The organism is Embleya sp. NPDC025285 (assembly GCF_055558835.1).
The window spans coordinates 1-57,671 of the sequence record NZ_JBVHLU010000042.1 but is presented as its reverse complement, the minus strand read 5'-3'; the positions used below and the strand labels follow the sequence as shown (position 1 = coordinate 57,671).

Annotated in this window: 41 protein-coding genes (1 of these 41 running past the window's edge); 32 read left to right on the top strand and 9 right to left on the bottom strand. The window is 72.9% G+C overall.

Annotated features, from left to right (window positions below; all coding sequences use genetic code 11):
* From ACZ4FV_RS26705 to ACZ4FV_RS26630, 16 genes are all read left to right on the top strand, one after another.
* Window positions 1–1,111, top strand: the 3' portion of a protein-coding gene (locus tag ACZ4FV_RS26705) for an alpha/beta hydrolase family protein (RefSeq protein ID WP_402229852.1). Its footprint begins 128 nt before the window's first position; only the last 1,111 of its 1,239 coding nucleotides appear in the window; the start codon falls outside the window, past its left edge; the stop codon is at window positions 1,109–1,111.
* Window positions 1,108–2,904: a wax ester/triacylglycerol synthase family O-acyltransferase gene (locus ACZ4FV_RS26700; protein ID WP_465323422.1), complete on the top strand. Its 1,797-nt coding sequence runs from the start codon at window positions 1,108–1,110 to the stop codon at window positions 2,902–2,904. The genes ACZ4FV_RS26705 and ACZ4FV_RS26700 overlap by 4 nt, the downstream gene beginning before the upstream one ends.
* Complete coding sequence (locus ACZ4FV_RS26695) at window positions 2,901–3,731, top strand: SDR family NAD(P)-dependent oxidoreductase (RefSeq protein WP_465323421.1); 831 nt, start codon at window positions 2,901–2,903, stop codon at window positions 3,729–3,731. The genes ACZ4FV_RS26700 and ACZ4FV_RS26695 overlap by 4 nt, the downstream gene beginning before the upstream one ends.
* 242 nt (window positions 3,732–3,973) lie before the next feature.
* Window positions 3,974–4,450 (top strand): GNAT family N-acetyltransferase, encoded by a 477-nt coding sequence (locus ACZ4FV_RS26690; RefSeq protein ID WP_395872134.1) that lies wholly within the window; start codon window positions 3,974–3,976, stop codon window positions 4,448–4,450.
* A gap of 372 nt (window positions 4,451–4,822) precedes the next feature.
* Window positions 4,823–5,884: a methionine ABC transporter ATP-binding protein gene (locus tag ACZ4FV_RS26685; RefSeq protein ID WP_465323420.1), complete on the top strand. Its 1,062-nt coding sequence runs from the start codon at window positions 4,823–4,825 to the stop codon at window positions 5,882–5,884.
* Between the two features lie 2 nt (window positions 5,885–5,886).
* A complete protein-coding gene (locus ACZ4FV_RS26680; RefSeq protein ID WP_360306263.1) occupies window positions 5,887–6,543 on the top strand; it encodes a methionine ABC transporter permease in 657 nt (218 codons plus the stop codon).
* 80 nt (window positions 6,544–6,623) lie between these two features.
* Entirely contained in the window at window positions 6,624–7,445 is an 822-nt protein-coding gene (locus ACZ4FV_RS26675; protein ID WP_395872138.1) for a MetQ/NlpA family ABC transporter substrate-binding protein, read from the top strand.
* A gap of 405 nt (window positions 7,446–7,850) precedes the next feature.
* Entirely contained in the window at window positions 7,851–9,911 is a 2,061-nt protein-coding gene (locus tag ACZ4FV_RS26670) for a putative cobaltochelatase (protein ID WP_395872140.1), read from the top strand.
* A 110-nt stretch (window positions 9,912–10,021) separates the two neighbouring features.
* Window positions 10,022–10,636: a cob(I)yrinic acid a,c-diamide adenosyltransferase gene (gene cobO / locus ACZ4FV_RS26665; RefSeq protein ID WP_395872142.1), complete on the top strand. Its 615-nt coding sequence runs from the start codon at window positions 10,022–10,024 to the stop codon at window positions 10,634–10,636.
* On the top strand, window positions 10,633–12,093 hold the full coding sequence (locus ACZ4FV_RS26660) for a cobyrinate a,c-diamide synthase (protein WP_465323419.1): 1,461 nt from the start codon (window positions 10,633–10,635) through the stop codon (window positions 12,091–12,093). The genes cobO and ACZ4FV_RS26660 overlap by 4 nt, the downstream gene beginning before the upstream one ends.
* 119 nt (window positions 12,094–12,212) lie before the next feature.
* Entirely contained in the window at window positions 12,213–13,427 is a 1,215-nt protein-coding gene (gene cbiE, locus ACZ4FV_RS26655; RefSeq protein ID WP_465323418.1) for a precorrin-6y C5,15-methyltransferase (decarboxylating) subunit CbiE, read from the top strand.
* 236 nt (window positions 13,428–13,663) lie between these two features.
* Entirely contained in the window at window positions 13,664–14,197 is a 534-nt protein-coding gene (locus ACZ4FV_RS26650; protein ID WP_402229866.1) for a cobalamin biosynthesis protein, read from the top strand.
* Between the two features lie 186 nt (window positions 14,198–14,383).
* Complete coding sequence (gene cobC, locus ACZ4FV_RS26645; RefSeq protein WP_395872150.1) at window positions 14,384–15,487, top strand: Rv2231c family pyridoxal phosphate-dependent protein CobC; 1,104 nt, start codon at window positions 14,384–14,386, stop codon at window positions 15,485–15,487.
* Window positions 15,484–20,874 carry a nicotinate-nucleotide--dimethylbenzimidazole phosphoribosyltransferase gene (gene cobT, locus ACZ4FV_RS26640; RefSeq protein WP_465323417.1) on the top strand — a complete coding sequence of 1,797 codons (5,391 nt, stop codon included), beginning with the start codon at window positions 15,484–15,486 and terminating at the stop codon, window positions 20,872–20,874. The genes cobC and cobT overlap by 4 nt, the downstream gene beginning before the upstream one ends.
* Window positions 20,875–21,033: 159 nt before the next feature.
* Window positions 21,034–22,257, top strand: a complete 1,224-nt coding sequence (gene cobA / locus ACZ4FV_RS26635) for a uroporphyrinogen-III C-methyltransferase (protein ID WP_395872152.1) — start codon at window positions 21,034–21,036, stop codon at window positions 22,255–22,257.
* 939 nt (window positions 22,258–23,196) lie between these two features.
* Window positions 23,197–24,000 (top strand): TrmH family RNA methyltransferase, encoded by an 804-nt coding sequence (locus ACZ4FV_RS26630; protein WP_395872154.1) that lies wholly within the window; start codon window positions 23,197–23,199, stop codon window positions 23,998–24,000.
* 34 nt (window positions 24,001–24,034) lie between these two features.
* Here ACZ4FV_RS26630 and ACZ4FV_RS26625 read toward each other — a convergent pair whose 3' ends face one another.
* Entirely contained in the window at window positions 24,035–24,928 is an 894-nt protein-coding gene (locus tag ACZ4FV_RS26625) for a hypothetical protein (protein WP_395872156.1), read from the bottom strand.
* 411 nt (window positions 24,929–25,339) lie between these two features.
* Here ACZ4FV_RS26625 and ACZ4FV_RS26620 point away from each other — a divergent pair, with 411 nt between their 5' ends.
* Window positions 25,340–26,458 carry a DUF2637 domain-containing protein gene (locus ACZ4FV_RS26620; protein ID WP_395872158.1) on the top strand — a complete coding sequence of 373 codons (1,119 nt, stop codon included), beginning with the start codon at window positions 25,340–25,342 and terminating at the stop codon, window positions 26,456–26,458.
* A 269-nt stretch (window positions 26,459–26,727) separates the two neighbouring features.
* Here ACZ4FV_RS26620 and ACZ4FV_RS26615 read toward each other — a convergent pair whose 3' ends face one another.
* Window positions 26,728–28,794, bottom strand: a complete 2,067-nt coding sequence (locus tag ACZ4FV_RS26615; protein ID WP_402229872.1) for a serine/threonine protein kinase — start codon at window positions 28,792–28,794, stop codon at window positions 26,728–26,730.
* Window positions 28,795–28,991: 197 nt separating this feature from the next.
* Between ACZ4FV_RS26615 and ACZ4FV_RS26610 the strand changes: the two genes are divergently transcribed.
* Together ACZ4FV_RS26610 and ACZ4FV_RS26605 are read left to right on the top strand one after the other, a co-directional pair.
* A complete protein-coding gene (locus ACZ4FV_RS26610; protein ID WP_395872162.1) occupies window positions 28,992–29,219 on the top strand; it encodes a hypothetical protein in 228 nt (75 codons plus the stop codon).
* A 129-nt stretch (window positions 29,220–29,348) separates the two neighbouring features.
* Window positions 29,349–29,924, top strand: coding sequence for a phosphoribosyltransferase family protein (locus tag ACZ4FV_RS26605; RefSeq protein ID WP_395872164.1), 576 nt, complete (start codon window positions 29,349–29,351; stop codon window positions 29,922–29,924).
* A gap of 45 nt (window positions 29,925–29,969) precedes the next feature.
* Here the strand turns inward: ACZ4FV_RS26605 and ACZ4FV_RS26600 are convergent, their stop codons facing one another.
* On the bottom strand, window positions 29,970–30,338 hold the full coding sequence (locus ACZ4FV_RS26600; protein ID WP_402229876.1) for a WhiB family transcriptional regulator: 369 nt from the start codon (window positions 30,336–30,338) through the stop codon (window positions 29,970–29,972).
* Window positions 30,339–30,600: 262 nt separating this feature from the next.
* On the opposite strand from ACZ4FV_RS26600, the gene ACZ4FV_RS26595 reads away from it, so the two are divergent.
* The 7 genes from ACZ4FV_RS26595 to ACZ4FV_RS26565 all read left to right on the top strand — a co-directional run bounded on the left by ACZ4FV_RS26595 (window position 30,601) and on the right by ACZ4FV_RS26565 (window position 42,440).
* The gene (locus tag ACZ4FV_RS26595; protein WP_402229878.1) at window positions 30,601–32,493 is read left to right on the top strand and encodes a penicillin-binding transpeptidase domain-containing protein; all 1,893 of its coding nucleotides are present in this window, start codon (window positions 30,601–30,603) and stop codon (window positions 32,491–32,493) included.
* Window positions 32,494–32,733: 240 nt separating this feature from the next.
* Window positions 32,734–32,964, top strand: coding sequence for a hypothetical protein (locus ACZ4FV_RS26590; RefSeq protein WP_395872170.1), 231 nt, complete (start codon window positions 32,734–32,736; stop codon window positions 32,962–32,964).
* Between the two features lie 120 nt (window positions 32,965–33,084).
* Window positions 33,085–33,486 (top strand): hypothetical protein, encoded by a 402-nt coding sequence (locus ACZ4FV_RS26585; RefSeq protein WP_395872172.1) that lies wholly within the window; start codon window positions 33,085–33,087, stop codon window positions 33,484–33,486.
* 281 nt (window positions 33,487–33,767) lie between these two features.
* The gene (locus ACZ4FV_RS26580) at window positions 33,768–35,180 is read left to right on the top strand and encodes a HEAT repeat domain-containing protein (RefSeq protein ID WP_395872174.1); all 1,413 of its coding nucleotides are present in this window, start codon (window positions 33,768–33,770) and stop codon (window positions 35,178–35,180) included.
* A gap of 91 nt (window positions 35,181–35,271) precedes the next feature.
* Window positions 35,272–36,819 (top strand): hypothetical protein, encoded by a 1,548-nt coding sequence (locus ACZ4FV_RS26575; RefSeq protein WP_395872176.1) that lies wholly within the window; start codon window positions 35,272–35,274, stop codon window positions 36,817–36,819.
* Complete coding sequence (locus tag ACZ4FV_RS26570) at window positions 36,816–37,667, top strand: hypothetical protein (RefSeq protein ID WP_395872177.1); 852 nt, start codon at window positions 36,816–36,818, stop codon at window positions 37,665–37,667. The genes ACZ4FV_RS26575 and ACZ4FV_RS26570 overlap by 4 nt, the downstream gene beginning before the upstream one ends.
* A gap of 222 nt (window positions 37,668–37,889) precedes the next feature.
* Window positions 37,890–42,440, top strand: coding sequence for a coiled-coil domain-containing protein (locus ACZ4FV_RS26565; RefSeq protein WP_402229881.1), 4,551 nt, complete (start codon window positions 37,890–37,892; stop codon window positions 42,438–42,440).
* Here the strand turns inward: ACZ4FV_RS26565 and ACZ4FV_RS26560 are convergent.
* Window positions 42,437–43,018, bottom strand: coding sequence for a nuclear transport factor 2 family protein (locus ACZ4FV_RS26560; RefSeq protein ID WP_402229884.1), 582 nt, complete (start codon window positions 43,016–43,018; stop codon window positions 42,437–42,439). The genes ACZ4FV_RS26565 and ACZ4FV_RS26560 overlap by 4 nt on opposite strands.
* Before the next feature lie 97 nt (window positions 43,019–43,115).
* On the opposite strand from ACZ4FV_RS26560, the gene ACZ4FV_RS26555 reads away from it, so the two are divergent.
* Window positions 43,116–44,243, top strand: coding sequence for a serpin family protein (locus ACZ4FV_RS26555; RefSeq protein WP_395872183.1), 1,128 nt, complete (start codon window positions 43,116–43,118; stop codon window positions 44,241–44,243).
* A gap of 156 nt (window positions 44,244–44,399) precedes the next feature.
* Here ACZ4FV_RS26555 and ACZ4FV_RS26550 read toward each other — a convergent pair whose 3' ends face one another.
* The gene (locus ACZ4FV_RS26550) at window positions 44,400–45,203 is read right to left on the bottom strand and encodes a sugar phosphate isomerase/epimerase family protein (RefSeq protein WP_395872185.1); all 804 of its coding nucleotides are present in this window, start codon (window positions 45,201–45,203) and stop codon (window positions 44,400–44,402) included.
* Between the two features lie 76 nt (window positions 45,204–45,279).
* On the opposite strand from ACZ4FV_RS26550, the gene ACZ4FV_RS26545 reads away from it, so the two are divergent.
* Window positions 45,280–46,254: an LLM class F420-dependent oxidoreductase gene (locus ACZ4FV_RS26545; protein ID WP_395872186.1), complete on the top strand. Its 975-nt coding sequence runs from the start codon at window positions 45,280–45,282 to the stop codon at window positions 46,252–46,254.
* Here the strand turns inward: ACZ4FV_RS26545 and ACZ4FV_RS26540 are convergent, their stop codons facing one another.
* The 4 genes from ACZ4FV_RS26540 to ACZ4FV_RS26525 all read right to left on the bottom strand — a co-directional run bounded on the left by ACZ4FV_RS26540 (window position 46,255) and on the right by ACZ4FV_RS26525 (window position 49,907).
* Window positions 46,255–47,121 carry an amidohydrolase family protein gene (locus ACZ4FV_RS26540; RefSeq protein WP_395872188.1) on the bottom strand — a complete coding sequence of 289 codons (867 nt, stop codon included), beginning with the start codon at window positions 47,119–47,121 and terminating at the stop codon, window positions 46,255–46,257.
* A gap of 101 nt (window positions 47,122–47,222) precedes the next feature.
* Entirely contained in the window at window positions 47,223–48,416 is a 1,194-nt protein-coding gene (locus ACZ4FV_RS26535) for a lipid-transfer protein (RefSeq protein WP_395872190.1), read from the bottom strand.
* Complete coding sequence (locus tag ACZ4FV_RS26530; protein WP_465323415.1) at window positions 48,413–48,859, bottom strand: Zn-ribbon domain-containing OB-fold protein; 447 nt, start codon at window positions 48,857–48,859, stop codon at window positions 48,413–48,415. Before ACZ4FV_RS26530 ends, ACZ4FV_RS26535 begins: the two co-directional genes overlap by 4 nt.
* A gap of 136 nt (window positions 48,860–48,995) precedes the next feature.
* Window positions 48,996–49,907, bottom strand: a complete 912-nt coding sequence (locus tag ACZ4FV_RS26525; protein ID WP_402229888.1) for an AurF N-oxygenase family protein — start codon at window positions 49,905–49,907, stop codon at window positions 48,996–48,998.
* 166 nt (window positions 49,908–50,073) lie between these two features.
* Here ACZ4FV_RS26525 and ACZ4FV_RS26520 point away from each other — a divergent pair, with 166 nt between their 5' ends.
* From ACZ4FV_RS26520 to ACZ4FV_RS26505, 4 genes are all read left to right on the top strand, one after another.
* Window positions 50,074–52,095, top strand: a complete 2,022-nt coding sequence (locus ACZ4FV_RS26520; RefSeq protein WP_465323414.1) for an acetoacetate--CoA ligase — start codon at window positions 50,074–50,076, stop codon at window positions 52,093–52,095.
* A gap of 133 nt (window positions 52,096–52,228) precedes the next feature.
* Entirely contained in the window at window positions 52,229–54,202 is a 1,974-nt protein-coding gene (locus tag ACZ4FV_RS26515) for a glycosyltransferase 87 family protein (RefSeq protein WP_465323413.1), read from the top strand.
* A 62-nt stretch (window positions 54,203–54,264) separates the two neighbouring features.
* Window positions 54,265–54,921, top strand: coding sequence for a CDP-alcohol phosphatidyltransferase family protein (locus ACZ4FV_RS26510; protein WP_395872198.1), 657 nt, complete (start codon window positions 54,265–54,267; stop codon window positions 54,919–54,921).
* A gap of 113 nt (window positions 54,922–55,034) precedes the next feature.
* The gene (locus ACZ4FV_RS26505; RefSeq protein ID WP_395872200.1) at window positions 55,035–57,530 is read left to right on the top strand and encodes a sugar phosphate nucleotidyltransferase; all 2,496 of its coding nucleotides are present in this window, start codon (window positions 55,035–55,037) and stop codon (window positions 57,528–57,530) included.
* Window positions 57,531–57,671: the final 141 nt, after the last annotated feature.

The window sequence follows — 57,671 nt, the reverse complement described above, 5'->3', positions numbered from 1 at the left end:
CCGCTCGTTGCGCGCCGAGCGCCGCCGCTATCCCGACATGCCGACCGTCTTTCCCACGCCGGGACTGGTCTCCGCGGCCTTCCTGGACGAGCTGGTGGTCGCGCTGCTGGCGAACGGGCGCCTGTCGCCGGATCCCGGGGACGCCTCGCGCATCCGCGAGGAGATCGCCGACGCCGTGCACAAGTTCCGCGCCGAGACCTATCTGGACGACCCGACCCTGTTCCATCCCGAGCCGCCGGAGCTGGTCGATCCGGTGGTGCGGGGCAGGCTCTACGGCACCATCGGGTACGAACAACTGGCCTTCGACAGCGAGTACGTGCCCTGGGCCGGCGTTCCGGGCGCCACCCGCTGGCAGGCGGCCGGTGCGAATCAGCGGGTGTGGGCGTACGTGCTGCGCCACCCGGGCAAGCCGCGGCCGTGGCTGGTGAACCTGCACGGTTTCGGCATGGGGCGCCCGGGCGACCTGGCCGCGTTCCGCTCCCAGCGGCTGCACCGCGAACTGGGCGTCAACGTGATCCACCCGGTGTTGCCGATGCACGGGCCGCGCAAGAGCGCGCGCGCCCAGGACACGCCGTTCATCTCGTTCGACTACCTCGGCAACGTGCACGGTCTGGGACAGGCCGTGTGGGACGTGCGCCGCTGCCTGGACTGGATCCGCCGGCAGGGGGACACCCCGATCGCGGTGCACGGGCTCTCGCTGGGCGCGTACGTGGCCGCCCTGCTCGCGGGTCTGGAGGACCTGGACTGCGTCATCGTCGGCGTCCCCTCGGTCGACATGGCGTGGGTGATGTCGCACCACGCACCCGAGGACATCAAGCGCGAGGTGCGCGCGGCGGGCCTGCTCGGCGACGAGGCCGAGATGGTGCACCGCGTGGTCTCGCCGCTGGCGGTGACGCCCCGGGTGCCGTTGGACCGCCGCTTCGTCTATGCCGGCCTGGCCGATCGCATGGCCACGCCGCAGCAGGCGTATCGGCTCTGGAAGCACTGGGAGGAACCATCCGTCTGCTGGTACCGCGGCTCGCACATCGGAGCCATGTGGAACCGGGAGGCGCGCCGCTTCATCGAGGATGCCCTGACCTCGTCGGGCATCGGGAGGAGGAACACCTGGTGAAGCTCTCCGGTCTGGATTCGGCTTTCCTGGCCCTGGAGTCGCGGGAGTGGCCGGCGCACGTGGTCTGCCTGACCATCGTCGACGCCTCCGACACCGGGGGTCGCGTCGATCGCGACGCCTTCAAGCGCACGCTGGCCGCACGGCTGCCCCGGTTGCCGCTGCTCGGTCGCAAACTGGTTCAGGGCCCGTGGGGGCTGGCCCGGCCGCACTGGGTCGAGGACCCCGACTTCGAGCTCGAGAACCATCTGCACCGGGCCACCCTCGAGGCCCCGGGCGGTCGGCGCGAACTCACCGCCATGGCCGAGGAGATCTACCGGCACCGGTTGCCCCGGGACCGGCCGCTGTGGGACTGGTGGATCGTCGACGGCCTGGAGAACGGGCGGGTCGCGCACCTGTGGAAGGTGCACCACGCGTGCATCGACGGCCGTTCCGGTGCCGCCATGCAGGAGATCTTCTTCGACGCGGACCCCAACGCCTCGGCCGAGGCCGAGGGCGTCCCGGCGTTCGCGCCGGGCGAGGTGGTCGAACCGCCGCAGGGATGGGAGGCGGTGCGCGAGAGCGCGCTCTCGCTGGCCGGGACGCCGGCCCGGGTGGGCCGGCAACTCGGGCGGCTGGGGCAGGGCGTCGTGCAGGCCGCGCTGACCGGGCGACTGGGACAGGCGCTGCCGCTGAATGTGCCGCGCACCCGCTACAACGATCCGATCGGCAATCGGCGTTCGTACGGCTTCTGCACCGTGTCGCTGTCCGACGTCAAGCTGGTCAAGAACGCGTTCGGGGTCAAGGTCAACGACGTGGTGCTCGCGATCGTGGCCGGCGCGCTGCGCGAACAGCTGGACGGCCTGGGGGAGTTGCCCGAGCGGGAGTTGGTCGCCACGGTGCCCGTGGACGCCACGCGAGGCGGTGAGCGCGCGGGCGGCAACATGATCAGCGGGATGCTCGTGGGATTGGCCACCGACGTCGCCGAGCCCGCCGAGCGGCTGTTGTGCATCCACGAGAACTCCAACGCGGCCAAGGCCGTACAGAGCGCGATGGGCGGCGAGTTGCTCACCGGGCTCGCCGAGGCGCCGCCGCCGGCCGTGCTCGGTCTGCTCGGCGGCCTCTACCGCGACGCGCGACTGGCGTCCGTACTGCCCGCGTTGTGCAACGTCACTGTGTCGAACGTGCCCGGTCCGCGCGTGCCCCTGTACGCCCACGGTCAGAAGGTGGAGGCATTCCATTCGATGGGCATCATCGCCGACGGCTTCGGATTGTTCATCGGTGGCATGAGCTACCACGACCAGATCGACATCGGCGTGCTGGCGGACAAGGAGGCGCTGCCGGATCCGTTCGCGTTGGCCGACAGCATCGTCGAGCAGCTCAACCTGCTGCTGAAGGCCGCCGACGAGGTCGCGCCGGCGCCGGTGGTGCACGATGTGCCCGCCGACCCGGAGCGGGAGCCGCAGCCGGAGTCGCGGCGGGAGCCGCGGCCGGAGTCGGTGTCGGCGGAGGCGGCCGAGGGGATCGAGATGGTGAGTGAGGCGGCCGAGGCGGGCTCGACGCCCCCGGCTCGCGCGATGCCCGTGCCGGGCGAAGTCGGGTCGGGGAAAGGGGAATCCGTGCCGGAGGTCGCGGCCGCGATCAAGGTGCCCGGGCCCAGGCGCGGTCAGCCGGCCCGCAAGTCCGGTGCGGGCGCGGGCAAGAGCGGCGGCAAGGGCGCGAGCATGAGCGCGGCGGCCAAGCCCGCCGGCAAGACCGCGGCGCGCCGCGAACCGGCGAAGTCGCGTACCGCCGGCGTCGAGGCGGGTCGCGCGTGAGCAGAACGGCACTGGTCACCGGCGCCAACTCGGGATTGGGACTGGCCACGGTGCTGGCGCTGGCCGAGGCGGGCGTACGCACGGTCGGCACGGTGCGCTCCGCGGCGAAGGCGCAGGCGGTCGCCGAGGCGGCGGCCGGGGCCGGGGTCGAGGTGCGCACCGTGCTCCTGGACATCACCGACGCGGCCGCCGGCAAGGACGTGATCGAGGACGTGCGCCCGGACATCCTGGTCAACAACGCGGGTGGCACCTCGTTCGCGCCGGTGCTCGACGTGTCGGAAGAGGACGCCCGGCACCAGATGGAGACCGCGCTGTTCGGCCCGATGCGGTTGGCCCGCATGGCCATCCCGCACATGCGCGAGCGCGGCTGGGGCCGGGTGGTGCAGGTCTCCTCGCTCGCCGGGCAGATCAGCTATCCGCTGCTGGGCTGGTACCAGGCCGGGAAACACGCGATGGAGGCGGTCTCCGACGCGCTGCGGGTGGAGGTGGCCGGCGCCGGGGTCGACGTCGTGGTGGTCTCGCCCGGCGGCTTCCGCAGCGGCGTCACCGACACGATGGCCGAGGCCGTCGAGCGGCACCGGGGCGGCCCGTTCGCGACCGCCTTCCGGCGCATGGACCTGGGCTTCTCGATCATGAAGCCGCTGTGGAGCGAGCCGGGGACGGTGGCCGCCACGATCGTCGAGGCCGCCACCACCACATCGCCCAGGTCGCGGTACGTGGTGGGCGCCGACGCGCACCTGACCCTGCTCGTGCACCGGGTCACCGAGCCGTTCTCGACGGTGCGGGCGATCAAGGAGGGAGTCGTGCGCCGGGTCACCGGCCTGTAGCGGGGCCGATCCCCGATCGCCCGAACGGGCGGACTTTCCCGAAGCGGTTGCCTGAACGGCGGATTGCGCGTAGGTGAGGGCCGGGTAGAAGTCCGGGAAAAGCCGTGTGGAACAGTGACGAATGCAGGGTCCAGGCGAGTGTTCGAGAAGGGGACAACCCTCCCCCTTCGCGGAGGCACTGTGACATGACGCTGCGGCACACACATCCGCACGGTGATCAGGGCGATCAGGGGAGCAATCCGATGGGGCAGAACGTAGGCATCGGCACGGCGGACGTATCCGACGCCGAGCAGATCCTCAAGCTTCAGTACCTCTGTTACCAGGGCGAAGCAGCCCTGTACAACGACTACGGCATCGAGCCGCTGACGCAGAGCCTGGAGAGTCTGCGCGCCGAGTTCGAGACGCACACCGTCCTGGTGGCGCGACTGGGCGATGAGGTCGTCGGTTCGGTGCGCGGCACCATCGAGGACGGCGTGGCCCGGATCGGCAAGCTGGTCGTGCACCCCCGGCTGCAGCGGCACATGCTCGGTACCCGGCTGCTGCGCGCGATCGAGGAGAAACTGGCCGACGCGGCCGAGTACGAGCTGTTCACCGGCCACCGCAGCGAGAACAACCTGCGGCTGTACGAGCGGCTGGGGTACGTCTCCGGCCGGGTCGAGAAGATCAGCCCCCGGCTGAGCCTGGTCTACCTGCGCAAGACGGCCGTCCTCGCGGCCTGAGCAAACCCTCGCGACACCCGGAAGCCCCGGTGACCATGGAATCCATGGCCACCGGGGCTTCGTCGGCTTCGGTCGCAGGTGCCCCGGTGGGATGACATTTCCATTGCGGGGTGTGTGTCTGCTTTAATCGGATCATGTTCACGACGGCTCACACATCCGGCACCGCGGCTACCGCCACGGGTTGTCGTCGCATGTGCCGTTCGTGTCAGATCTGTCGAATGTGTGGCTGTTGAGGATTTGAGGGCCTGATCCCTCTCCCGGGCCGAGCGCTCCGCGCCCCCGGTGTCGTCCCCGCCACGCCCCCTGTGTGACGAAATCGCGCGGCCCTTCGCCGGGCCCGATTCGGCACGCGCATCCACTTGAGGACTTACGGTGATCCGTACCACTGCCCTGAGCAAGGTCTATCGCAGCCGAGAACGGCAGGTGACCGCGCTCGACAACGTCGACCTGCACGTGCGTGAAGGCGAGATCTTCGGCGTGCTCGGTCGCAGCGGCGCCGGCAAGAGCACCCTGATCCGCTGCCTGAACCTGCTGGAGCGCCCCACGTCGGGCACCGTCGAGGTGGGCGGGCGTGACCTGACCGCGTTGTCCGCGAGCGCGCTGCGCGCCGAGCGGCGCGGGATCGGGATGATCTTCCAGCACTTCAACCTGCTCTCCAGCCGCACCGTCGCCGGAAACGTCGCGGTCCCGCTGGAGATCGCCGGCATCCCGCGCCGGGACCGGGCCCGGCGGGTGGCCGAACTGCTGGACCTGGTCGGCCTGTCCGAGCACGCCAAGGCGTACCCCGCGCAACTGTCCGGTGGGCAGAAGCAGCGGGTGGGCATCGCCCGCGCGCTCGCCGCCGATCCGCGGGTACTGCTGTCCGACGAGGCCACCTCGGCGCTCGACCCGGAGACCACCCGCTCGATCCTGGCGCTGCTGCGCGACCTGCGCGACCGGCTCGGCCTGACCATCCTGCTGATCACGCACGAGATGGACGTGGTCAAGAACATCTGCGACTCGGCGGCCCTGATGGAGGGCGGCCGGATCATCGAGTCCGGGACGGTGGGCGAACTGCTCGGCCGGTCCGACTCGCGGCTGGCCCGGGAGATGTTCCCGCTGGGCACGCCGGGGGTGCTCGAGGGCCGCACCGTGGTGGACATCACCTTCCGCGGCGAGGAGACGGCGCAGCCGTTCATCTCCACCCTCGCGCGCACCTACAACGTGGACGTCAACGTGCTGGGCGCGGCCGTGGAGAGCGTCGGCGGACGGCAGATCGGCCGGATGCGGATCTCGCTGGACGGCACGTTCGAGCACAACGTGGTGCCCATCGGCTACCTGCGCGAGCAGGGCCTGCAGGTCGACGTGGTCGACGAGGGCCCGAGCACCCCCATCGAGTCGGACGCCGACGTCGCCGCCGCGGACGGCGTGGCGCTCGCGGGCAAGGAGATCTGAAGATGACCTGGTCCGAGATGCGGCCACTGCTGGAGACCGCGACCCAGGAGACGCTGTACATGGTCGGCGTCGCGACGTTGATCACCGTGCTGATCGGGTTGCCGATCGGGCTCCTGCTCGTGCTCACCGACCGGGGCGGCCCGCTCGCGTTCGCGCCGGCGAACAAGCTGCTCGGGCTGGTGGTCAACGTGGGCCGCTCGGTCCCGTTCCTGATCCTGCTGGTCGCGCTGATCCCGTTCACCCGATGGGTGACCGGGACCACGATCGGCACCGACGCCGCGATCGTGCCGCTGACCGTGGGCGCCATCCCGTTCTTCGCGCGCCTGGTGGAGACCGCGGTGCGCGAAGTGGACCGGGGGCTGATCGAGGCCGCGCAGTCGATGGGCGCGAGCACGATCACCATCGTGCGCAAGGTGCTCGTGCGCGAGGCGGTGCCCTCGATCATCTCCGCGATCACCGTGACCATCGTCGCGATCGTCGGCTACTCCGCGATGGCGGGCGTGGTCGGCGGCGGCGGACTCGGCGACCTGGCCATCCGCTACGGCTACCAGCGGTTCGAGACGAACCTGATGCTCGTGACCATCGCGGTGCTCGTCGTGCTGGTGCAACTCGTGCAATTCCTCGGCGATCTGCTCTCCCGCAGGCTCGCCCACCGATAAGGCGTCCGTCCCCGGACCTGTTCCAGGACGCGAGGCGACCCACGCCCGCGTACTCCGTACCACCAGGAAAGGCACTCTTCGTGCGTATCAACAAGTTCGTCGCGCTCACCGCCGTCGCCGCCCTCGGACTCGGTCTCGCCGCCTGCGGCAGTGACGACAAGAAGGGCTCGTCCGCGTCCGACCCGCTCAAGGTCGCCGCCTCCTCCGTCCCGCACGCGCAGATCCTGAAGTACATCAAGGACAACCTCGCCGGGAAGGAGGGCCTGAAGCTGGACGTCAAGGAGTTCGCCGACTACACCCAGCAGAACCCGGCCCTGGACGAGGGCAACGTCGACGCCAACTTCTTCCAGCACAAGCCCTACCTGGAGGAGTTCAACAAGGAGAAGAAGACCAGCCTGGTCCCGGTCGTGCCGGTGCACCTGGAACCGCTGGCGCTCTACTCCAAGAAGGTCAAGTCGCTCGCAGAGCTCAAGGAGGGCGCGACCGTCGCGTTCCCGAACGACGCCACCAACGGCGGTCGCGCGCTCAAGCTGCTCGCCGACAACGGCGTGATCAAGCTCAAGGACGGCGCGGGCACCACGGCGACCGAGAAGGACGTCGTGGACAACCCGAAGAAGCTCAAGTTCAAGGCGATCGAGGCGGCCCAGCTGCCCCGCGCGCTGGACGACGTGGACGGCGCGGTGATCAACGGCAACTACGCGCTGGACGCCAAGCTGACGCCGGGCAAGGACGGCATCGCGGTGGAGAAGGCGGAGAACAACCCGTACGCGAACGTCCTGGTGGTCAAGAAGGGCAAGGAGAACGACCCGCGCGTGCAGAAGCTGGCCAAGCTGCTGAACTCGCCCGAGGTGAAGAAGTACATCACCGACGAGTACAAGGGCAACGTGCTCCCCGCGTTCTGATCCGCGCACCGCGCGAACACCACGGCCCCCGTCGCAAGGCGGGGGCCGTGGCGCGTCCGAGGGCGTATGAGAGGCTGTCGACGACAGCAGGGAAGGAATCCGGCGTATCGCGCGGAGCACCTTCGGGCCCGGTGTCGAGGTGTGTTCGCGTTCTCCACGAGGGTTCGGGCACTCCTCGACACCGGAACATCCGATGGAGGCGGCGCGGTGCGGCAACCCGGAGCGGTCCCGCCACTGTGAACGCGCGCCGTCCGGCGGGCGTGAGCCAGAGACTTGCCGCTGTCCGGGGCCCGGGTCACGGGTCCCGCCACCGACCAGGGCGTGGACACCCGAGGGAGGCCGACGGCGCATGCCTGCGTGCTTTGTGACAACCTGCGGCATATCGAGCGGTTCGGGGCGGCGCGGATGAGCGCCGCCTACCCCTTCTCCGCGATCGTCGGCCTGGCCGACCTGCGGCTGGCGCTCGTCCTCAACGCGGTCTCGCCCGCCGTCGGCGGAGTGCTCGTACGCGGCGAGAAGGGCACCGCCAAGTCGACCATGGTCCGCGCGCTCGCCGGTCAGTTGCCCGAGGTCGCGGTGGTGCCCGGGTGTCGCTTCTCGTGTGATCCGGCCTCCCCGGACGGGCAGTGCCCGGACGGTCCGCACGACCCGGCGATCGCCGGGACCGCACGCGCCGCGCGGCTGGTCGAACTGCCGGTCGGCGCCAGCGAGGACCGGCTGGCCGGCTCGTTGGACATCGAACGTGCCCTGACCGAGGGCGTCAAGGCGTACGAGCCCGGCCTGCTGGCCGCCGCGCACCGGGGCGTGCTCTACGTCGACGAGGTCAACCTGCTGCACGACCACTTGGTGGACCTGCTCCTGGACGCGGCCGCGATGGGCACCTCGCACGTCGAGCGCGAAGGGGTGTCCGTGCGGCACGCCGCGCGGTTCCTGCTCGTGGGCACGATGAACCCGGAAGAGGGCGAGCTGCGCCCGCAGTTGCTGGACCGCTTCGGGCTCACCGTCGAGGTCGCCGCCAGCCGGGAACCGCGCGAGCGGGCCGAGGTGGTGCGCCGGCGGTTGGCGTACGAGGCCGACCCCGACGCGTTCGCGGCCCGCTGGGCGCATGAGGACGCCGACCTTGCCGAGCGCATCCTGCGCGCCCGGACGCTGCTGGCCGACGTGCTGCTGCCGGACGCCGAGTTGGAGCGGATAGCGCGCGTGTGCGCGTCGTTCGAGGTGGACGGGATGCGCGCGGACCTGGTCACGGCGCGCACCTCGATCGCGCTGGCCGCGTGGCACGGCCGCACCGAGGTCACCGCCGAGGACGTGCGGCAGGCCGCGCTGCTCGCGCTGCCGCACCGACGGCGGCGCAACCCGTTCGACGCGCCGGGGCTGGACGAGGAGCACCTCGACGAGGCGCTGCGCGACCCGGAACCCGAACCGGAGCCCGAACCCGAACCCGAGCCGGAGGGGGACGGGCCGGACGGCGGTGGGTCGCCGCCGCCGGACGCGGACGGCTCGGACGGGTCGGACGGGCCGGACGGGTCGGGGAACGCGGCCCGGGCGCCCGAGCGGACCGAGGCGGCGCCCACCTCGGCGCCCGGTACCGAGGACGCGCCCGTCGAGGGGGCGCCCACCGCCTCGGGCGGCGGGCGGGAACAGGCCGCCGTGGCGGCGGCCGAGCCGTACCGCACCCGGCTGTTCGCGGTGCCCGGTGTGGGGCAGGGCGCGGCCGGGCGGCGCTCGCGCGCACGGACCGCGAGCGGGCGCACCACCGGCTCGCAGGTCGCGGCCGGCCGGGTGGCCCGGCTGCACGTCGCGGCCACGGTGCGCGCGGCGGCGCTGCACCAGAAGGCGCGTGGGCGTACCGGCGCGGGGCTGCTGTTGCGGCGCGCGGATCTGCGCGAGGCGGTCCGCGAGGGCCGCGAGGGCAACCTGGTGCTGTTCGTGGTCGACGCGTCCGGGTCGATGGCGGCGCGCAAGCGCATGCGTGCGGTCAAGGGCGCGGTGTTGTCCCTGCTCCTGGACGCCTACCAGCGACGGGACAAGGTCGGCCTGGTCACCTTCCGGGGCGCGGACGCCTCGCTGGTGCTGCCGCCGACCTCCTCGGTCGAGATCGGCGCGGCCCGACTGGCCGCGCTGCCGACCGGCGGACGCACCCCGGTGGGCGCCGGACTGCTGCGCGCGCACGAGACGTTGCGGGTGGAGCGGCTGCGCGATCCGCTGCGCCGGCCGCTGGTGGTCGTGGTCACCGACGGTCGGGCGACGGGCGGCCGGGACGCGCTGGGCGAGAGCCGGCGCGCGGCGCGGTTGTTGGCGGCGACGGGGGCCGCCTCGTTGGTGGTGGACTGCGAGAGCGGTCCGGTGCGGCTGGGACTGGCGGCGCGGCTGGCCGGCGACCTGGGCGGGCCGGTGGTGACACTGGACGAACTGGCGGCCGACGGCCTGGCGGGGCTGGTCCGGGACGTGCGTTCGGTGGCTTGATCCGGTCGGTGACCGGGCCCGCGCCGGCCGGTCGGGGTTCGCCCCCGGCGGGCGGCCGGGCGACTGTAGGAGACCTGCCTCGACGTTTTTATGGACACAGGGAGATCACCATGCCGCAAGGCGTTCCCACGCATGTTCCCGCCGACGGGCTGACCACGCGTCAGCGTCGGAACCGGGCGTTGGTCGTCGTGCACACCGGGCCCGGCAAGGGCAAGTCCACCGCCGCGTTCGGACTGGCCCTGCGCGGCTGGAACCAGGGCTGGCCGATCGGGGTGTTCCAGTTCGTGAAGTCGGCGAAGTGGAAGGTCGGCGAGGAGACCGTGCTGCGCACCCTCGGGCGGGTGCACACCGAGACCGGCGAGGGTGGCCCGGTCACCTGGCACAAGATGGGCGAGGGCTGGTCCTGGATCCAGCGCGAGGGCACCCAGGAGGACCACGCCGAGGCGGCCCGGCAGGGCTGGGAGCAGATCAAGCGCGACCTGGCCGCCGAGACCTATCGGGTGTACGTGCTCGACGAGTTCACCTACCCGATGAAGTGGGGCTGGGTGGACGTGGACGAGGTGGTCGCGGTGCTGCGCGACCGGCCCGGCAGCCAGCACGTGGTGATCACCGGCCGCGACGCCGACCCGCGGCTGATCGAGGCGGCCGACCTGGTCACCGAGATGACCAAGATCAAGCACCCGATGGACGCGGGACAAAAGGGCCAGCGAGGCATCGAGTGGTGAGTGGTCCGGCGCTGCCGCGCGTGGTGATCGCCGCACCCGCCTCCGGGCACGGCAAGACCACCGTCGCCACCGGGCTGATCGCGGCGTTCACCCGGCGCGGCGACACGGTCTCACCGCACAAGGTGGGGCCGGACTACATCGACCCCGGCTATCACGCGCTCGCGGCCGGCCGGCCCGGGCGCAACCTCGACCCGTTCCTGGTCGGCGAGGAACGGATCGCGCCACTGTTCGCGCACGGCGCGCGCGGCGCCGATCTGGCGGTCGTCGAGGGCGTGATGGGCATGTTCGACGGCGCGGCCGGACGCGGCGGGTACGCCTCCACCGCGCACGTCGCGCGCCTGCTCGCGGCACCGGTGATCCTGGTCGTGGACGCGCGGGCGCAGAGCCGCTCGGTGGCCGCGCTCGTGCGCGGGTTCGACGCGTTCGACCCGGACGTGGGCGTGGCCGGGGTGATCCTGAACCGGGTCGGCTCGGATCGGCACGAGAGCATGCTGCGCGAGGCGCTGGACGAGATCGGTATGCCGGTCCTGGGCGTGCTGCGCCGACACGACGCGATCGCCAAGCCCGCCCGGCATCTGGGCCTGGTCCCGGTCGCCGAGCGGCACACGGACGCCGTGCGCACGGTGGACGCGCTCGGCGAACTGATCGCGCGCAGCGTGGACCTGGCCGAGGTGCGGCGGATCGCGGCGAGCGCGGGAGCGCTGCCCGACGCGCCGTGGGACCCGGTGCGCGAGGTGGGCGGCGCGATCTCCGGGCGACCCACGGTCGCCGTCGCGGGCGGCTCGGCGTTCACCTTCGCGTACGCCGAGACCGCCGAACTGCTCGACGCGGCCGGGGCGGACGTGGTCACCGTCGACCCGCTGCGGGACGAGCGGTTGCCGACGGGCACGGCGGGACTGGTGGTGGGCGGCGGCTTTCCCGAGGTGTACGCGGCGGAGCTGGCCGCCAACACGACGCTGCGCGCGGACGTGGTGGCGCTGGCCGCGCGCGGCGGTCCGATCGCGGCCGAGTGCGCGGGGCTGCTGTACCTGGCCCGGACCCTGGACGGTGCGCCGATGTGCGGCGTGCTGGACGCGGACGCGCGGATGACCGAACGGCTGACCCTGGGCTATCGGGAGGCGACGGCCACGCACGACTCGGTGCTCGCCGAGACCGGTCGAGTGGTCCGGGGACACGAGTTCCACCGCACGACGCTCACCCCTCGGGCCGGGCGCCGAGCGGCGTGGAGCCTGGGCGACTCCGGTTTGGAGGGGCACATCGCCGGCTCGGTGCACGCGTCGTACCTGCACGCGCACTGGGCCGGCGCGCCCGATCTGGCCCGGCGGTTCGCGCACTCGTGCGCGCTCGCGGTCGAACCGGCGGGCGCGGGGGCGGTGGATGCGCGAGAGCGGGTCCCGGGGGGTGCGGGTGGGTCGCCGGTCACCGACCGGAGGGAAGGGACCACGCCCGGGCGGTGATCGGCGCAACCCGCGACGGCGGGACCGACGTCGTGTCGGGTGTACGGGCACCCCGTCGGGGATGTCACCGCATGACCACGCGCGGGACCCCCGGGGTTCGGCACGGCGAGGGGATGGCCATGGCTGATCGGGTGACCGTGATCGGGTACGACGGCGGACCGCTGTCGGCACCGGCGGTGGAGGCGATTCGGACGGCGACCCTGGTGGCCGGTCCGGAACGGCTGTTGGCCGCCGTCACGGTGCCCGAGGGCGCGGAGCGGGTGGTGCTGGGCAACGTGCACGTGGCCGCGCAGCGGATCGGCGCGCATCGCGGCATCGCGGTCGTGCTGGCCGTCGGCGACCCGGGGTTCTTCGGCATCGTGCGGCTGCTGCGCCGGCCCGAGTACGGCCTGGAGTTGGAGATCGTGCCCGCCGTCTCCTCGGTCGCGCGGGCCTTCGCCCGGGCCGCGATGCCCTGGGACGACGCGCGGGTGGTCAGCGCCCTGGGCCGGGACGTGCGGCGCGCGGCGAACGTGTGCCGGGCGTTCGGGAAGGTCGCGGTGCTCACCGGTCCCGGCGCGGGTCCGGCCGAACTCGCCGCGCTGCTTCCGGATGTGCCGCGCACGTTCGTGGTGTGCGAGCGCCTGGGCACCGAGCGGGAGGAGATCTCGATGGTCTCCGCCGAGCACGCGATGGAGCACGAGTGGTCCGACGTGGACGTGGTGATCGTGATCGGGCCGGCTCCGCGCGCGGGTGCGGCGGCGGGCTGGTTGGCCGGTGAACGCCCGGGCTTTCCCGGCCCGGCGCGCGGGTGGGCGGTGGCGGAGGACGCGTACGCGCATCGGACCGGCGCGATCACCCGTGCCGAGGTGCGCGCGTTGGCGGTGGCCCGAATCGGCCCCAGGCTCGGTGATCTGGTGTGGGACATCGGGGCGGGCAGTGGTTCGGTGGCCGTCGAGTGCGCGCGGCACGGCGCGGCGGTGGTCGCGGTAGAGCAGGAGGCGTTCGGGTGCGATCTGATCGCCGAGAACGCGAACCGATTCGGGGTCGAGATACAGGTGGTGCACGGTAAGGCGCCCGAGGCGTTGTCTCGATTGCTGCTGCCGGACGTGGTGTTCGTGGGCGGCGGCGGACCCTCGACGGTGGCCGCGTGCGCGGCGCGGCGGCCGGAGCGGATCGTCGCGGCGATGTCCGAGGTGGATCGGGTGGCGGAGGCGCGCGCGGTACTGGAGCGGGCGGGCTACACGGTGGAGGGGTGCCTGCTGCAGGCCTCGCGGTTGTCGCCGGTGAACGGTGGCGCGCAGCGGCTGGAACCGGCACATCCGGTGTTCGTGGTGTGGGGGGATCGTTCTTGACGAGGGATGGGGTGTGGGGCGGGCGGGCGACCGTTTCGCGGGCGGGTGTCGCGGCGGTGGGTGCTTCGGCGGAGATCGGTGCGGCGGTGGGTACTCCGATGGAAGGTGCTTGGGCGGAGGGGGCTTCTGCGAAGGGTTCTTCGGTGCGAGGTGCTTCGGCGGTGGGTGTTCCCGCGGAAGACGCTTTGGCGGAGGGCGCTTCGGTGGCGCCTGCTTCGGTGGGTCGGGTTTCGGCCATGGAGGGTGGCGCGGGGTCGGGCGGGTGGGATCTGGTGGTCGGGGTCGGGGCGGCGCGCGGGGTGGGCGCGGAGGAGGTGCGCGCGAGCGTGTGCGCCGTGCTCGCGCGGGCCGGTCTGGAGCGTTCGGCGGTGCTGGCGCTGGTGACCGTGGCGGCCCGGGCGAACGAGCCGGGGCTGGTCGCCGGGGCGGAACTGCTGGGGCTGCCGCTGTTCGCCCGCGCGGCGCGGGAACTGGCCGAGGTTCCGGTGCCGCATCCGAGCGAGCGGGTCCGGGCGGCGGTCGGGACACCGGGCGTGGCCGAGGCCGCCGCGTGTCTGGGGCCGGTATCGGGTGCGCCGGTGGGTGAGTTGCTGGTGGCCAAGACGCGCGGTGTGGGGGAGCGGCCGCGCTGTACGGTGGCGGTCGCCCGGCACGGTCGCGCGGTGGACGCGGTGGACGCGGTGGACGCGGTGGCCGAGGGGCGTGCCGACGCGGGTTCGGGACCGGCGGGTGGGTCGGTCGACACGCGGGTGGGGCAACAAACGTCATGATCGATGCGGAAATGGTCGGACTCGGCAGCGGGGCGGTCGAGTTCGCCCGGCGAAACGGTCGGGAAGTGCCGGCTCACGGTCAACGCCGGGACCCCGGCCGTCGGACCGGGCACCATCACCACCATCATGGACACGAACGACACGGGCGGGGCAGGGGCACCGGGCAGGGGTACGGGAACCACGGACATGGGCAATGACGCGATGACGGAACTCGACGGTCCCACTCCCGACGAACGGGACGGCACACCGGGCGCGCGCGTCGAACCGGACGTGGATCTGCGCCATCACGGCGACGCCGAGATCGGACCGGGCCTGGTCGACCTCGCGGTCAACGTGCGCCTCGCGGCCCCGCCGCCGTGGCTGGTGCACCGGCTCACCGCGAGCCTGTCCGACCTGGCCGCCTATCCCGACACCGGTCGGGCCCGGGCCGCGATCGCCGCGCGGCACCGGCGGCCGAGCGCCGAGGTGTTGCCCACGGCGGGCGCCGCCGAGGCGTTCGTACTGCTCGCCCGGGCGCTGACCCCGCGTCACGCGGTGGTCGTGCACCCGCAGTTCACCGAGCCCGAGGCCGCGCTGCGGGCCGCCGGACACACCGTGCACCGGGTGCTGCTCGACGCGGAGAGCGGCTTCGTGCTGGACCCGGCCCGGATCCCCGACGAGGCCGATCTGGTGGTTCTGGGCAACCCCACCAACCCCACTTCGGTGCTGCACCCGGCGGCGACCATCGCCGCGCTGGCACGTCCCGGCCGGATCCTGGTGGTCGACGAGGCGTTCGCCGACACCATTCCCGGCGAACTCGAAAGTGTGGCGCACCGACGCGACCTGCCCGGGCTCGTGGTTGTGCGAAGTCTCACGAAAACCTGGGCGTTGGCCGGACTTCGGATCGGTTACGTCCTGGCTTCCCCGGATCTGGTGCGCATCCTCACGGACGCTCAGCCGTTGTGGTCGGTGTCGACACCGGCGTTGATCGCCGCCGAGGCGTGCTGCACGCCGGAGGCGCTCGCGCAGGCGGAGGCGTTGGCCGTTACGCTCGCGGCTGACCGTTCGTACCTCGTGGAGAGGCTGCGCACGCTTTCGGGGATGCGGCTACCGGTCGTTCCCCGGTCCTCGTTCGTGCTCGCGCGGATCGAGGGGGGCCCAGAGATCCGCGAGCAGCTGAGGGAGCGAGGCTACGCGGTTCGGCGGGCCGACACCTTTCCGGGCCTGGGTCCGGACTGGCTTCGGATCGCGGTGCGGGATCGTGCCACGACGCTGGCCTTCGCGGCTGCCCTGGAAGGAGTAGTTAGATGAGCGAAGCCGACGAGCGCCGACCTGCCGGGGAGGGCGTAGGCCCTGGCCCCGCCAGGCACGCCGCCGGCACCGGCCCGGTGGGGGAACCGGCCGGTCCGTATCCGTACGACGATCTGGACGACGAGGACTCGCTGTTGATGCCGGGGCCGCAGGCCGGCTGGGCCGATCCGAACGCTGCGGTCACGGGCGCGCCGGGGATGTCCCTGGCCGACCGGATGGCCGCGGCCGGCGACGACGCCTCGGGACAGGTTCCGGTGCCTCCGGTCGAGCAGGCGTACGACGCCGTGCCCGGCCCGCAGTCCGGCATGTTCGCCGCGATGATCATCGACGAGCCGGAATTGCCGGTGACCCAGGTCGCGCCGATGACGGCCGGTCAGATCCCGTATCCGCCCGGTCCCATGACACCGCATCAGGAAGTCCCGCAGCCGGTCCAGGGATTCGGCCCCGGGGAGTACGGCGCGCCGCAGGGCGTGGCCGAGCCCTACCCGGCGCCGGCCCAGGGTGGTCCGGTGCAGGGCGGTCCCGTGCAGGGCGGTCCCGTGCAGGGAGCGCCGATCCAGGGCGTGCCCGCGCAGGGCGGCCCGGTGCAGGGCGGCCCGGTGCAGGGCGGGCCGGTCCAGGGTGCGGCCGTACCGGAGGTGCAGGTACCCGGTGTGCCCGCCCCGCTGCCTGCGCAGGCGCCGCCCGTCGTACCGCCGCCCGCCGCACCGCAGTTCGTTGCGCCGCAGTTCGTGCCGCCGGCCGCCGCGCAGGCGGTCGCCGGGTACGGCTCGGACGTACCGCCGGCGCCGGATCGCGCGCCGGTCGAGGCCGGGGCCGAAGCGACCCCGAATGTGACGCCGGGTGCGACGCCGAGCCCGGTGCCGAACCCGGCCGGTGGTCCGGTGCCCGGTGCGTTCGCCGAGCAGCCCGGGACCGGTGGTGGGCGGTTGCGGCAGCGCGTGCGTGCGGCGCAGAGCGCGGACCAGCCGCAGCCGGTCCAGCAGGCGCCGCTCCAACAGGTCCAGCAGACGCAGGAATCTCGGCAGGTCCAGGAGCCGGTGGCACCGCAGCAGCCGGCGCAGCCGGTCGGCGGCAATCCGGCGGACACCCCGCCGTTCCCGGTAGCCGCCGCCGTGCCGCAGCGCACCACGCTGCCGCCGCGACGCCAGCGTCGGGTGGGGCGCGGCCCGGTGCCGCAGCAGACCGGCCCGCACAGTGGCGCGCATCCCGTGGGCGACGCGGTGAACACCGGCATCCCCGCACAGGCGACGCCGGCGCAGGCGCTGCCGGTGGTACCGCCGCAGGCCACCGCGCCGCAGCCGCCCGCGCCGGCGCCCGTCGAACCGCCGCCGGTCGCGCCGATCGCCGAGCGGCCCGCGCCGCCGGCCGCGCCCGCGCAGGGGGTTACCGCGCCTGCCATACCGCAACCGTTGCCGGGTGTGCCGCCGCAGCCCGCGCATCCCAGGTTCGTCCAGGCCGCGCCGGACGCGGTCGTCACCGCCTTGTCCGGACAGACCGCTCCGCAGCCCGCCGCGCCCACGCCCGCCGCGCCCACGCCTGTCGCCGGGCCGATCGGCGGCGCGGAGGCGGCCGGTTCGGTGCCGCCGGGTGTGGCGGACGCGCCACCGCAGGCGGTCGAGCCCGCGAGTGCGCCGGAGTCCGCACCGCAGGTCCCGTCGGCGCCGGAGCAGGCCGTGGCCGAGGCCGGGCCGTCCGTTGTTGCCGCACAGCAGGAGAACGCCGCGCAGGAGAACGCCGAACCGCCGGTGGCGGCCGAGCCGGTGCCGCCGGTCGCGCCCGTCACGCCCGTCGTGCCGGAAGGCAGCGGGGGTCGGCGACGCAAGCCCGAGACCGGGTCGGCCTCGGCCGAGTCCGGTGAGCACGGGGCGACTCCCGTTGTCGAAGGGCCGATCGGTCCGGTCCCACCGCCAGAGCCGGTCATCGCGCAGGTCGCGGAGGAGACCGCGGCGGCATCGCCGACTGCCGAGCCGGTCGAACCCGTCGCCGAGCCGGTCGAGTCGCCGGCGGCGAACGAGGGTTCGTCGGCGACCGAGGCGCCGGCGGAGGCCGCTCCGGTCGCGACGGCCGTGCCGGCGACGCCGGTTGCGGTGGAGGCGCCGTCCGAGGGTTCGGTCGCGGCGCCGACCGAGCCGACCACCCCGGTCGAGACCGGCACGGCGGGCGTACAGCCGGCCGGGTCGCAGGTCGAGGCCGGTGGCGTCGACGTGGTCGCGCCGGAGGCCGGCGCGTCCGAGGCGCCCGGCCCGAGCCCGGCGGCGACGGTGGTCGGGGAGCCGGATGTCGAGTCGGCACCGGCCGAGCCGGTCGCGGCCACGGCCACCGGGGAAGCGTCGGCACCGGTCGCGCAGGCCGATTCGGTCACGCCGACGGCGCCGACCGAGCCGACCGGACCGTCCGTACAGCCGGCGCCGACCGCACCGGCGGTGTCGACCGGGCCGACCGCGCCCGTCGAGCCGGCCACGTCGGTGGCACAGGCCGTGCCGGTCGCGCCGACCGCGCCGACTGTCGCTGCCTGGACCGAGCAGGCCGCGTCCGTCGAACCCACCGGGGCCGAGGCGGCTTCGGCCGAGTCGTCCGCGCAGGATCGGGGCGCCGAGCAGTCGGGCGAGGCACCGCCCGTCGCCGAGGCTGTTCCGGTCGCCGCGCCGGCGGAGCAACCGGCGGCCGGTGGCGCCGTCGAAGCGGTCGCCGAGGCCGCGCCGGTCGCGGTCGCCACGGGCGAGGCATCCGCCGAGGCGACTCCGGTCGCTCCCGCGGACGACGCGTCGGCCGACTCGACCCCGGCCGCACTCCCGAACGAGGCGCCGGTCGTCGGCGAGCCGGCCGGGCCCACACCCGCCGGACCGACCACGCCGTCCAGCGCGGCGGAGCAGGTCGCGGAGGAGATCCCCGCTCCGCAGGCCGCCGGCGAGCAGCAGGCGCCCGCGACGGCCCCCGAGCCCGTCGCGGGAACGACGCCGACCGAGGCCGCGCCGGCCGCCGGTCCGCTCACGGCCGGGCCGGCCGGATCGGCCGTCGCCGACCCGGCAGTTCCACGTATGTCCGACGAAGGCACCGCCATGCAAGGCCCCGAGCCGACGCCCACCGCCGAGCCGGATCGGCAGCCGCAGCCCGCGGCCGTTGCCGGAACCGGCGAGATCCCCAGGATTCCGCCGCCCCCGGCCGATCCGGTCGGCGCCCTGCCGATCGCACCGGCTCAGGGCGGAGCGGCTCAGGCCGGCCCGGCTCAGGGCGGCCCGGCTCAGGGCGGCCCGGCCGAGGAGGTCGCGGCGGAGGCAGCGGTTCCGATCGGGTCCACGTCGAACGAGCCCGCCGGCGAGGCGCCTGCGGGTGACGCGCCGGCGACCGGCGACGATGCCGCGGCGACCGACGGTGACGCGGCGCGCGAGCCCGCCTCGGCGACCGCAGTCACCGTGCTGCTGCCCGCCGCCGAACGGCCGGTCGTAGCCGAACCGGCAGCGGCGGCGGACGGTTCCGCGCCGGCACCGGCCGAGGAGCCGACGCCGGAGGCGGTCGCGGCCGAGTCGGCGACGCCCGACGCGAGCGCGCCGGTCCAGGAGCCGGCCGAGGGGTCGGCCGAGCCCGAGGCCGCCGCCACGTCGGAACAGGAGCAGGAGCCGGAGCCGGAGCCGGAGGTCGAGCGTGGCCCGGCCGCGCCCGGCTACGACGACGCGGCGCGCGAGGCGGTGCATCGGGTGATGCGCGAGCGCCGGGACGTCCGGGCCGGTTTCCGACCGGATCCGGTGCCGGACGACGTGCTGGTGCGGGTACTGGAGGCCGCGCACGCGGCGCCCAGCGTCGGCTACTCGCAGCCTTGGGACTTCGTGGTGATCCGCTCCGAGGAGACCCGGGTCACCGTTCAGGAACTGGCCCAGCGGCAGCGCGAGGCGTACGCGACCTCACTGCCCAAGGCCCGGGCCAAGCAGTTCCTGGAGATCAAGGTCGAGGCCATCCTGGAGACCCCGGTCAACATCGTGGTCACCGTGGACTCCACACGCGGCGGTCGGCACACGCTCGGTCGGCACACCCAGCCGCAGATGGGCCCGTACTCCAGCGCGCTCGCGGTGGAGAACCTGTGGCTGGCCGCGCGGGCCGAGGGCCTGGGCGTGGGCTGGGTGAGCTTCTTCGACGAGCGCGAGCTCGCCACGGCGCTCGGGCTGCCGGACCACATCGACGTGGTCGCCTACCTGTGCGTCGGCTATGTGGACGCCTTCCCGGACGAGCCGGAGCTGGCCACGTCGGGCTGGGCCAAGGCCCGGCCGCTGTCCTGGGTGGTGCACGAGGAGACGTACGGCCGGCGCGGCCTGCCCGGCGAGGAACCGGTCAGCCTGCTCGACGAGACGCTCCACTCGGTCCGACCGCTCGACGCCAAGGCGCTGGGCGCGGCCTGGGAGCACCAGCGCGTGATGACCAAGCCGCCGGGCTCGCTGGGCATCCTGGAGACGATCGGCGCGCAGTTGTCCGGCCTGGCCCGGACCTTCCCGCCGCCGATCCCCGAGCCCGCCGCCGTCGCGGTGTTCGCCGCCGACCACGGCGTGCACGCGCAGGGCGTGTCGCCGTGGCCGCAGGAGGTCACCGCGCAGATGGTGGGCAACTTCCTCGCCGGCGGCGCGGTGGTCAACGCGTTCGCCAAGCAGATCGGCGTCGGGGTGTGCGTCGTGGACGTCGGCGTCGCGACCGAGCTGCCGCAGGCGTCCGGACTGCTCCCGCGCCGGATCCGGCCGGGCACCGGCGACATGACCCAGGGTCTCGCGATGACCCGCGAGGAGGCCGTCGCGGCGATCGAGGTCGGCATCGAGACCGCGCGCGACCTGGTCACCGCCGGTAACCGGGGCCTGCTCACCGGCGACATGGGCATCGCCAACACGACCGCGTCCGCCGCGCTGATCTCGGTGTTCACGGGCATGGACGTGGCCGAGGTGACCGGACGGGGCACCGGGATCGACGATGCGACGCACCGGCGCAAGATCGAAGTGGTCAAGGCGGCCCTCGCGCGGCACGAACCCGACCCGGGTGACCCGATCGGAGTATTGGCCGCGGTCGGCGGTCTCGAGCACGCGGCGATCGCCGGCTACATCATCGGCGCGGCGGCGCTGCGCGTCCCGGTGGTGCTCGACGGCGTGATCGCCGGCGCGGCGGCGCTGGTCGCGCAGGCGATCGCGCCGGAGGCGATCCAGGCCTGTGTCGCGGGCCACCGTTCGGCCGAGCCCGGCCACGCGGCGGCCCTGGCGAAGTTGTCGTTGCGTCCGCTCGTCGAGCTGGAGATGCGGCTCGGCGAGGGCACCGGCGCGGTACTCGCGCTGCCCCTGGTGCAGAGCGCGGTCCGCGTACTGCACGATGTGGCCACGTTCGACTCGGCGGGAGTCAGCGGCAAAACCGACTGATTTCGACCCCCGCCCGCAGCAGCCGAAGGGCACCTCGGCCACGATGGAGTGGCAGAGGTGCCCTTTCCGCGCGGGAAAACGCCGAGAACCCGAGACCCAAGACCCAAGACCCGAGAACCCGTACCCAGAGCACCCAGCCCCACCCGAAAAGTGAGAACGATGTCCCGACTTCCTGGTCCTCCCGCCTATCTCGCCGGCCTGCGCCTGGAAGGGCGCCGGGTCGTCGTGGTCGGCGCCGGTACGGTCGCCCAGCGCCGCCTGCCCGCACTGCTCGACGCCGGCGCGGACGTACTCGTGGTCGCCCCCGAGGCGACGCCGGCCGTCGAGGGCATGGCGACCGGCGGCGAGCTGCGGTGGGCGCGGCGCGCCTACGCGCCCGGTGACCTGGACGGCGCGTGGTACGCGCTGGCCGCAACCGACCTGGCCGAGGTCAACGAGGCGGTGGCCGCCGACGCCGAGGCGCTGCGGGTGTTCTGCGTGCGCTGCGACGACGCGTCGCACGCCAGCGCGTGGACACCGGCGAGCGGCCGGCACGACGGACTCACCGTGGCGGTGCTCGCGGGCGGCGACCCCCGGCGCGCGGCGGGCGTGCGGGATCGCATCGTCGAGGGCCTGCACGACGGCTCGTTGGCCGCACGGGGGGAGCGCCCGGTCGGTGTGCTTCCGGGCGTGGCCCTGGTCGGTGGCGGCCCCGGCGATCCGGACCTGATCACCGTGCGTGGTCGGCGACTGCTCGCCGAGGCCGACGTGGTGATCGCCGACCGGCTGGGCCCACGCGCGCTGCTGGGCGAGTTGCCGCCGCACGTCGAGGTGATCGACGCGGCGAAGATCCCGTACGGGCGGGCAATGGCCCAGGAGGCGATCAACGACGCGATGATCGAGCACGCCAAGGCGGGGCGGTTCGTGGTCCGGCTCAAGGGCGGCGACAACTACGTCTTCGGCCGGGGCTTCGAGGAGGCGCTCGCGTGCGCCGAGGCGGGGGTGCCGTGCCAGGTGGTGCCGGGCATCACCAGCGCGATCTCGGTGCCGGCGATAGCCGGCATCCCGGTCACGCACCGGGGCGTCGCGCACGAGTTCGCCGTGGTCTCGGGGCACGTCGCGCCGGAGGACCCGCGCTCGCTGGTGGACTGGACGGCGCTCGCGCGGCTGCGCGGGACGCTCGTACTGCTGATGGCGGTGGAGCGGCTCGGGCCGATCACCGCGACGCTGGTGGCGCACGGGCGGGCGGCGGACACGCCGGTGGCGGTGATCCAGGAGGGCACGATGGCCACCCAGAGGGTGTTGCGCACGACGCTGGCTTCGGCTGCGGCCGACGTGGTGGCGGAGGGCATTCGGCCTCCGGCCATCGTGGTGGTCGGTGACGTGGTCGCGATCACGGGCTGAACGGTTGCCTGGCGGCTACGGAGGTGAGGGGGCCTGTGGTCCGTTGGTCCTCAAACGCCGGACGGGCGGATCGGTGCCCTCAAGGTGCGGTGGTTGCGGGTCGCGGGTGCCTGCGGTGGGTGTCCTCAAACGCCGGACGGGCTGGATTGGGGCCTTCAAGGTGCGGTGGTTGCGGGTCGCGGGTGCCTGCGGTGGGTGTCCTCAAACGCCGGACGGGCTGGATTGGGGCCCTCAAGGTGCGCGGTGGTTGCGGTTGGCGGGCGCCTGCGGTGAGCGTTCTCAGGCGCCGGACGGGCTGAGTGGGTGCGGGGGACGGGCTGGGGGAGGTGGGCCTGTGGCTCGTTTGTCCTCAAACGCCGGACGGGCTGGTCTGCGGCCCTCAAGGTGCGGTGGTTGCGGTTGGCGGGCGCCTGCGGTGAGCGTTCTCAGGCGCCGGATGGGCTGAGTGGGTGCGGGGGACGGGCTGGGGGAGGTGGGCCTGTGGCTCGTTTGTCCTCAAACGCCGGACGGGCTGGATTGGGGCCTTCAAGGTGCGGTGGTTGCGGTTGGCGGGCGCCTGTGGCGAGCGTCCTCAGGCGCTGGACGGGCTGAGTTTGGTGGGGTCGGGCGGGTGGTCGCGGGTCGCGGGTGCCTGCGGTGGGTGTCCTCTAACGCCGGGTGGGCTGGATTGGTGCGCTCGGGGTGCGGTGGCTGCGGCTGCCGGCAGGCAGCTGCGGTGGGCGTCCTCAGGCGCCGGACGGGCTGAGCGGGTGCGGGGGACGGGCTGAGGGAGGGGCCTGTCGGACGGGTTGTCGGTGGACGGATGGGCGAGGTCGGTGCCGGCGAGGCGGGTCGCGGGCCGGCGAGGCGGGTTGGTTGCCGGACGGTGCGTCGCGTGCCGGGCCATGGGGCGGTGGGTGGGCTGTCGGGGGGTGTCGGGTGGGCTGGGAGACTGAGGGGGTGTCCGTGATTTTGCTTGACGACTGTGCCGACCCGCGGCTTGTGGATTACACCGATCTGACCGATGTGGAGCTGCGCCGTCGTCGTGAACCGGCCGAGGGGCTGTTCATGGCGGAGGGCGAGAAGGTGATTCGTCGGGCGCTCGCGGCGGGTTACCCGATGCGGTCGATGCTGCTGTCGGAGCGTTGGATCGAGACGATGGCGGATGTGATCGAGGCCGCCGATGTGCCGGTGTATGTGGGCAGTCCGGATGTGGTCGAGCAGGTGACGGGCTATCAGGTACATCGCGGCGCGCTCGCCTCGATGGGCCGCAAGCCGTTGCCGGCGGCGGCCGATGTGGTGGCCGGGGCGCGGCGGGTCGCGGTTCTGGAGGGCGTCAACGACCACACCAACGTGGGCGCGATCTTCCGGGGCGCGGCGGCGCTGGGCATGGACGCCGTGTTGTTGTCGCCGGACTGCGCGGACCCGCTGTACCGGCGTTCGGTGAAGGTCTCGATGGGGGCGGTGTTCTCGGTGCCCTACGCCCGACTCGAGCCGTGGCCCGGGGGGCTGGACGTGTTGCGCGGAGCCGGTCTGACGCTGCTCGCGCTGACTCCCGCCGAGGGGTCGGTCGCGCTCAACGCACTGCCCGCGGCGGATCTGGACCGGTGCGCGCTGATGCTCGGTGCCGAGGGGCCCGGGCTGACCGCCAAGGCGCTGGCCGCGTCCGATCGGCTGGTGCGGATCCCGATGTCGCACGGGGTCGACTCGCTCAACGTGGGCGCCGCGGCGGCGGTCGCCTTCTACGCGGTGACGTTCGGCTGAACCGGCCGACCCGGCCGGACCCGGGTGAGCCGGTTCACTCGTCGGTGGGGTCGGCCTCCCGGCGTTCGCCCGGGGTCGGGCCCGAGCGCTGGATCTCGTTGATCGAGCGGGTCTGGTAGAGCGCCGGCCGGTGGACCACACGGCGCCCGCGCATCCGCTCCTTGCGGATCTCGGTGCCCCGGACCCAGATGTGTCGGCGGACCAGGTCGCCCTCGTGGTAGCCCGGGCCGGCGTGCCGGTCCGGCGGCACCGGCAGCGACCCGATCTCGCGGCGCGCGGTGCGGGCCGCGCTGACCCGGCGCCGGAAGTCGTGGAAGATCTGGAACTCGTAGTGGTGCAGGTACTCGTAGGCCATCGGCGCCTTCGCGGACACCTCGAGGCTTGCGATCAGCACGGCCTCGCGCAGCAGCGCGTCGGTGTTCCCGGGCAGGACCAACAGTCCGTCACGCACCGTATGGTGCCGTTTGCGCTTGAGTCGGCGCTCCCGCTCCCAATCCCAGGGCGGCTCCGGATGCTCCTGCTGCCACGCCTCCCGGTCGGCGAGTGCCGCGGTCAGGCCGTGGGTTTGCCAGCGCACGGTGCCGTGCGGGGTGGCCGGCGCGGGCAACAGTCTGCGCAGGTCGCGTGCGGCCCGGCCACCGAAGGGTGTGCGCTCGGTCGCGAACAGCACGATGGGCAACGACGGTTCGGCCTCGAACGGGGTCGGGGTCAGGAACCGTCGATCGATCACCACGAGAGTGTTCTCGTGCCGCCCGTAGGCCAGGCCCCACAACAGCCGGGCGAACAGCCGGGCCCCGGCCTGGTCGGACAGCACGTGCCAGGAGTCGTGGAAGTGGTTGACGGCGAATCGGGCCGTGGTGGACGGTCGCAACGTGATCAGCGTGTACGGTCGTCCGTCCAGGTAGGCGGCGGTCCGATGCAGTTTCATCCGATCATCCGCGTCCGTTTTTGCACCCGAACGCCCGTCATTGTGTGTTTGGTTGGTAGTGATCTGTTTCCTCTTTCTTATGTCTATTGAGATGTTTCTTCCGATCGTTCGGAATTGGGCGCAAGGCCCTTCCCTAATTTCTCCCAGGACATGCCGATCGTGTCATGCCAATTTCGATCGAATGTGATCTTGGACTAGCGTGTGCGCGGAAGTGCAGTACGGTCGAGCGTCGCCCTAATTGGCGCAGTGGCCTGTTGGGGTCGCACGGGCGGCCGAAAAAGTGGTTGTGCAGGGGAATGTCCTGTCACCCACACGCGGGATATTCGGTGGATTCGACCCGCACCAGGCGAAATTCCGCCAGTATGGGGCGCCGCGCAATCGGATCAGGAACGGGAAGCGAGGCAAAGCTCGTTGGAGATCATGGGTGTACCCCTGGCCTGGGCCCTCGTCGGCTTGGCGGAACTGGTCGCCCTTATGGCGCTTGTGGCGTATCTGGTCGTCCGACGCCGCAAGGCCGACGCGACGGATACCGGGGAAGGATCCGACAACTGGGAGCGTGAGCAGGACCGTCGGCGGCGCAAGGAGCTGATGTACGGGGTCGCCTCGTACACCCTGCTGTTCGTCTGCGCCGGTGTCGCGGCCGCGCTGTCGTTCCACGGCCTGGTCGGCTTCGGCCGGGAGAACCTCGGGTTGGCCAACGGCTGGGAATACCTGGTGCCGTTCGGGCTCGACGGGGCGGCGATGTTCTGCTCCGTGCTCGCGGTGCGCGAGGCCAGCCACGGCGACGCGGCGCTCGGTTCGCGGATACTCGTCTGGACGTTCGCGGGTGCCTCGGCCTGGTTCAACTGGGTGCACGCGCCGCGTGGCGACATGCACGCCGGTGCCCCGCAGTTCTTCGCCGGCATGTCGCTCTCCGCGGCCGTCCTGTTCGACCGTGCGCTCAAGCAGACCCGTCGGGCCGCGTTGCGCGAACAGGGCCTGGTCCCGCGTCCGTTGCCGCAGATCCGGATCGTGCGGTGGCTCCGTGCCCCGCACGAGACGTTCAACGCGTGGTCGCTCATGCTGCTCGAAGGCGTGCGCACCCTCGACGAGGCCGTCGAGGAGGTCCGCGAGGACAAGCGTGCCAAGCAGGACGATCGCGAGCGTCGTCGGATCGACGGCAAGCGCGAGCGCGCGCAGCTCAAGGCGCTCAGTCGCGGCGAGGGTGGCGGCCACTTCGGCCGTCGCGGTGCCGCGCGTCAGGAAATGGCTGCTCTGCCGGGAGGTGGCGGCTCCGAAGCACTCTCGGAGCCTGCTATAGCCGGAAACGACGTTTCCGGCCACGGCGGCTCAGCCGACTCGAACAACCCTTCCGGCCGTCCGGCTCTTGCCCCCTCCGCGCGCGCGAGCGAGCTCCCGGCGGCGACTGCCGGCACCGGTGGCGAGCGCCGCGACGTCATCGACCTCACTGCCGAGGACGACACGATGACGCTGCCCCGGCTCGACTCGCTGGAGCGCAAACTGAAGGACCTGGAGCGCCAGTTCGGCTGAGGCCGGGCAGCACGATCCGCTCACCCGACGAGATGTGATCCGATCCACGACGAGGGGCACCCGGCTTCGGCCGGGTGCCCCTCGTCGTGTCGTGTCGGTCGGTGGTGGGTGTCCGGTGGTCGTCGTCCGGGCTCGGGCGAATCGGCACGGCCGTCTCGCGCCTGCTTGTCTCGCGCCCCGCGCCGGTTCGGTCCGGTTCGGCGATCAGGATGCCGGGCGGCACGGGGACGGACGGGGGACGGGGCTCGCCCATTCGGTCGGGCGGCCCCTCATGCCCCGGCGGGGACCAATACGCCGTCGGGGCCGACGACGTAGCGGGTGGTCACGTCCGGGACGTCCACATAGGAGCGGATGCGCACGATCGCGTCGTCGGTGACCGTCCATCGGGTGGCCACCGCCTGCGGATCGGCGGCCGCCGCCAGCGCCGCCACCGCGACCGGCGTCCCATTGGCGAACCGGAAGAGCTCGACCAGGTGGGTTGCCGCGCCGCCGGTGCCGGGGGAGCGGGTGAGCACCACGATCACCGCCGGTGCGCCGTCCAGGCTTGCCGGGACCACGTCGGCGAGGGTGATCCGGTCGCTGCCGACCACCGCCGTGCCGTCGGCGAGGGTGACGCCGGCGCCGCCCGCGGACGGGTCCGAGTAGGTGCGGTCGGACCAGTCGGCGATCGGGATGGTGCCGTGCGCCGGGCCGATCCGGAACGGTCCCGGCGCCGGCGGGGCTTGCGCGGGCTCGGCGGCGGTCGTGGTCTTCACGCCGTCGTCGCCGCCGTCGCCGTCGTTCTGGAACGCCGCGATGGCGAACGCGGCGATGGCGGTCACCACGATGAATACGATCAACTGCTGGATCAGCAACCGCCGTCGGTCCTCCGGCCGGCGCCGACGCGGAGTGCCGGTGCCGGCACGCGAACGCGGCCCGTGGTCGACCCGGCCGGCACGCTTGGCGTCGGCACGGTCGGTGCGCTCGGCGCGGTCGGTACGCTCCGGGCGGTCCGGCACCGCGCCGCGCGCCGGGTCACCACGCTCGGTCCGTTCGCCGCGGGTGACGTCGTGCCGACCGGCATCGCCCCGCCCCGCCTCGTGCCGAACCGGGTCCGTCCGCCCGCCGTCGGTCGAACGCCCGTCCTGCCCACGACCCTCGTGTGCACGTCCTTCGTGCCCGCGCCCTTCGTGGCCCCGCGCGTCGGGTCGCCCGCCATCGGGTCGGGTCGAATCGTGCCGACCCGACTCCGGTCGGGTCGCCGAACGGCCCTCGACCGGCATCCGCCCGGAATCCGCCCGAGCCGAGTCGGCCCGGCCCGCCGCGGACCGGTCGGCACGCGTGTCCTCGTCCCGGCGCGCGCTCTCCCGACGGGCCGCCTCGCGCCTGGCCCGATCCCGATCCCGCTCGCGCGGCGCGGCCGGGGCCGTCGGGCCGCCGTCGGTCCGCGCCGCACCGCCCGGACCCTTGGTCGCGACCGAGGCCGCCGCGGTCGACGCCGTCGCCTCCAGGCCGCGGGCCGGCGTACCGCGTTCGGCCTCGCGCTGACGGGCGATCGCGGCCAGCCGCTCGCGGACCTGCTCGGCGGAGGGCCGCATCCGCGGATCCTTGGACAGGCAGGCCGAGATCAACGGCACCACCTGCTCCGGCACGCCCTCCAGGTCCGGTTCCTCGTGGACGACCCGGTACAGCAGCGCGTCCACCGGTCCCGACCCGAACGGCGGGGCGCCGCGGCCCGCGTAGGCGAGCGTGACGCCGAGCGCGAATATGTCGGTGGCCGGGGTCACGGTCTGTCCGCGCACCTGCTCCGGGGCCAGAAATCCCGGTGAGCCGACCGCCGTTCCGGTCACCGTCAGGGTGCCGGCGCCGTCCGCGTAGGCGATTCCGAAGTCGATGATCTGCGGGCCGTCCGGCGACAACAGGATGTTGGACGGCTTCACGTCGCGGTGTACGACGCCGACCGCGTGCACGGAGACCAGGCCGTCGGCCACCGCCGATCCGACCCGGGCCAGGTCCAGGCAGCCCAGCGGGCCGCGCTCGCCGACTCGGCGCTGGAGCGAGGGCCCGGGGACGTACACGGTGGCCAACCAGGGGCGGTCGGCGCCCGCGTCGGCGTCCACCAGCGCGGCCGTCCGGTTGCCGCGCACCATCGCCGCGGCGGCCACCTCACGCGCGAAGCGGGAGCGGAACTCCGGGTTTCCGGCCAGCTCCTGGCGGATCAGCTTGAGCGCGACCCGGGTGCCGTGCCGGTCCACGCCGAGATAGACCACACCCATGCCGCCGGCCCCGAGACGACGCAGCAGCCGATAGGACCCGACGATGCGCGGATCCTGCCGTCGCAGCCGCACCATCGTCATGTGTGACCGATCCCCTCGCGTGGTGCCGTCGTCCGGGTGTCGTGTGCCCGAATCCCCTGTGCGACACACGTTAGAGGAACCCCGGCGCCCGGCGCGGTAAGGCGCCCCGGAGTCGGGCCGGGACCACCCCCATCGGGGAGACGGTCGATGTCGGACCCGTGGGAGAAGATGGAGGTAATCGGTCGAAGGGGGCACGTATGAAGGGCGATCGGGTCGAGATAGTGGTCGACGCGGGCGACAGCACCAAGACCTACGAGATGACCGCGACGCGTGCGGGGCGCCGGGTGGACGTCGCGGTCCGCCGGGGAGTCGTCGAGGTGAGCGAACTGACCCGCACCGGCACGGTGGTGCGGACCGCGCGATTCATGGCCAGTCGGGTGCTCGCGTTGGTCGAACAACCGCTGGACCGCCCCGGCGCGGACTGACCGCGCCCCCGGGCGGCCGCCGTGCCGCGGGCCGCCCGGGCGGGTTCGCGGATTCGATCGTTCCCGCACCGGTAGCCTGTCCGGTCGAAGATCCACGACCGGTGCCGGAACGGAACGGGGTGCGCCGAGGTGACGAGCCGTCAGGGCAGCGTGGGACCCATCGCGCGCCGACTCGCGGACGCGTTCACCTGGCGCGAGACCCCCTGGGGCACGTTCGCCGACGCCTCCGGCTGGTGGCACGATCCCGAGGTGCTGGCGATGTTGGGCCCCGGGCTGGGCGCGCTGCACGCGGAGGCGCGGCCGACGCTGATCGTCGGCATCGAGACGCGCGGCCTGGTCCTGGGTCCGATCACGGCCCTGCACCTGGGCGTCGGCTTCGTCGAGATCCGCAAGGATCGGCGGATCGTCGGCGACGGCCGACGACCCGGCGACGATCCCATGCTGCGTGCCGCCACCCCGCCCGAATACCAGGACGGTGGCCTCACATTGGTGGTCCCGAGCCGGCTGTTCCGACCGGGCGATCGGGTGCTCCTGGTCGACGAGTGGCTCGAGACCGGCGCGCAGGCCAGCGCCGTGCGGCGGATGGTCACCGAGGCCGGCGCCGAGTGGGTCGGCGCGGCGGTCGTGGTGGACGCGTGCGCGCCGCACGTGCGGGATCGACTCGACGTGCGCGGGCTGCTCACCGAGGACGACCTGCCGGCCTGACCCCGGATCCGGCCGCGCGCCCGACGACGCCCGACGCGGGCCCGATCAGGCCGCCGTCGTGGTTTTCTCCCGCTCGTGCTCGTGCTCGTGCGCGTGTTCCTGCTCCTGCTCGCGCAGCAGTGCGGCGCGTTCGGTCTCACCGAGACCCGCCCACACACCTCGGCGCTCCGGGACCGACATCGCGTGCTCGTGGCAGCGCCGCCGCACGGGGCAGGACAGGCAGACCTTCTTGGCGACCCGCTCGCGCGCCCGGCGCTCGCCGGGCCGCTCCTGGTCGTCACCGAAGAAGAGGCCGGCGTCCAGGCCCCTGCAAGCCGCGTCCTCCTGCCACCCGTAACGCGGTGGTGTCGGTATGGCGATCCGTGTGGTCCCCATCGCCCCGTTCTCCTCCTGCTCGACGGTGCCAACGGTCAACTCGGGCCCCCTTCCCGGCGGACCCTCATGCTCCTACCGACGCATCGGATGGGGGACCGGTTTCCTTCGGTCGCGAATTCGGCTCCCGTTCGGCAAGGGTTGAGGGCGATCCCTCACGTCCCCCGTTCGGAGCACCTCAACAACCAGGTCACAAGTCGGTCGTACAGCTGCCCGATGGCCGAAGTCGTTCGGCGGTCCGGGTAGCGTGACCGAAGACCTCCGGCGGGCCGCCGGGGGTTCATGGACGTTCGGGAGGAATCTGGTGGGCAGCAAGAAGCGGCGGTTCCCGTCGACCGTGCCCTTGGCGTTGTCCGTCGTCGTGGTGGCCGCGTTGACCTCGTGCAGTGGCGGCGGTGACGAGAAGAAGGACACGTCCGAGACCACGGCCAGGAACTTCCTGAGCGCGTGGCAGGCCGGCGATCTGGTGAAGGCGGCGTCCTTCACGGACAACCCCACCACGGCGCAGCAGGGGCTGGACACCACCGGCAAGCAGTTGGGCATCGTCAAGGCCGAGTACAAGCCCGGTACGTACACCAAGGGCAAGGACAACGCGCCCGCAACGCTCACCTACAACGCGACGCTGACCCTCAAGGGCGTGGCCGACCCGGTCAAGATCGACTCGACGGTCCCCGTGGTCACCGCGAGCGGCAAGTCCACCGTGCACTGGACGCAGACCATCGTGCACCCCCAACTCGCCGACACCGGGAAGATCAAGCGCGACCGGACGCTGCCCAAGCGCGGCGAGATCCTGGACCGCTCGGGCAAGGCGCTGGCCACCTCGACGCCGGTGGTGGCGTTGTCCCTGTGGCCCGCCAAGATCACCAACCCGGACTCGCTGTACGCCGCGCTCGCCGACCCGATGTTCGACCTGGACATTCCCAAGCTCAAGTCCCGGGTCGCGGCCGCGGATCCGAACCAGTCGCTCCCGCTGGTGACCCTGCGCAAGGAGAAATGGGACGGCGGCGGCCAGGTCAAGCTGGCCGGTCAGGCCGGGATCCAGGTCAAGGAGGGCACGCAGCAGACCAGCGACGTGGCCAAGCAGATCGTCGGCACGGTGGGCTCGGGCGACAACGCGGACCTGCTCAAGAACGCGGACCCGAGCGCGTCCTCGGCGGACTCGGTGGGCGCGTCCGGGCTCCAGTACCGCTACGAGAAGAAGCTGGCCGGCACCGCGGCCCTGAAGATCACCATCGTGGATGCCGCGGGCGCCGAGAAGGCGAGCCTGGTCGACGTCAAGGGCAAGCCGTCCGAACCGCTGAAGACCACCCTGGACCCGAACACCCAGAAGCGGGCCGAGGAGGCGCTCAAGGCGGTCACCGGCGGCAACAACGCCTCGATCGTGGTGATCGACGCCAAGACCGGCGGGATCATGGGTGCCGCGAACACCCCTGCGAACGGCGACAACCGCGCGTTCACCGGTCGGTACCCACCGGGCTCGACCTTCAAGACGGTCTCCTCCGGAGCGCTGTTGCGGGCGGGCCTGAAGCCGACCGACAAGGTGCCGTGTGAGAACACGCTCGTGGTCAACGGCCAGACCTTCAAGAACTACGACGGTCTCCAGCCGATGCCGAACGCGCTCTTCCAGGAGGACTTCGCGCAGTCCTGCAACACGGCCTTCATCGGCAACCGGTCCAAGATCGACAACGACACGCTGAACAAGCTGGCCGGCGAGCAGTTCGGGATAGGCGCCAAGTGGGACGTCGGCACGGCGACCTTCGACGGTTCGGTGCCCGCGGCCAACAGCGAGAACGACAAGGCCGCGTCGATGATCGGCCAGGGTCGGGTGCTGGCCAGCCCGCTGGTGATGGCCTCGGTCGCCGCGACGATCGCCTCCGGCAAGTTCAACCAGCCCGTGCTCGCGCCGGACGACGTGCCCGGACGGGTGCCCTCGCACGACCTGGACCCGGCCATCGCCGGTCAGCTCAAGGCGCTCATGCAGGGCGTGGTGGCCAACGGCTCGGGCAAGATGCTCCAGGGCATCCCGGGCACGGTGGGCGCCAAGACCGGTACCGCCGAGTTCGACGAGAAGGGCGAGACCCTCACGCACGGCTGGATGATCGCGTTCAAGGACGACGTCGCGATCGCGGTCCTGGTCGAGAAGGGCAAGTCCGGCGGCTCGGCGGCGGGACCGGTGGTGAAGGCCTTCTTCGGCTGACCCACCGGGGGAATCGGATACGGCGACGGGCCGTTGGCGATTCCCTCACACGAAGGAACCGCTCGACTCGAGGCCCCGGCGCGCGACGCGTGCCGGGGCCTTTCGACGCGTCGGGGTGCGCCTCGTGCGCTCCTTGTGCCACCGGAGACACCTGGACACCGTCCGAACGCGGTGCGAGCGTGAGTGGTGACCGGCAATGACAACGGCGATCGTTTTCGCTCTCCGAAGGGAGTCGACGTCATGTCGAACAATGTCACCCTGGTGGCCCGGGTTCCGGTGCTGCCGTCCGCCGACGCCGATCGTCCGATCGAACTGCGATTCGGCCCGCACACCGACGAACAGGGCCGCCCCACCGACGAGTGGACGGTCGAACGACTGACCCCGGACCAGGCCGCCAACCTGGTCGAGGACCTGGCCGCGGTGCTCGGCCTGAGCGTGGTCGGCCCGGCCGAACTCCGGGTGGTGTCCTGACCGACCGCACCACCCCACCGTCCCACTCGCGTGGCGCGCGCATGCGCCGTACGGGTGGGACGCGTGCGTGCGGGCGCGCTTTCCGGCCGGCGCGCCGCCGCCGCGCCGCACAATGGCCGCGTGAGCAGCAAGACCGCAGTCGTACCGAATCCGACCGCCGCCGGCGAGTCGCCCCCTCCTCTCGCGGAGCCCGGTCTTCGGGAGCCGCCGCCGGGCCCGATCGGCGAGCGACGCAAGGAGGCGGATCTGCACGCCGCGGGTCCGCGCGTGCGCATGGTCCTTCCGGACGGGCAGCACCTCGAGGTCACCCTGGTGAGCTGGCATCAGTACCGGGACGGCACCTGGCGCGCCCGCGTGCGCTGGCCCGTCTGGGGGGCGTACGGCTTCGCGGCCGACGTGCGGACCCGGGCCTGGGCGATGGAGTCGTTCGTCCCGGCGAGCGTGCTCGGCCCGCTCGACGGCGAGGACTACGGGACCGTCCGGCGCGACCGGCCGCGCGTCCAGGTGCCCAAACAGCACTGAGGCGCGCCGGCCGGGCCCGGCCACGGAGGGGTCGACCCGGGTCGGCCGGCCGGGGTGGGGCGGATCGCCCTGTGGGTGTCGCCCCCGCACGGCTGCCCGCGGATCGCCCCGCGCGGCGCGTACGCCCATCACACCCGCGGGTCGCACACACGAACGAGGTCGGTACAGTTCGTAGCTTCGGGTGACGAAACAGCGACGAGGTTTCCCCGAAACAACGGGCAACGGGTACATGTGTCCTAAATCCTGTTGCTCCAGGGTTGCCGGCCACCGATGCTTGCGGCATGTTCGATCCGGTCATCACCTCGCATGACGCCCTCCTTGGCCTGCTTCGCAGCGGCCACGGTCAGGGCGCCCGGCGGGCCCTCGTCGCCGACCGCGTCGCTGTGCTCGACGCGCTCGACGGCTGTGTGGTCCGCGATCCCCGCACCGTTCCGGCCACCGAGTCGCGGTCGCTGTACTACGCGCGCCTGTACGCGGACCTCGACGCCGGCCTCGACGGCCTTGCCCGACACCTGCTGTGTGACGACGACTGGACCGACGAGGACGCGGACCGTACCGCGCTCCCGCTCGCCGTCCTCGGCACCCTCGCCCGGCTGGGCCGCGCCGACGCGATCACGCTGCTGCGGGACTACGTCCAGGAGGGCCGCGACTGGCCCGAGGCGCTGGACCGGCTCGCCGCGATCGGCCACGACGCGGCCCTGACCGGTCTGCTGGAGGTGGTCCTGGACCGCGGCGAGGACGACGAGCTCTACGACTGCGTCAAGCGCTCCACCGGGATGCGCCCGTGGCGGGTCTGGGCCGCCGAGGACGAGCGCGTGCGCACGGTCGTCGAGCAGGTCGACCTGGACTGGTGGAACTGGGAGTTGACCCGCTCGGTCAAGACCCCCGCCGGTCCGACCGCGCCCGCGCAGACCGTCGACCAGGTGCTCTCCGAGGCCGCCGACGGCCCCCGACAATCACTCGCGTGCGGACGACGGCTCGGCGCCGTGGCCGGCCCCGAGCACCGGGGCGCGATCCTGGCCGCCGCCTGGGCCGGCCCCGACGGCGCCCGGGCCGCCGCGCTGAGATACCTGGGCGAACAGGGCGACGGCGCGCTCCTGGACCTGGCCGAGGGCGCGCTGGCGCCGGAGGCGCCGACCGGCGTGCGGCTCGCCGCCGCACACGCCATCGGCGGGCTGCGCAGCCCGGCCGCGGTCGAGCGGGCCCGCACCTGGGCCGGCCGCGAGGACCTGCTCGGCGAGGTCGCGATACGGATACTGGCCGGCGCCGGGGAACCCGTCGACGGACCGATCCTGTTGGCCGCGCTGCGCACCCGGGTGGCCGAGCCGATGCGCGTCGGCGCCCCGATCACCGACCAGGCCGACCACTTCCGACTGTGCGACCTGGTCTCCGGGATAGGGCGCCTGGCCCTGGTCGACGCGCTCGACCTGGTCCGGGGCGTCTACCGGGAGGCCGCCTCCGCCGGACTGCGCGCGTGCGCGGTGCGCACCCTGGCCCGGATAGAGCCCTCGTTCGCCGCCGGGACCGCCGTCGAAGCCCTGTGGGACTGCCAGGCCGACACCCGACTGATCGCCGCGCGCCACGTGGACGCGCGCCGCCCCGAGGCCGTGACGCGCCTGCGCCGACTCGCGGGCGACCCGGCCGAGCACGACGAGGTGCGCACCGCCGCGCTGGCCAGGCTGAGCGAGATGTAGCCGCTCGCCCGCCGACCCGCGCCCCCGTTCGGCCCCCGGGGCCCCAGGGCGTGTCCGAAGCTGTCGGCCGAACGTCCTAGGCTCTACTCCCATGACCGTTTCCGCCCGAGCCGTCCTGCCCGGGGAGCTGCCGCCGACCCTCGGTACGGCGCTGCCCCCGGGCGCGGCACACCCGCGCTCCGGGGTGACCGAGGAGGGGCTCGCCCGCCGCCTCAAGGCCCTCGCCTGCACCGCGCCCCTGCACGACCTGGAGGCGCGCAAGGCCAACCTGGCGGGCGAGTACACCGTCTACGCGATGGCCGAACTCGGCCTCACCGCGATCGACCTGGTCACGGTCACGATGGACTTCGACACCGGCGCCGACCACGACGAGATCGTCGCCCGGCTGCGCCCCCGGGTGGCCGCGCAGGCGCCCGGACGCGATCCCGCCGAGTACGAACGTGTCGCCCGCTGGGTGCTGGAGAACCTGATCAACGTCGGCAGTGTCGACCGGGGCTTTCGCGCGGTCTACGGGATGTGGACCCGCGAGGGTGAGTACATCCGACGCGACTACGACTTCAAACTGCTCGAAGAGGTTCCCGGCCCGGACGGGCACATCTTCCTGCGCGCCACCGACGAGGCGATCAACGTGCTCGTCGGCGCGCTGGACACGGACGTCACCAGCGCGCAGATCGCCGCCGACGTCAAGCTCGAACACCTGATCCGGCGCGGCCGACTGGCCGAGGCGCGGTTCGCCGCCGAACAGGCCCGCTACCGCACCGTGCAGTACGCCGAATCGCTGCGCCGCGCGCTGGACGCGACCCGGCGCAACGTGCGCGCGGTGGACTGGTTGCGGGCCGTGCCGGACCTCATCGACGAGGCGTTCGAGCACGTCGCCGACCGCTACCGGCACGAGAACGCGATCCTGATCAACATCCGGCGGGCCCGGGACGAGGCCGAGGAGAGCGAGCGCAAGCGCGGCGCGGCCGAACTGGTCGACATCGTGCAGGACTGCATCCGCCGGCACACCCAGTTGCAGACCCGGCTGATGGAGGCCGGGCCGCTGTTCCGCGCCGAGCAGGATCGGCAGGCGTTCGCCGCGCCGAGCACCCGCACCGGGCTCGACCTGTACGGGCAACTGCTGCGCCCGCTCCTGGAGTTGCCGGTCGGCGACGCACGCCGGGTGACCGACCGGTTCTTCGCGGCGGGCACGGGTCTGCGCACCCCGGTCGCGGTGCGCCTGCACGATCTGACCGAGATGCTGCTCACCCCGCCCGCCCCGCGCGACCACCTCGGCGCCGAACTGCCCGAGCCGGACGTGTCGCTCACCCCCGACGACAGCCGCTACAGCGAGAGCCAGCACGACGCGGCGGCGCTGCTCCTGGACATCCCGCCGGAGACCCCGCGCAGGCTCTCCGGGCTGCTCGCCGAGGCCCGCGAGGCGGATCCCGACCTCGGCTACCTGGTCGCGCTGCTGGCCTTCCACGCGGCCTCGCCGCCGGTGGGCACCGCGCTGCGGCAGGGTGACCGCACCCTCCTGGTGGCCGTCGACGACGGCACCGAACTCGACGACCCCGAGGTCGGCGGCGCCGACCTGATCATCGGCACGGCGGTTCTGACCGGCGCGCGACCCGAGCCGGAAGGCCCCACCCCCGCATGAACCACGACACGGCCGGCGAGGCCGCGCCGATCACCTCGGCCGACGTCGGCGACGCCGCACGCCTGGTCGCCTACGGCCTCCAGCCCAAGCTGCTGCCCGCGCGCGACGCCGAGTACGCCGACCTGATCCGCAGACACCGCGAGGACCCGCGCTTCGCGGCGCTGGCCGCGGCGGTAGCGGCGGGTTTGGGCCTGGTGGTTCTGGAGGTGTCACCGCGCGCCGGGATGGCGGTGACCGCCGGCGAGGACTCGGTGTTCGCGGTCCGGATGGGCGACTACGCGCGCCGGGCCGGCACCGAGTCGACCGACCGGTTCCTGCACGGCCTCGCCCACCTCGCGGTCGCCGCGATGGCCTTCCCACGTCCCGAGGACCTCGCCGACGACGCCTACGTGGGCCGGCTCAGCGTGCACGGCGTGGACGCGTTCGTCCGCCAGGCCTGCCTGCGCCTGGAGGAACGCGCCGAGCAGCGCGGCGAGATCAGTGACCCCGAGGTGGACGGCCCCGGCCTGGAGGTCGCCTGGCGGGTCTACGCCCGGCGCAGCGCCACCGGCGCGACCAAGGACGCCCGCCGGCTGGCCGCGTCCACCATCGGCATCGTGGCCAAGGCGGTTGCGTTCCTGGTCGACTCGGGCTTCCTGCACCGGGTCTCCGACGACGCGGGCGGCACCTACCGCACGACCGCGCGTTATCAGCTGCAGGTGCGCGACACGGCCGGTTCGGCGGCGATGTCCGAACTGCTCGAGCTGGGCGTGGTGGCGGTGACCGACGGCAGCCCCAGCCTGCTGGCCGCCGCGACCGACGGCGGCGAGTTGGCGCCCGGCGCCGGGTTGCCCTTTCACGGGGTCTGACGGGTACGGGGGCCGGCGGGTGTGGGGATTCGCCCCGTCGCGGAGTCCGAGTCGTCCCGGAGCCGGCTCGTCCCGGACTCGGCCGGTCCGGGTCCGGCCCCGAGTGGGCGGCGGGTGCCGGGTGTTCCCGGGCGCTTCGCCCGCCGAGTGTTCTTCGCTGTGTTGTTCGACCGCTGTGTGATCGTCTTGTCCCGCGCTTCGACCAGAGAGATTTGACCGCCGATGTACGAGCTGTCCCGGGTCCGCCTGTTCTCCATCGGGCCCGCCGGTGCGCGTTACGCCGACACCGTGCTGGACCTGCGCGGAGTCGGCGCGCCCGTGCCCGACCCGGCGCCCAGGCAGGCGCAGTTGTTCGAGGGCGAGCCGGTCGGGCCGCCACGCCGGCCGGCGCCGGCGGGCGTGTTGTTCCTGGAGAACGGCGGTGGCAAGTCGGTCCTGCTCAAGCTGATCTTCTCGGTGATGTTGCCCGGACACCGCAACACGCTGGGTGGCGCCAGCTCGGGTGTGCTGCGCAAGTTCCTGCTCGCCGACGACTGCGGGCACGTCGCGCTGGAGTGGCAGCACGTGCTCACCGGCGAGACGGTCGTGGTCGGCAAGGTCAGCGAGTGGCGCGGGCGTCAGGTCTCCTCCGACCCGCGCAAGTTCGCCGAGAGCTGGTACTCCTTCCGGCCCGGTCCCGGGCTCACCCTGGAGGGGCTGCCGGTGCAGGTCGGCGGGCGGCGGCGGACCATGCGCGGCTTCCGGGACGCGATGACCGAACTGCACAAGGTCTACCCGGACGTGGACGTGGTGTGGGAGGAGATCCACGACCGCTGGATCGAGCACCTGAACGCGCTCGGCCTGGACCCCGAACTGTTCCGCTACCAGCGTGAGATGAACGCGGACGAGGGCGAGGCGGCGGGCCTGTTCGCGGTCAAGAACGACGCGGACTTCGTCGACCTGCTGCTGCGCGCGGTGTCCGATCCGGCGGACACCGACGGGCTGGCCGACCTGGTCGACGGGTTCGCGGTCAAGCTCGCCCAGCGGGCCGAGTTGACCGCCGAGCGGGACTTCGTCGAGGGCGCGGTGGAACTGCTCGACGCGGTGAGCGAGGCGGCCGGCCGACGCACCAGGGTGCGGGCGGCGCATCGCGGCGCCGAGGACGCCGCGCGCGGGCTCGGCCGCGAACTGGGTGCCCGGGCCGAACGCGAGCGTGAGCGGGCCGCCGAACTGGCCCGCCGGGTGGCCGAATCCGCTGCCGCGGTGGACGCCGCCGAGCGGGCTCGGGCACACGCCGCCCTGGTCACCGCCGAGATCACCCACCGGCACGCGGGCATGCGGTTGACCGCCGCGGAGAAGGACGCCGCGCGGCTCAAGCGCGAACTGGCCGACGCACGCGGGCTGCACTCGGCCTGGCTGGCCACCGAGGCGGTGCTGCGGCACCGGGCGGCGGTGGACCGCTCCGAGCGGGTGGACGTGGCGATCCGGGCGGCCGAGCGGGACGCCGCGCCCGCGCTGGCCGCCCGGCAGGAGGCGGCCGGCGCGCTGGTGCGCGCGCTGCACGCGGCCGCCGCCGGGGCCGAGGGCCGGGCGGACACCGAGGAACGCCGGGCCGCCGAACTCCAGGACCGGGGCGAGCGGGCCCAGCGGGCGGCCACCACCGCGGCGACCGAGGCGCAGCGCACCCGCAGCGAGGCGGCGCACCTGCGCGGCCGACTCGCCGAGGTGGGCGCCGAACTCGATCTGGCGGTGCAGGCGGGCTGGATCGACGACGACGGCGATCCGGCCGAGTCCGCCGCGCGCGCCTCGGACGAGGAGAAGGCCGCGTCTGCCGCGTGGGCGGAGGCCCGGGTCAGTGCCGAACAACTCGCGGCGGGTGTGCGCGAGGCCGAGTCGGCGCGCGGCCGGGCCGAGTTGGCCGCGGCGCGGGCCGCGGACCGCCTCGGTGTGGCCGAGGCCGACCTGACCGCCGTGCACGCGGGCGCGGCGGCGTTGGCGGCCGATCCGCGGGTGGCCGAACTGCTCGGCCCGGACGCCGAGGTCGCGGTCGGCGAGCAGGCCGCGCAGTCCTTCGATCGGGCCGCCGACGTGTTGCGCGAACTGCTCGCGGAGGCGGTGTCCGACGGCGAGCGCACGCTGTTCCAGTTGCGCACCGGCGCCGCCGACGACTCGCGGATCCTGGGCGCGCTCGGCGACGGCGGTCTGCTGCCCGCCGGGCCGGATGTGCTGGCCGCGGTCGAACTCCTGGGCGAGCACGGCATTCCGGCGCTGCCGGGCTGGCGCTACCTGGCCCAGTCGGTACCCGCCGAGCGGCACTCCGCGGTGCTCGCGGCCCGCCCCGAGCTGGTCGACGGCGTGATCGTGACCATGCACAACGCGATGGACCGGGCCCGGGACGTGCTCGCCGAGGCCGCGCTGTTGCCGCGCTCGGCGGTCGCGGTGGGTACCCCCGAGGCGCTGCTGGAGCCCGGCGTGGACCGCCCGGACACCTTCCTGGTGCCGCCGAACCCGGCGATGCACGACGAACGGGCCGCGGACACCGAGCGGGACGCGCTGCGCCGTCGGGCCGGCGAGCGGCAGGAGGCGATCCGGGTCCGGGCCGCGCGGCTGGAGGGGGACCGCGCGTTGGCCGGGCGGCTGGCGACCTGGCGGGCCGCGTGTCCGGCGGGCCGGCCGGCCGCGCTGTTCGAAGCGGTGAGCGAGGCGCGGCACGAACTGGCCGCCGCGCAGGCGGCCGGGGAGGCCGCGGAGATCGCCGCGGTGAGCGCCGAGCAGGCCCGCGTACAGGCGGTGGACCGGCGGGACCGGCGGATGGACGCCGCGCAGACCGCGCGCCGCCGGGCGGACGCCTTGGCGGGGCTGGCCTTCCGGCTGCGCGAGCGGGCCGGATGGGCGCGCCGGATCCGCGAGTTGGAGCAGGAGACCGCCGAACACGAGGCGGGCGTCGAGGCGGACCGTACGCTGGCCCGGACCGCCGACGAGGACCGCAGGCAGGCGCAGCGCTCGGCCGACGATGCCCGGCGGACCGCTCGCGCGCTGCGCGAGGAGCGCGCCGAGATCACCGGCGCGCTGGAGGAGCAGGTCGCCGACGCGCCGGCCGACGAGGCCGCCGCGCGCGCGTCGCTGCCCGCGCTGCGTGAGGCGTACCGCACCGCCCGCGCGCTGTACGAAAAGGTCGGTGTGGGCGCCGATCTGCGTGCCGAGCAGGCCCGGGCGGAGAGCGAGGAGTCCGCCGCACAGAGCACGCTGGACCGGCTGAGCGCGAAGGTGCGCCGGCAGGCGGCCGAACTGCTCGACGGATTCGACGGCTCCGACGGCCCGTCCCGATTGGCCGCGGCCGGCCGCGCGGAGGACCACGTACGCACCCTGGAGGGCCGGGCCGACGCGGCCAGCGAGCTGCTCGGCCGGTTGCGCGGCGAGGTCGAGCGGCATGCTCCGGCCGAGGGCCGCGAGCATCACCTGGACCTGCCCGAGGAGCAGCGTCCCCGGGACGGCGCGCACGCGCTCGAACTGCTGCGCGCCGCCGGCGCCGAGCACGCCGGGCGTACCGAGGCGCTGACCTCGGCGCGCGAGACGCACGGCCGGTTGGCCCGTGAGCACACCGACGCGGACCACGCGGCGGGTGCCTTCGGCGAGGTGGCGGCCTCGCTCACGGACACGCTGCCGACGATGGCGGTGGATCCCGAGCAGCCGCCCGCGACGCCGTTCGCGAGCCCGGTCGCGGACGCCCGGGACGCGGCGACCACGTGCCGGCGGGCGCTGCGCGCGGCCGCGGCCGAGTTGTCCGCGGCCGAGAGTCAGGTCCGCGATCGCATCGAGACGCTGGTGCGGCACGCCGGCGCGACCCGATTCGAGCAGGTCCGGATGCCCGCCCGGCAGCAGATCCGGGAGCTGCCGCCGGCCGCGCTGGCCGAGCACGCGCCCGCGTGGTCGGCCGCCTTCGCGCCGCGCCTGCGGGTGCTCACCGACGAACTGCGCCAGATCGAGCGCAACCGGGACAGCATCGTGGACCGGATGCGCGGCATGGTCGAGGCCGCGCTGACCACGCTGCGCGCGGCCCAGCGGTTGTCCCGGTTGCCGGAGGAACTCGGCGAGTGGTCCGGCCAGGAGTTCCTGCGGATCAGGTTCGACGAGCCGGACGCGGCGGGCCTGGTGGAGGCGCTGGGCGAGGTGGTCGACGAGGCCACGCGCACGATCAAGCGCGGTCGCGACGGCACGGTCGGCGGCGTGCGCCGGGACGGGATGACGCTGCTGCTGCGCGGGGTGCACGCGGCGCTGCGTCCGCGCGGGGTACAGGTGGAGATCCTCAAGCCGGACTCGGTGCTGCGTGCCGAGCGGGTGCCGGTGGGCCAGATGGGTGACGTGTTCTCCGGTGGGCAGCTGCTCACCGCGGCCATCGCGCTGTACTGCACGATGGCCGCCCTGCGCAGCAACGATCGTGGTCGGGCCCGGCACCGGCACGCGGGCACGTTGTTCCTGGACAACCCGATCGGGCGGGCCAACGCGTCGTATCTGCTCGAGCTGCAACGCGCGGTCGCGGACGCGCTGGGTGTGCAACTGGTCTACACGACCGGGTTGTTCGACACCACGGCGTTGGCCGAGTTCCCGTTGGTGGTGCGCTTGCGCAACGACGCGGACCTGCGCGCGGGGCTTAAGTACATCTCGGTCGAGGAGCATCTGCGGCCCGGGTTGCCGGTGCCGCAGGAGCCGGACGCGCCGCAGATCGTCGGCGAGATCCACGCGACGCGGGTGTTCCGCCGGCCGGTCGAGGTCGCGGCGGAGTCGACCGACTAGGACTCGCCCGGATCCGTCCGGCCACGGTCGTTCGGACCGGTTTCGGGCGGGGCGATGGGGAAGGGCGCGTACACCGCGTCGGTGCGGTCCCGTCGGCCCGTCCGGATGCCCTCGGGCACCGGCCACTGTCCCGCCGCGTCGTCGACCCGGACCCACTCGGTGGTGGCCACGCGGCGGGCGATGCGCCACACGCCGTCGCGCCGGGCGAAGTCGTCGATGTAGCGGAATCCGGTGATCAGGTTGCCCCTGGGCGCGGGGTCGGCGCTGCGGTGGAAGGCGGTTCCGTACGTCTCCGAACGGGCGAGATCGGGCGTGTCGTCGCGGAATTCCACCAGGTGGTTGCCGGTGAGATGCATGGTCGAGGTGTATCGGGGGAGCAGGCGACCGATCCACGCGAGGTATTCGTCCACCGTCCCGGCGAAGCTGCCGTGCTCGTCGGTGGCGTCGGGGTGGTAACACGCGCGGACGGCGTCGAGGTCCATGCGATCGATCCCCCGGCAGTACCGCATGACCACGTCGTGGATGGCCTGACGGTCGATCAGTCTGCGTAGCTCCAGGTCCCCGCCGAAGTCGTTCATGACCCACGACACTACGGTCGGGAGGGTTGGATTTCCTCGACCGGGGGAGACCGAAACAACTTCCGGGCAGCGGCGACGCGACGACAAGGGTGATCAGATGGAACCGGCTCTGCGTGAACACGCGGGCACCGTACGGGAACTGGCTTCGCGCTGGCTCGACTCGATGCTGAGCGATCCCGATGTGCGGTCGGCCGGCGGCGACGTGGTGTGCTCGCCGACCGGTCTGTGGCTCGCGCTCGCGGCGGTGGCCACCGGCGCGGAGGGCGACACCGCCGAGGAACTCGCCGATCTCGTGGGCCTCGCGTGGCGCGAGGCGGCCCCCGTGGTCACCGCCGTCGCGCGCGATCTGGCCGGCACCGAGGCGCTCGCGGTGGCGACCGGGGTGTGGAGCGCGTCACCGCTGCGCGAGGGGTTCCGCGCCGCGCTGCCGGACATCGGGTTCGGGGCGTTGGCGGCGCAGGCCGACCTGGACGCGTGGGTCGCGCGCGCCACCGACGGGCTGATCGAGCGGATACCGGTCGAACTCGACGCGCGGACCCGGGTGGTGCTGATCAGCGCGCTCGCGCTGCGGGCCCGCTGGCGTGAGGAGTTCGACGCGGCCAGGACCCACGACGGATACTTCCACGCCGCCGACGGGACGCACACCCAGGTGCCGACGATGCGGCGCGAGGTGCCGGCCGCGGATGTGTGGGCGATCTCCGGTCGGGACGGCGAGGTCACCGTCGTGGAGTTGGCGTGCGCGGGCGAGCGGCCCGCCCTGGTGCGGTTCGCGCTCGGCCCGGAGCACGCGCCGCCGGCGTCGGTGATCACCGCGGCGTGGGCGCCGCGCGATACCGGGAAGGCGTACGAGGGCGAGGACGTGGAGGTGCGGCTGCCGCGCTTTGAACTGCGGACCCGGCTGGATGTGGTGCCGCATCTGATCGACCTGGGCCTGGAGGCCGCGTTGACCGACGTCGCGGACTTCGGCGGGATGACCGACGAGCCGGTGTGTGTCGATCGGGTGGTCCAGGAGTCGTTGTTGCGGATCGCCGAGGAGGGTGTCGAGGCGACATCGGTGACCACGGTCAAGCTGGACTGGATGAGCCACGAGCCGGAGCCGGTCCGGCGGCGGGTGGTCTTCGACCGGCCGTTCGCGTGCGTGGTGATGGACGCCTCCGGCTATGTGCCACTGTTCGCAGCCTTCCAGGCCACCGCGCCGCGAGACGCGCCCGATCAGGGGCTGTGAGGCTCCGGCTGCGGTGACGGGCCTGGGCGGGATCCGCACGGGTCGCGCGGCGCCGCCGGGTCGGGGGCGGCGCGCCGGTGTCGTGGTCGGCCGCGCACGGGCCGGCGACCGTGGCCGCGTCGCGCGCCCCCGACGATCAACCGGCCCGAGCGTCCCTCAGGCCCAGGTCCGCTCCACCGCCGCCCACGCCGCGCGCGCGTACTCCACCGCGCCGAGCGCGGCCAGTTCCGGATTGATCACCTCGACACTGACCGGCCCGTCGTATCCCTTGGCCGCCAACGCGTCCCGGAACGCGCCCAGTTCGAACACCCCGTCGCCCGGCAGCACCCGCCGCGACATGCACTCCGTATACAGATCCGCGCCCGCCGGCAGCAGTTCCGGGTGGTCGTCGATCTGGACGTAGGCGATCTCGGCGACCGGGAGTTCGGCGAGCGTGGTCCAGGTGTCCGGGCCTTGGAAGAAGTGCCACGCGTCGACCAGGACGCCGGAGTTCGCGGTCCCCGCGTGCGCCACCAGGGTGCGCGCGTCGGCGATCGTGGCGATCGGGGTGAACGGCAGGAACTCGACCGCCGCACGCGCCCCGGCCTGCGCGATGATCTCGGCGCAGCGGGCGAACAGGTCCGCGCAGCGTGCGTCGGGCGGCAGCATGACCATCCCGAGCGCGAAGTCGGCGCCGAACGCCGCACACGCCTCGGCCACCTGCCGAGCGCCCTCCAGTGCGGCGGCCTCGTCCGCGTCCACCACGAAGCCCAGCATCTCCGGACAGCGCAGCCCGGCCGCGGCCACCTCGGCCGCGAGCTCGGCGAGCGGCCGGCCGTAGCCGAGCACGGAGAACACGTCGAGCCCGATCGCGGTGAATCCGGCGTCGCGCACCGCGGCCGACAACTCGGGCAGGGGCGGCGCTTCCCGGGCGCCCGCGAACGGGGAGAACGCGAACGTGTTGAGGCACAGGGTCGACATGGTGCCTGACGCTACATCAGGTATCCGGCCGGTTGTGGTAGTCCTGAGGAACCATCAGGACCGCGGAGGAGCACGCATGAGCCAGTCCCGATATGGCATCACCGTTCCGCTGAACGCGCCGCTCGCCGACCACCCGCGCCTGATCCGCGAGCTGTGCGCGGCCGGCTACACGGACGTCTGGTCGGCCGAGGTGGACGGCCTGGACGGCTTCACCCCGCTCACCGTGGCCGCCCTGGCCGATCCGGACGTGCGCCTGGGCACCGCGATCGTCTCGCCCTACACGCGCGGCCCGGCGACGCTGGCGATGACCGCGGCGGCGCTGGCCGAGGTGGCCCCGGGGCGTTTTCGGTTGGGCATCGGCGCGGGGTCCGCGCCGATCGTCGAGGCGTGGAACGGCGCGAGCTTCGACCGGCCGTACCAGCGGGTGCGGGACACCGTGCGGTTCCTGCGCGCGGCGTTCGCGGGGGAGAAGGTGACCGAGGAATACGAGACCTTCGCGGTGCGCGGCTTCCGGCTGTCCCGAGCGCCGCAGAGCCCGCCGCCGATCCTGGTCGCGGCGCTGCGCCCGGGCATGTTGCGGCTGGCCGGACGGGAGGCGGACGGCGCGATCCTGAACTGGCTCTCCGCCGAGGACGTCAAGCGGGTGGTGCCGTACGTGCACGAGGGCGGGCCGGACAAGGAGATCGTGGCGCGCATCTTCGTGATCCCGATCGAGGACCGGGACACGGCGCGGGCGATCGGCCGGCGGATGATCACCTCCTACCTCACCGTGCCGGTCTACGCCGAGTTCCATCGCTGGCTGGGCCGCGCCGAGGAACTGGCGCCGATGTGGGCGGCGTGGGCCGAGGGGGATCGCAAGCGGGCCCTGGAGCTGGTCCCGGACGCGGTCCTGGACGACCTGATCGTGCACGGCGGCCCGGCCGAGTGCCGGGCGAAGATCGCCCGCTACGTCGACGCGGGCGTGACCGTCCCGGTCCTGGCGGTGGTCGACCCGCGCCCGGACGCCGACCCGATCGAGGCCGCGCTCGCGCTCGCGCCGGCCGCCGACTGATCACAGACCCAGGACCCGAAGCGCGTTGGTGCGCAGGAACTTCGGCCACACCTCGTCCTTGAGGCCCACCCCGGGCAGCTCGGCGAAGATTCGGTCCAACGTCAGGCCGTACGGGAAGTAGCCCGCGTACATGATCTTGTCGGACCCGCGCGTGTTCGCGTAGTCGACGATCGCGCGCGGATAGTGCTTGGGTGCGAAGGCCGACGAGGACCAGTGCAGTCCGGGCCACTTGAGCATCAGCTTGACCGCCAGGTCGCACCACGGCTCGCCGCCGTGCCGCATCACCACGGTGAGCTCGGGGAAGTCGTAGCAGACCCGGTCGAAGCGCATCACCTCCTGCGCGGCGGCCGGCACCCGGGGGCCGGGGATGCCCGCGTTCACGAACACCGGCAGACCGAGTTCGACGCAGGTCGCGTAGAGCGGGTAGGCCAGCCGGTCGTCGATCGGCACCGGGGGTGTGCAGCCGCACGGGAAGAAGGTCGCGGCCAGTACGCCCACCTCCTCGCGCGCCCGGCGCAGACCGCGCACGCCCGCCATCACGTCGGTGGGATCGACCTGGAAGCTGCCGAGCAGCCGGTCCGGGTGCCGGCGCACCGCCGCCGACGTGTCCTCGTCCTCGAACGAGACCGGGATCAGCGCCTTCTCCACGCCGAACCGGTCCATCTCGCGCAGCAGGTCCTCGGCCGAGGAGTCGGTGCGCTCCATCTCCGGCAGGTCCTTGAACATGTATCCGGCCGGATGGGTCATCCCGGTCCGGCTGTCCTGATCCCGCAATGTGCCCGCCATCGCGGTCGCCCACCAGCGCCGATCACGGTTCGGCAGCCCCATCAGCAGGTCGACCACGCCGACGCCGTCCGGAAATCCCATACAACCCTCCGTTGAGACGGAAACGATCCCGGAGTCGACGGGTCGGCATGTGCCGAGGACCGCGCCGACCCCGAGACCGTTTCGGTGCATCCGAGCCGGTGCTACCGGGTGACGATGATCGACGAGCCGTGTCCGAACAGACCCTGGTTGGCGGTGATGCCCACCGTCGCGCCGGGCACCTGGCGCTCGCCCGCGTCGCCGCGCAGTTGCCAGGTGAGCTCGCAGACCTGGGCGATCGCCTGCGCCGGCACCGCCTCGCCGAACGAGCCCAGGCCGCCGGAGGCGTTCACCGGGATCCGGCCGGTGATCTCGGTCGCGCCGTCGCGCAGCAGCTTCTCCGCCTCGCCGCGCGCGCAGATGCCCAGGTCCTCGATCCAGTCCAGCTCCAGCGCGGTGGACAGGTCGTAGACCTCGGCGAGACTCAGGTCCTCCGGGCCGATGCCCGCCTCCTGGTAGGCGGCCTGTGCCAGCGACGCGCGGAAGGACAACTCGTTCGGGGCCACCGCCACCGAGGAGTCGGTGGCGATGTCGGGCAGCTCGATCAGCGCACTCGGGAAGGTCGGGGTGACCGTGGAGACCGCCGCGATCCGCACCGGGGAGGTGGTGTGTCGCGCGGCGAACTCCTTGCTGCACAACACGACCGCCGCCGCGCCGTCGGAGGTGGCGCAGATGTCCATCAGGCGCAGCGGGTCGCACACGATCGGCGAGGCCGCGACGTCCTCCATGGTGAACGCCTTGCGGTAGCGCGCGTTCGGGTTGGCCAGACCGTTGCGCGCGTTCTTGACCTTGACCCGGGCGAAATCATCGACGGAGGCGCCGTACAGGTCGATCCGGCGCCGAGCGTACATTCCGAAGTAGGCCGGGTTGGTCGCGCCGAGCACGTGGAAGCGCACCCAGTCCGGGTCGTCCGGGCGGTCGCCGCCCACCGGCGCGAAGAAGCCCTTGGGGGCCGCGTCCGCGCCGACCACGAGCGCGACGTCGCACAGACCCGCGAGGATCTGCGCACGGGCGCTCGCGATCGCGTGCGAGCCGGACGCGCAGGCCGCGTACGAGCTGGAGATCCGCGCACCGGTCCAGCCCAGCGCCTGGGCGAAGGTGGCGCCCGCGACGAAGCCCGGATAGCCGTTGCGGATGGTGTCCGCGCCGGCCACGAACTGGATGTCCTGCCAGGCCAGGCCCGCGTCCCTCAGCGCGTCCTGGGCGGCCTTGACGCCGTACTCGACGAAGTTGCGGCCCCATTTGCCCCATGGGTGCATGCCCGCGCCCAGGACGACGATCTCGCGGTCGGTGCTCATGCCTTGACCTCCACGGGTCGCACGTTCCACGTGGTGTAGACGTGCTCGTCGTTCTCGTACAGCACGCCGGGCACGATCTCGACCTCGACCCCGACCTTCAGGTCGTCCACGCCGACGCCGGGCGCGCCCTGGCCGAGCACGATCAGGCCCTCGACCTCCAGGCGCACCGCGATGATGGTGAACGGCTGCCACTCGGTGTCCGGGTCGGACACGAACGGGGCCGGCGGGCGGTAGCCGGCGTTCGTGTAGGACCACACCGTGCCGCGCCGGGACAGCGGTACCTCGGCGAACTCGGTGCCGGCGCACGCCGGGTTGCTGCAGAACGTCTCCTGGCGCGGGAAGAACACGGTCCCACAGGCGGTACACCGGGTGCCGAGGAGGGAGAAGTCCTCCCCGGACGTGGTGAACCAACCGGGGACCACAGGCTTGTGGTCCTTCGTCACGGGGCCCTCCAACTCGTCTGGCCGTGTCGTGCGATGTGTGTACGGACCACAGTCTGACGGATCGTCAGTTCCGGGCGCCAACCCGACCGGGGTATTTACGGTCACAGCCGCCCACGCCCGCCCGCCCGGCCCGACGCTATATCTGACGCCCCATCAGGCCCGAGGCCCGCCACAGCCGTTGCCCCGGTCCGCCGAGCAGGCCGTGCTCGTCGTAGAACGCGATCAGCCGCCGCGACCAGTGGCCCAGGGTGTCCAGGCGATGCGGATTGGCGCGCGCCGCCTTGTACGCCTCGGCCGGATCCAGTCCCACCGCCGCGTAGACACCCGGATGGACCAGGCGGGTGGCGATGATGTGCGCGGCCCGGGCCAGCGCGAGGCGGGTGATCGCCCGCTCGGCGCGGGACATGTGCGGCGCGCCCCGGGTCACCTCGTCGCGCGCGTAGCGCACGTGCCGGGCCTCCTCGATCACGTGGATGCGCGCGGTCTGCCGGGTGATCGGCTGGAGCGACTCGTCGGCCATCATCTCGCGCTGCATCGTGTCCAGGACCTCCTCGGCGATCAGCGCCATCGCGAAGGCCTGCACGCCCGAGCCGAGCGTCTTCATCGCCCGCGCCGCCATGTGCGCGTACGGGCCGGGTCCGTACTCGGGGCACTCCAGTTTGTCGATCAACCTGCCGAACATGGTCGAGTGCCTGCATTCCTCGGCGATCTCCATGAACGCGTACTGCACGTGCCGCGAGGTCAGCGGGCGGTCGTAGACGTGCCGGATGAGCAATTGCATCAGCACGACCTCGAACCAGATGCCGACACTGGCCATCGAGGCGACCTCGTGCCGGGACAGGTCGATCCGCTGCCGTTCGCTCATGCGTTCCCAGGTCGGCGTGCCGTACAGGCTGACCCGGTGCGCGGGCAGGAAGTACGCGCCGTCGAGCAGCGGCGCGTCCCAGTCGACGTCGGTGATCGGGTCGAACGCGTGCGAATGCGACGCGGCGAGCAGCCGCTCCGCGACGCGCTCGCGGTCGGTGACGGTGCCGTGCGTGGTGGGCATGCGAGGCCTCCTCTGCCGGACTTGTTTCCCGTCGGTAACATCCCGCGTTCGGCGCGGCGCGTCCAGAGTGGGCACGAAGATCCTTTACGACCCGCCCGGGGGATGCGCGCCGAGGCGCGAGATGGCAGGGTCGGGGGGCACACCGCGCGGAGGGGGCAGTAAAGATATGACGGAATCGAGCGAGCGGGCCGAGTTGCTGTGGCAGCCGTCGGCCGAGCGGGTCGCCACCGCGGCGGTCACCCGCTATCGCGAATGGCTCGGCGCCGAACGCGGCGTCCGCGCCGAGGACTACGCGCAACTGTGGGCCTGGTCGACCACCGAGCCCGAGGCCTTCTGGGCCTCGCTGTGCGACTGGTTCGAGCTGGACCTGGGTGATCGGGACGTGGTGCTGGCCGACCGGACCATGCCCGGCGCCCGCTGGTTCCCCGACGCGCGCCTCAACTACGCGCAGCAGGTGCTGCGACACGCCGAGGACGGCGACCCGGAGCGCGCCGCGATCGTCTACCTGGACGAGGAACTGACCCCGCGCGAGATCTCCTGGGTGGAGCTGCGCCGCCAGGTCGCCTCCTGCGCCGCCACCCTGCGCGAGCTGGGCGTACGGCCCGGGGACCGGGTCGCGGCCTACGTGCCGAACACCCCGCACGCGGTGATCGGGCTGCTCGCGTGCGCCGCCATCGGCGCGGTCTGGTCGGCCTGCGCGCCCGACTTCGGCGCGCGCAGCGTGCTGGACCGGTTCCAGCAGATCGAGCCGGTCGTGCTGATCGCGGTGGACGGCTACCGCTACGGCGGCAAGGAGATCCGCCGCGCCGACGTGGTCGCCGATCTGCGCGCGGGCCTGCCGACGGTACGACACGTGTTGCATGTGTCGCTCCTCGACGAACCGACGCCCGCCGACGTGCTGCCGTGGGCCGAGGCGATCGGGCGCGAGGTCTCGGGCGCCGACCTCGACTTCGAGTCGGTCGGCTTCGACCACCCGCTGTGGATCCTGTACTCGTCCGGCACCACCGGCCTGCCCAAGGCGATCGTCCAGGGCCACGGCGGCATCGTGCTCGAACACCTCAAGCAGGCCGCGTTCCAGCTCGACCTGGGCCCGACCGACCGGTTCTTCTGGTACACCTCCACCGGCTGGATGATGTGGAACATGCTGGTCGGCGGCCTGCTCGCGGGCAGCACGATCGTGCTCTACGACGGCAGCCCCGGCTACCCCGGCGCCGACGCGCAGTGGACCGTGGTCGAGCGGGCGAAGGTGACCTGGTTCGGCACCTCCGCCGCGTACGTGATGGCCTGCCGCAAGAACGAGCTGACCCCGCGCGTCAGCCACGACCTGAGCCGGGTCCGGGCGGTCGGCACCACCGGATCGCCGCTGCCGCCGGACGGCTTCCGCTGGATCTACGACGCGGTGGGCACGGACATGTGGCTGGCCTCGGTCAGCGGCGGCACCGACGTGTGCAGCGCCTTCGTCGGCGGCAGCCCGGACCTGCCGGTGTACCTCGGCGAGATCCAGTGCCGCGCGCTGGGCTGCGCGGTCGAGGCGTGGGACGAGGACGGCCGGCCGGTGGTGGACGAGGTCGGCGAACTGGTGATCACCCAGCCGATGCCCTCGATGCCGGTGTACTTCTGGAACGACCCCGACGACCGGCGCTACCGGGCCAGCTACTTCGACACCTACCCCGGCGTGTGGCGGCACGGCGACTGGATCACGCTCACCGAGCGCGGCACCATCGTGGTGCACGGCCGCTCCGACTCGACGCTGAACCGTCAGGGTGTGCGGATGGGCTCCAGCGACATCTACGAGGCGGTCGAACGCCTGCCCGAGGTGCGCGAGTCGCTCGTGGTGGGGCTGGAACTGCCCGACGGCGGCTATTGGATGCCGCTGTTCGTGGTCACCGCGCCCGGACACACCCTTGACGACGCGCTCAAGGCGCGGATCCGCACGGTGATCCGTGAGGAGGTCTCGCCGCGCCACGTGCCGGACGAGATCATCGCGGCGCCGGGCGTGCCGCACACGCTCACCGGCAAGCGGATCGAGATCCCGGTGAAGAAGCTGCTCCAGGGCCGCCGACTGGAGGACGCGGTCAACCCCGGCTCGGTGGACGACCTCGACGTGCTCCGCTTCTACGCCGAGGTGGGCCGGTCGCGGGCCCGTGCGCAGGAGGACCGGCAGGAGACGAAGCAGGGGGAGAAGTAGGGGACAAGCAGGGATAGGCGGGCATTGCCGGACCGATCGGGGCAATGCCCGCAATTCCGCGAAGCGACCAGGAATGTAACGCATACGGAGTAGTGCGGAGCAAGCGGCCGTTTGCGGCGGTGCGATCAGGTGCATGCCCGAGGCGTCACATCGCACCCAGCGCTTCCTCGGACGTCTCCCGACAGCGGCAGCGGTCCTGGTCGTGACATCGGTGGCCGGCCACCTCGCGCTCGCGCCGGTCGCGCCGACCGCCGCGGTGCCGGGCCGTCGGGTCGAGCTCCCGGTACCGGTGCCCACCGGGCCGATCCGGCAGGTCCCCTACCGCGAGGGCCGCGAACTCCGGTTCGCCGGGTGGGATCTCCTGCTCGCCGACGCGTACACTCTCGCCGGGCTCGCCGCGCTGATCACGATCGCGGTCGGCCTCGCGGCGTCTCGAGGAAGGTGGGCGAGCGGGTCGGCGGAAGCCGTTACGCTCGGTCCGCCCGAACCGGTGGGCCGACCGTCCCCGGGGAGTTCCACCCCCACGCCGGCCGGGGCCCGGGCCCCGGCCCGGAGCGCGTCCGGGAACGTCCGCCGGTTCCCGGCACCGGACGCCGGGCCGGACCGAACCGGCCGTGTGGATATCCTGACCCGGCGCCACCCGGCCAGGCGCCCATTGAACCGTGCAGTTGTGGAGTCCCCGACCGACATGTCCTTCCCCCAGGTGCTCGTGACCTCCTGCCGCGAGCTCTTGACGCTCGCGCCCCGCGTCCCGTTCGGGCACGAGCGCGGCCGGGAACCGCGTCGACCGCGCCGCGCCGCCCTCGTCGGCGGCGCCCTGCTGGTGCTCTCGCTCGGCCTGTGGGTGTTGTGGACCTACCTCGGCCGCCGCGACATGTGGCACATGCTCGACCTGAGCGTCTACCACGACGCCGCGCACCGCTTCCGCGACGGCGACGAGATCTACACCCGAAACTACGGCAATTGGACCGACAAACTGCCGTTCATCTACCCGCCGATCTCGGGCCTGGTGTTCTACGGTCTGCTGCCGCTGGGCTTCGCCGGCCTCAAGTGGTTCATGGCGGTGGTGAGCCTGCTCTCGCTGTTCGCCGTGGTCTGGTCCGCGTGGGGCATGCTCGGCTACCGCCGCGGTCTGGGTCGGCTCGGCGTCAGCGCGGCCACCTTCGCCGTGGTGTTGTGGCTGGAGCCGGTCCAATGGACGCTCGTGTGGGGGCAGATCAACCTGCTCCTGTTGGCGCTGATCGTGCTCGACCTCGGGCTGCCGGACAGCCGCAGATACAAGGGCGTCGGCGTCGGCATCGCGGCCGGCCTCAAGCTCACCCCCGGCATCTTCATCGTCTACCTGCTGATCACCCGCAGGTTCCGGGCCGCCGCGGTGGCCGGCGGCGCGTTCGTGGGCACCGTCCTGGTGGGTCTGGTCTCCGCGCCGTCCGGGTCCGTCTACTACTGGTCGCACATCGTGTCGATCAGCGGCAAGGTCAACGACAAGCTCAGCGTGGGCACGCTCAACAACCAATCCGTGCAGGGCATGTTCACCCGGCTGCTCGGCGACGGTGGGGTGGCCTCGGGGCTGTGGTTCCTGTGCTGCGCGCTGGTCGGCGCGCTCGGCCTGGTGGCCGCCGCGCGGGCCTCGCTGCGCGGGCACGAACTGGTCGGCGTGGTGATCACCGGCGGCCTGTCGCTGTTCGTGTCGCCGATCTCGTGGTCGCACCACTGGGTCTGGGTGGTGCCCGCGTTCGTCCTGCTCGCGCACGCCGCGCTGACCCGGGCCCGACCGCTGTGGTGGTGGCTGACCGGCACGTTCTTCGCGTTCTTCGCCGCGTGGCCGCTGCGGCTGAACGTGCGCGGCGACTGGGACGACACGCAGACCCTCCAGCCGTGGGGCCTGATCTGGCTCGCCCCCCGGGACGGGAACCGGGAACGGCACTGGACGCCGATCGAGTTCGTGCTCGGCAACGGATACCTCTTCGCGGGCATCGCGCTGACCCTGCTCCTGGTGTGGCGCATCCTGCGCGACCGCACCCCGCTGCCCACGGTCGCGGAGCCGGTCGCCGAGCCCGCCACCCCCGACCCGGACCCGGTGAGCAGCGGATCAGCGCGTCACTAGGCTGGACTCCGAACGAGTCGGACCCGGAACGAGAAGGCCCACCGGCAGAAAGCAGAGGTCCCGTGGAGGCCCACGTGGACGCGGCGCCGCCGCATCCCCGAGACGGCGGCGTGGACGCTCCCAGCGACCGGGTCCTGACCATCCCCAACGCGCTCAGCTTCGCCCGGCTGCTCGGCGTACCGGTCTTCCTGTGGCTCATCCTGGCGCCCGAGTTCGGCGGTCCCAAACACGACCTCTGGGCGCTCGCACTGCTCATGCTCAGCGGGATCAGCGACTACCTGGACGGCAAACTCGCCCGCAGGTGGAATCAGGTCAGCAAGGTCGGCGCGATCCTGGACCCGGCCGCGGACCGACTCTACGTGCTGGCCACCCTGGTCGGCCTGACCTGGCGCGAGATCCTGCCGATCTGGCTGACCGCGATCATCCTGGGCCGCGAGTTGTTCATGGGCGTGGTACTGCTGATCCTGCGCAGGCACCGCTACGGCGCGCTCTCGGTCAGCTTCGTGGGCAAGGCCGCGACCTTCAACCTCATGTACGCCTTCCCGCTGCTGCTGCTCAGCGACGGCACCGGACGTGTCGCAACTCTCGCCGCGATCTTCGGATGGGCGTTCGCCTGGTGGGGTACCGCTCTGTACTGGTGGGCAGGAGTCCTCTACGCAGCCCAGGCCAAACGCCTCGTGGCCGCGGACAAGGCGGGTCGCTCGGCGACCGCCGGGTAAGCGCAGGGATCGCCCGACACCGCGGCGATCACCACGTACTGAAGGCACGCCACCCGGCCCCGGCAATTCAGCCGTGGGCGCGGGTGGTGTGACGCGATAGGAGGACGAGACCGATGAAGGCCGTCGTCATGGCCGGAGGCGAGGGCACCCGCCTGCGCCCGATGACCTCCAGCATGCCCAAGCCGCTTCTGCCGGTGGTGAACCGGCCGATCATGGAGCACGTGCTGCGGCTCCTGAAGCGGCACGGACTCTCCGAGACCGTAGTCACCGTCCAGTTCCTCGCGTCGCTGGTTCGCAACTACTTCGGCGACGGCGAAGAGCTCGGGATGAGCCTCACCTACGCGAACGAGGAGACCCCGCTCGGTACCGCCGGCAGCGTCAAGAACGCCGAGGAGGCGCTCAAGGACGACACATTCCTGGTCATCTCCGGCGACGCGCTCACCGACTTCGACCTCACGGCGCTCGTCGAGTACCACCGCGCCAAGGGCGCGATGGTCACCGTGTGCCTGACCCGAGTGCCCGACCCGCTCGAGTTCGGCATCACGATCATCGACGACGAGGGCCGGGTGGACCGGTTCCTGGAGAAGCCGACCTGGGGTCAGGTCTTCTCGGACACCGTGAACACCGGGATCTACGTGATGGAGCCCGAGGTCTTCGACTACGTCGCCGCCGGCGTGTCCGTGGACTGGTCCGGCGACGTGTTCCCCAAGCTGCTCAAGGAGGGCAAGCCGATCTACGGCTATGTCGCCGAGGGCTACTGGGAGGACGTGGGCACGCACGAGAGCTACCTCAAGGCCCAGGCCGACGTGCTCACCGGCAAGGTCGACGTGGACATCGACGGCTTCGAGCTCTCGCCGGGCGTCTGGGTCGCCGAGGGCGCCGAGGTGGACCGCGAGGCGATCCTCAAGGGTCCGCTGTACATCGGCGACTACGCCAAGGTCGAGGGCGGCGTGGAGATCCGCGAGCACACCGTGCTCGGCTCCAACGTGGTGGTCAAGCGCGGTGCGTTCCTGCACAAGGCGGTCGTGCACGACAACGTGTACATCGGCCCGCAGACCAACCTGCGCGGCTGCGTGATCGGCAAGAACACCGACGTCATGCGCGCGGCCCGGATCGAAGAGGGCGCGGTGATCGGCGACGAGTGCCTGATCGAGGAGGAGTCCCTGGTCGCGGGGGACGTGCGGATCTACCCGTTCAAGACGATCGAGGCCGGCGCGGTCGTCAACACGTCGGTGATCTGGGAGTCGCGCGGCCAGAAGTACCTGTTCGGCCCGCGCGGGGTCTCCGGCATCCTCAACGTCGAGATCACCCCCGAGCTGGCCGTGCGGTTGGCCGGCGCGTACGCCACCACGCTCAAGAAGGGGGCCACCGTCACCACCGCGCGTGATCACTCGCGTGGTGCCCGCGCCCTCAAGCGAGCGGTCATCTCCGCGCTCCAGACGTCCGCGATCAACGTGCGCGACCTGGAGAACGTGCCGATGCCGGTGGCCCGCCAGGAGACCGCGCGCGGCTCGGCGGGCGGGATCATGATCCGCACCACGCCCGGGGTGCCGGACTCGGTGGACATCATGTTCTTCGACGAGCGCGGCGCGGACCTGTCGCAGGCCGCGCAGCGCAAGCTCGACCGGGTCTTCTCGCGTCAGGAGTACCGCCGCGCGTTCCCCGGCGAGATCGGCGAACTGACTTTCCCCGCACGGCCGTTCGACAGCTACTCGGGTTCCCTGTTGAAGGCGCTGGACATCACCGGCGTGCCCGAGTCCGGGCTCAAGGTGGTGGTGGACGCCGCACACGGCAACGCCGCCCTGCTGCTGCCCAGCATCCTGGGCCGGCTGGGCATCGACGCGCTCACCGTGAACTCCGGTCTGGACGACGCCCGCCCCACCGAGACCGCGGACGAGCGGCACGAGGGGTTGGTGCGGCTGGGCGAGATCGTGGCCTCCTCCAAGGCCGCGTTCGGCGTACGGTTCGACCCGGTCGGCGAGCGCATGTCGCTGGTGGACGAGCGCGGTCGGCTCATCGACGACCATCGCGCGCTGCTGGTGCTGCTGGACTGCGTCGCGGCCGAGCGCGGCGGCGGCAAGATCGCGCTGCCGGTGACCACGACCCGGATCGCCGAGCAGGTCGCGGCCTACCACGGGGTCCAGGTGCAGTGGACCACCACGTCGCCGGACGACCTGGCCCGCGTGGCCATGTCCGACGACACGATCTTCGGCGGCGACGGACGCGGCGGCTTCGTGGTCCCCGAGTTCAGCACCGTCTTCGACGGTACGGCCGCGTTCGTCCGGCTGATCGGGCTGGTCGCGCGCACCCAGTTGACGCTGAGCCAGATCGACGCGCGGATCCCGCGCGCGCACGTGCGCCGGCGGGACGTGCCCACGCCGTGGGCGGCCAAGGGCATGGTGATGCGTCGGGTCGTGGAGGCGGCGGGCGACCGCGAGATCGACACCACCGACGGCGTGCGCGTGGTGGAGGCCGACGGGCGCTGGGCGCTGGTGCTGCCGGACCCGGCCGAGGCGGTCACCCACGTGTGGGCCGAGGGCCCGGACGATACCGCCGCGGACGAACTCCTGGACGAGTGGAGCCGGGTCGTGGAGCACGCGGGCGACTGACGGCCCTTCCCGGCCGCCGACTCCGGCGGTGCGGGCAGCCGTCTTGTAGGGTCTTCCCCGGCCGTGGGGGGGGGGGGGGGGGCCCCAAGAAGACACCGACCGCGACAACCCCTCCCACACCCACCCCGAACCCGAAAAACG

Coding starts and splice junctions, on each gene's coding strand:
- ACZ4FV_RS26690 (WP_395872134.1), top strand. CDS start 3,974: ATGGGGCAGAACGTAGGCATCGGCACGGCGGACGTATCCGACGCCGAG.
- ACZ4FV_RS26680 (WP_360306263.1), top strand. CDS start 5,887: ATGACCTGGTCCGAGATGCGGCCACTGCTGGAGACCGCGACCCAGGAG.
- ACZ4FV_RS26670 (WP_395872140.1), top strand. CDS start 7,851: ATGAGCGCCGCCTACCCCTTCTCCGCGATCGTCGGCCTGGCCGACCTG.
- cobO (WP_395872142.1), top strand. CDS start 10,022: ATGCCGCAAGGCGTTCCCACGCATGTTCCCGCCGACGGGCTGACCACG.
- cbiE (WP_465323418.1), top strand. CDS start 12,213: ATGGCTGATCGGGTGACCGTGATCGGGTACGACGGCGGACCGCTGTCG.
- ACZ4FV_RS26650 (WP_402229866.1), top strand. CDS start 13,664: ATGGAGGGTGGCGCGGGGTCGGGCGGGTGGGATCTGGTGGTCGGGGTC.
- cobC (WP_395872150.1), top strand. CDS start 14,384: ATGGGCAATGACGCGATGACGGAACTCGACGGTCCCACTCCCGACGAA.
- cobT (WP_465323417.1), top strand. CDS start 15,484: ATGAGCGAAGCCGACGAGCGCCGACCTGCCGGGGAGGGCGTAGGCCCT.
- cobA (WP_395872152.1), top strand. CDS start 21,034: ATGTCCCGACTTCCTGGTCCTCCCGCCTATCTCGCCGGCCTGCGCCTG.
- ACZ4FV_RS26625 (WP_395872156.1), bottom strand. CDS start 24,928: ATGAAACTGCATCGGACCGCCGCCTACCTGGACGGACGACCGTACACG.
- ACZ4FV_RS26615 (WP_402229872.1), bottom strand. CDS start 28,794: ATGACGATGGTGCGGCTGCGACGGCAGGATCCGCGCATCGTCGGGTCC.
- ACZ4FV_RS26610 (WP_395872162.1), top strand. CDS start 28,992: ATGAAGGGCGATCGGGTCGAGATAGTGGTCGACGCGGGCGACAGCACC.
- ACZ4FV_RS26590 (WP_395872170.1), top strand. CDS start 32,734: ATGTCGAACAATGTCACCCTGGTGGCCCGGGTTCCGGTGCTGCCGTCC.
- ACZ4FV_RS26580 (WP_395872174.1), top strand. CDS start 33,768: ATGTTCGATCCGGTCATCACCTCGCATGACGCCCTCCTTGGCCTGCTT.
- ACZ4FV_RS26575 (WP_395872176.1), top strand. CDS start 35,272: ATGACCGTTTCCGCCCGAGCCGTCCTGCCCGGGGAGCTGCCGCCGACC.
- ACZ4FV_RS26570 (WP_395872177.1), top strand. CDS start 36,816: ATGAACCACGACACGGCCGGCGAGGCCGCGCCGATCACCTCGGCCGAC.
- ACZ4FV_RS26565 (WP_402229881.1), top strand. CDS start 37,890: ATGTACGAGCTGTCCCGGGTCCGCCTGTTCTCCATCGGGCCCGCCGGT.
- ACZ4FV_RS26560 (WP_402229884.1), bottom strand. CDS start 43,018: ATGAACGACTTCGGCGGGGACCTGGAGCTACGCAGACTGATCGACCGT.
- ACZ4FV_RS26555 (WP_395872183.1), top strand. CDS start 43,116: ATGGAACCGGCTCTGCGTGAACACGCGGGCACCGTACGGGAACTGGCT.
- ACZ4FV_RS26550 (WP_395872185.1), bottom strand. CDS start 45,203: ATGTCGACCCTGTGCCTCAACACGTTCGCGTTCTCCCCGTTCGCGGGC.
- ACZ4FV_RS26545 (WP_395872186.1), top strand. CDS start 45,280: ATGAGCCAGTCCCGATATGGCATCACCGTTCCGCTGAACGCGCCGCTC.
- ACZ4FV_RS26540 (WP_395872188.1), bottom strand. CDS start 47,121: ATGGGATTTCCGGACGGCGTCGGCGTGGTCGACCTGCTGATGGGGCTG.
- ACZ4FV_RS26535 (WP_395872190.1), bottom strand. CDS start 48,416: ATGAGCACCGACCGCGAGATCGTCGTCCTGGGCGCGGGCATGCACCCA.
- ACZ4FV_RS26525 (WP_402229888.1), bottom strand. CDS start 49,907: ATGCCCACCACGCACGGCACCGTCACCGACCGCGAGCGCGTCGCGGAG.
- ACZ4FV_RS26520 (WP_465323414.1), top strand. CDS start 50,074: ATGACGGAATCGAGCGAGCGGGCCGAGTTGCTGTGGCAGCCGTCGGCC.
- ACZ4FV_RS26515 (WP_465323413.1), top strand. CDS start 52,229: ATGCCCGAGGCGTCACATCGCACCCAGCGCTTCCTCGGACGTCTCCCG.
- ACZ4FV_RS26505 (WP_395872200.1), top strand. CDS start 55,035: ATGAAGGCCGTCGTCATGGCCGGAGGCGAGGGCACCCGCCTGCGCCCG.